Below are 56,590 nucleotides of genomic sequence, written 5' to 3'. Positions count from 1 at the left end.
GGGTGAATGAGATGCGGCGCGCTAAGCGCCGCCGGCAGGTGGATTGCAAGTTCGCGGCCAGCCCGCTGCAGTGCAGCATATTGGCATGGCGATTGCATTGAGGGAGGCAGGTGCGACGCTGCACCCTGACTGCCACGCACGCACTGCGGGTCACGCTCACACCGATGTGGGTCTGATGTGCCTCCTCCCCGCCGGCTCCGCCGGTGGCCACCACCTGGAGCCCGCCGTGTCGTCGTCCCTGTCCAACCTCAAGACCTTCGCGAACTCCGGCCACTGGCCGACGCTGTTCGCGTCCTTCCTCTACTTCGATTTCACGTTCGCGATCTGGGTCCTGAACGGGGCGATGGCGCCGTTCATCAGCGAGACCTTCGCGCTCGACGCGGCCCAGAAGGGCTTCATGGTCTCGGTGCCGATCATCGCCGGCGCGCTGATGCGCTTTCCGCTCGGCGTGCTGTCGCAGTACATCGGGCGCAAGAACGCGGCGATGGTCGAGATGGGGCTGATCATCGTCGCGCTGCTGTACGGCTGGAAGTTCGTCGACTCGCACAACTCGGTGCTCGCGATGGGCGTGCTGCTGGGCATCGCCGGCGGCAGCTTCGGCGTCGCGCTGTCGCTCGGCTCGGGCTGGTACCCGCCGAAGTACAAGGGCCTGGCGATGGGCATCGCCGGCGCCGGCAACTCGGGCACGGTGCTGGCCGTGCTGTTCGCGCCGCCGCTGGCGATGAAATACGGCTGGACCGCGGTCTACGGCCTGGCCGCCGCGACCATGGTGCTGCCGATGATCGTGATGTGGTTCGCCGCCAAGGAACCGCCGGACCGCGAGCACCAGACGCTGCGCGAGCACGTCGCCTGCCTGTTCGAGAAGGACGGCTGGGCCTTCAGCCTGATCTACATCATCACCTTCGGCGGCTTCATCGGCCTGGCGAGCTTCCTGCCGAGCTACTTCTACGACCAGTTCAAGGTCACCAAGGTCGAGGCCGGCCAGCTCACGATGCTGGCCACGCTGATGGGCTCGGCGGTGCGGGTGGTCGGCGGCTACGTGTCGGACCGCATCGGCGGCATCGCCACGCTCAGCGGCGTGCTGATGCTCGTGATCGTGACGCTGGTGCTGTGCGGCATGGCGGGCCAGTCGGTCGCGATAACCACGCTGCTGTTCATGGTCTGCTTCGCCGCGCTCGGCGCCGGCAACGGCGCGCTGTTCCAGCTCGTGCCGCTGCGCTGGCCGCTGACGACCGCGGTGGCCGGCTCGATGATCGGCGAGATCGGCGCGCTGGGCGGCGGTTTCATCCCCAACGCGATGGGCCAGAGCAAGCAGCTCACCGGCAGCTACTTCTGGGGCTTCGTCGCGTTCGCGGTGCTCGCGGCGGGGATGCTGGTGATGCTGCGCGTCGTGCAGATCCGCTGGACCCGCACCTGGGCCGAGAAGGGCGGCCGGGCGCTTCCGCAGACGGCGCCCGCCGACACGCCCGACTACGGCGGCCTGCGGGCCGGCAAGGTGCTGCCGCGATGAACCGCACCCGGCCCGCGCCGTCAGCGCGGCAGAAACAGCAGCCAGTAGATCAGCAGCGCGTTGAACAGCAGCGACGCGCCGAGGGCAATCTGCCACAGCGCGGTCGGGTGACGCGCCAGCAGTGGCGTGCCGGCGAGCGCGGCGAGCGGGCGCGAGGCGCCGCGCTCCAGCGCCAGCACCAGTTCCTCGGCGGTCTCGAAGCGCTGGCGCGGGTCGAGCGCGACCGCCTTGAGAGCCACCTGGTCGAGCCAGATCGGCACGTCGGGCCGCAGCCGCGACGGCGGCTTCGGGTCGCGCCGGAAACGGCCGCCCTGGTAGGGCTCGATCTCGCCGTACGGCAGCTTGCCGGTCAGCCACTGGTACAGCGTGACGCCGAGTGCGTAGAGGTCGCCGGGCGCGTCAGCGGGTTGCGGCTCGGCGTCGCCCAGGCCCCACTGCTCGGGGTTCATGTAGCTCGGCGTACCGGCATGCAGCGCGCGCAGCGCGGCCGGGTCGCTGCCCGACAGCGCGGCGCCGAGGTCGAGCACGCGCCACTGGCCGTCGTCGCCGAGGTACAGGTTGCCGGGCTTGATGTCGCGGTGGATCACGCCGTGGCGGTGCAGCCGGGCCAGCGCGCGGGCGACCGCGATCGTGCCGTCGACGATGTCGGCCACCGCGAAGCGCCGGCCCTGGCCGAGCATCGCTTCGAGCGTGACGCCGGCGTGCCAGTCGAACACGGTGTAGAACGCGCTCGGCTGCGCGGGTTCATGGGTGCAGACGAAGCCGGCCTCGCCGCGCGGCGGGTGGCGCTCGGCGACGCGGCTCGCGAGCCAGGCCTCGTGCACCAGCATCGCGCGCTCCTGCGCGTCGTGGGCACGCGATTCGTGCAGCGTCTTCAGCACGACAAGCGCGCCGCCCGCGATCTCGCGCGCCTGGTAGAGCCGGTGCACGCCGGTGTCGGCGAGCGGCGCGGTGATGACGTAGCCGTCGACCGTGTCACCGACCTTGCGGCGCTGCAGTGCCGGCAGGCCGCGGCCCTGCAGCAGCGCGTCCTCGAAGCGGCTGGCGTCGAGGCCGTTGACGCGCAGCACCAGCGCGGTCGCGTTGTCGCGGGTGCCGGCTGCGATGGCCGCGTTGACGATCGCCTCGCTCGCCGCCTGCGCGCTCGCGTGGGCACCGGCCAGCGCCAGCAGGCGGGCGCGGTCGAGCACGCCGTGCACGCCGTCGGTCGTCAGCACGAAGGTGTCGCCGATGCGCAGCTCGCCCTGCTCGAAGTCGACGCGCACGCGGTCGTCCAGGCCCATCGCGCGGGTCAGGCGGCTGCGCTGGAAGGCCTCTTCGAACGCGTGGTCCTGGGTCAGCTGCACGCAGTCGGTGGTGCTGCCCGGCGCGTCGCGCAGCAGCCAGGCGCGCGTGTCGCCCACGTGCGCGAGCATCCAGGCCTGGCCGCGCAGCACCAGCACCGTCAGCGTGCTCATCGCGAGCGGGGCGTCGGCGCCGTCGCGCGCGCCCTGCCGGCGCCGGTTGTGGTCGGCCAGCCAGGCGTTCTGCGCACTGATCAGGCGATCGAGCACGACCGAGGTCTCCCAGGTGTCGGGCGCGCCGTGGTAGTCGGCGACGACGCTCATCACGCTGGTCTGCGCCGCCTCGCGGCCGGCCCCGCCGCCGCTGACGCCATCGGCGATCGCGGCGACCACGCCGCGCGTCGCATCGCCGGGCGCGGGGCGCGCGGCGGCGGCGAAGTCCTCGTTGCGTTCGCGCGGCCCTTGCAGGCTGAAGTGCCCGATGTCGACGTCGAAGCTCATGGGCGCGGAGTATCCGCGACGCGCCCGCACGTTCAATGAAATCCGGACCGGAGATGGCGATGAAGAAGATGAAACTGGTGATGGTGGGCAACGGCATGGCCGGTGTGCGCACGCTCGAGGAGCTGTTGAAGATCGCACCCGATCTGTACGACATCACCGTGTTCGGCGCCGAGCCACACCCGAACTACAACCGCATCCTGCTGAGCCCGGTGCTGGCCGGCGAGCAGACGCTCGACGAGATCGTGCTGAACCCGCTGAGCTGGTACGCCGACAACGGCATCACGCTGCACCTGGGCAAGAAGGTGGTCAGCGTGAACCGGCGCCAGCGCGTCGTGACGGCCGAGGACGGCACCACCGAGTCGTACGACCGGCTGCTGATCGCGACCGGCTCGAACCCGTTCATCCTGCCGGTGCCCGGCAAGGACCTGGAGGGCGTGATCGCGTACCGCGACATCGCCGACACCAACACGATGATCGAGACGGCGCGCACCCACCAGCACGCGGTCGTGATCGGCGGCGGCCTGCTCGGGCTGGAGGCCGCGAACGGGCTCATGCTGCGCGGCATGCAGGTGACCGTCGTCCACATCATGCCGTGGCTGATGGAGCGCCAGCTCGACGACGTGGCCGGCAAGATGCTGCAGAAGTCGCTGGAGGACCGCGGCCTGAAATTCATGATCGGCGCGCAGACCGATGCGCTGATCGGCGATGCCGACGACGGCCGTGGCGGCCGCGTGAAAGCGGTGCGCTTCAAGGACGGCACCGAGGTGCCCGCGGACCTGGTCGTGATGGCCGCCGGCATCCGGCCCAACGTGGAACTGGCCGAGAAGATCGGTCTCCATTGCAACCGCGGCATCGTCGTCACCGATACGATGCAGACGACCACCGACGCGCGCATCTATTCGGTCGGCGAATGCGCGGCGCACCGCGGCACCGCGTACGGCCTGGTCGCGCCGCTGTTCGAACAGGCCAAGGTCTGCGCGACGCACCTGGGCGAATTCGGCATCGGCCGCTACCTCGGCTCGCAGACCTCGACCAAGTTGAAGGTCACTGGCATCGACCTGTTCTCGGCCGGTGATTTCACCGGCGGCGAGGGCACCGAGGAGATCGTGCTGCGCGACCCGTACAGCAGCGTCTACAAGAAGCTGGTGGTGCGCGACGACATCCTGATCGGCGCCTGCCTGTACGGCGACACCGCCGACGGCTCGTGGTACTTCGACATGGTGCGCGAGAAGAAGAACGTCTCGGCGATCCGCGAGAGCCTGATGTTCGGCGAGGCCCACCTCGGCGACACCGGCCACGCCGGCAACAGCAAGGCCAGCTCGATGCCCGACAGCGCCGAGGTCTGCGGCTGCAACGGCGTGAAGAAGGGCACCATCATCAAGGCGATCCGCGAGCAGGGCCTGTTCACGCTCGACGAGGTCAAGAAGTGCACCAAGGCGAGCGCGTCGTGCGGTTCGTGCACGGGCCTCGTCGAGCAGATCCTGATGGCCACCGCCGGTGCCGGCTACTCGGCCGCGCCCAAGCTGAAGGCGGTGTGCGGCTGCACCGACGCCAACCACCAGCAGGTGCGCGACGCGATCCGCGACAACCACCTGCTGACCATTCCCGCGGTCTACGAGCAGCTCGGCTGGCGCACGCCGAACGGCTGCGCGAGCTGCCGCCCGGCGATCAACTACTACCTGATCAGCACCTGGCCGCACGAAGCGCTGGACGACCCGCAGTCGCGCTTCATCAACGAGCGCTCGCACGCCAACATCCAGAAGAACGGCACCTATTCGGTGGTGCCGCGGATGTGGGCCGGCGAGACCAATGCGTCCGAGCTGCGGCGCATCGCCGACGTGGTCGACAAGTACCAGATCCCGACCGTCAAGGTCACCGGCGGCCAGCGCATCGACCTGCTCGGCGTGAGGAAGGAAGACCTGCCCGCGGTCTGGAAGGACCTGGGCATGCCCTCGGGCCACGCCTACGGGAAGACGCTGCGCACCGTGAAGACCTGCGTCGGCAGCGAATGGTGCCGCTTCGGCACGCAGGACAGCACCCGGATGGGCAAGGAACTGGAGCGCGACCTGTGGCGCATGTATGCGCCGCACAAGGTCAAGCTCGCAGTCAGCGGCTGCCCGCGCAACTGCGCCGAATCGGGCATCAAGGACGTCGGCATCATCGGCGTCGACTCGGGTTGGGAGATGTACATCGCCGGCAACGGCGGCATCAAGACCGACGTGGCGCAGTTCTTCTGCAAGGTGCAGACGCATCAGCAGGTGCTCGATGTGTCGGCTGCCTTCTTGCAGCTGTATCGCGAGGAAGGGTGGTACTTGGAGCGGACCGTTCACTACGTCGCCCGGGTCGGGATCGATCATGTGAAGGCGAAGGTTCTGGACGATGCTGCCAATCAGGCGGCGTTGGCTGCTCGACTGCGTTTTTCGCTCGATGGGTTGCCGGATCCCTGGTTCGAGTTCGACAAGGCGTCTGTCGACGTGCGGCAGTTCGAGGCCTTGACGGTATGAGCGGCAAAGGCGCGCCCGGGTGGGCTGCGCAGCGCCGCGGAGGCGGTCGCCGCTGCGCGTCGACTGCTCTGCGCTGCCCCGAAGCGAGCACCGGAGCGGAGTCGCCACGCAGTGGCGACCGCCACCGAATGACCCCCTGCCGGGTGCCGCCTGCCGCGACGCGCGCACCGTCCGCACGATTGACCGAGGAGCACCAGCATGACCCAATGGAAGACGCTTTGCAAAGTTGAAGACATCCCCAAACTCGGCGCCCGTCGCGTCACGCGCAAGGAGGGCGGTGATGTCGCCGTCTTCCGCACCGCCGACGACAAGGTGTTCGCGCTGCTCGACAAGTGCCCGCACAAGGGCGGTCCGCTGTCGCAGGGCATCGTGTTCGGCGAGAGCGTCGCGTGCCCGCTGCACAACTGGACGATCGGGTTCCACGACGGGTGTGCCGCCGCGCCCGATGTGGGCTGCGTGCAGAAGTTCAGCGTCAAGGTCGAGGGCGGCACGGTGTCGCTCGACCTCGACGAATTGAACGCCGGCGCGGCCGCCAGTGCCACCGAACCCGTCAAGGCGCTGGCGTGAAGACCGAGACGCGCTCGACCTGCCCGTACTGCGGTGTGGGTTGTGGCGTGCTGATCGAGACCGAGGCCGGTGCGATCACCGGCGTGCGCGGCGATCCGGATCATCCCGCCAACTTCGGCCGGCTGTGCTCGAAGGGCAGCAACCTGCACCTGACCGCGACCGCCGCGGTGACGCTGCAGACGCGGCTGCTGCAACCGATGCAGCGCTTGCAGCGCCACGCGCCACCGCAGGCGATCGGCTGGGACGCGGCGCTCGATCTCGCCACCGAGCGCTTCGCGTCGGTGATCGAACAGCACGGCCCGGACGCGGTCGGCTTCTACATCTCGGGTCAGCTGCTGACCGAGGACTACTACGTCTTCAACAAGCTCGCGAAGGGCCTGATCGGCACCAACAACGTCGACACCAATTCGCGGCTGTGCATGAGCAGCGCGGTCGCCGGCTACAAGTTGACGCTCGGCGCCGACGCGCCGCCCGCCTGCTACGACGACCTGGCGCATGCCGCCACGCTGTTCATCGCCGGCTCGAACACCGCGTTCGCGCACCCGATCCTGTTCCGCCGCATCGAGGACGCGCGCGCCGCGAACCCGGCGCTGAAGATCGTCGTCGTCGACCCGCGCCGCACCGAGACCGCCGAGGCCGCCGACCTGCACCTGCAGATCCTGCCGGGCACCGATGTGGCGCTGTTCAACGGCATGCTGCACGTGATGCTGTGGGAGGGCTGGACCGATCAGGCCTACATCGCCGCGCACACCCAGGGCTTCGATGCGCTGAAGGCGCGCGTGCGCGACTTCGCGCCGAAGGACGTGGCCAAGCTCTGCGGCATCCGCGAGGCCGATCTGGTGCAGGCCGCGCGCTGGTTCGCGACGTCGACGCCGACCTTGTCGCTGTACTGCCAGGGGCTGAACCAGAGCCGCAGCGGCACGCTGAAGAATGCCGCGCTGATCAACCTGCACCTCGCGACCGGGCAGATCGGCAAGCCGGGTGCGGGGCCGTTCTCGCTGACCGGGCAGCCGAACGCGATGGGCGGGCGGGAGGTCGGCGGCCTGGCCAACCTGCTCAGCGCGCACCGCGACCTCGCGAACCCGGTACACCGCGCCGAGGTCGCGGCGCTGTGGGGCGTCGATGACGTGCCGGCCGCGCCGGGCAAGACGGCGGTCGAGATGTTCGAGGCGGTGGCCGACGGCCAGATCAAGGCGCTGTGGATCGCCTGCACCAACCCCGCGCAGTCGATGCCCGACCAGGCGATCGTGCGGCGCGCGCTGGAGCGCGCCGAGTTCGTCGTCGTGCAGGAGGCGTTCGCGACCACCGCGACCTGCGCGTTCGCCGACCTGCTGCTGCCCGCGACCACCTGGGGCGAGAAGGACGGGACCGTGACCAACAGCGAGCGCCGCATCAGCCGCGTGCGACCGGCCGTCGCGGCGCCGGGCGAGACGCGCGAGGACTGGGCGATCGCGACCGCATTCGCGCAGCGGCTCGAGGCGCGGCTGCGCCCCGGGCGCGCTGCGCTGTTCCCGTATGCCGACGCGCAATCGGTCTGGAACGAGCACCGCGAATCCACCCGCGGGCGCGACCTCGACATCACGGGCCTGAGCTACGCGCAGCTCGACGCCGCGCCGGCGCAGTGGCCGTGGCCGGAGGGCGCGAGCGCGGGTCGCGCGCGGCTGTACGAGGACGGCGTCTTCCCGACCGCCGACGGCCGCGCGGCTTTCGCCGACACGCCGTTCGAGCCGGTCGCCGAGCCGCGCGATGCGCGCTACCCGTTCGCGCTCAACACTGGCCGGCTGCGGGACCAGTGGCACGGCATGAGCCGCACCGGCACGCAGGGTCGGCTGTTCGGCCATGTGCCCGAGCCGGTCGTCGAGATGAACGCGCAGGACATGGCGCGGCTCTCGCTCGTGGACGGCGACCTGGTGCGCCTCACGTCGCGCCGCGGTGAACTGGTGATCCCCGCGCAGGCCAGTGCCCAGCAGGCCCCAGCGCAGGTCTTCGTCGCGATGCATTGGGGCGAGGAGTTCCTGTCGGGCGCGTCGGCGACCGGCGTCACGCTGGCCGGAGTGAACGGCTTGACCACGTCCGCGTTCTGCCCGAAATCGAAGCAACCGGAGTTGAAGAACGCCGCGGTCAAGGTCGCGAAGGCCGAGCTGCCGTGGCGGCTGCTCGCGCTGGCGTGGCTGCCGATCGACGCGGCGCTGGCCGCGCGCGAGGCGCTGCGTCCGCTGCTGGCCGCGTTCGGCTTCGCCGCGCTGGTGCCGTTCGGCCGAGAGCGCAGCGGCGTGCTGCTGCGGGCCGCCGCCGCCACCGCACCACCCCCCGACCTGCTGCTGAAGATCGAGGCCGACCTCGGCCTCGGCGCGGTGGGCGTGCTGCACTACGCCGACGTGCGCCGCGGCCAGCGCCGCACGATGCGGCTGCTCGGCGAGGGCGACGCAATGCGGCTCGACGGTTTCCTGCTCGCCGGCGACATCGCCGCCGAAGCCTGGGTCCGTCCCCTGTTGCAGGACGACCTGCCGGCGCAGGCTTACGGCCGTGCGCTGCTGATGCCGGGCGCCAAGGCGCCGGTCGCGCTCGCGCCGCGCGGGCGCCAGGTCTGCAGTTGCTTCGATGTGAGCGAGCCGCGGATCGTCGCGACCCTCGCCACGCTGGCCGGCCCGCCCGACGCGCAGCTCGACCAATTGCAGCGCAGGCTGAAGTGCGGCACCAACTGCGGCTCGTGCCTGCCCGAATTGCGCCGCCTCGTCCGCGCCCACGCGCCGATTCCCGTCCAGGAGACCCCATGACCCCTTCGCTGCCCACCGTCCACCTCGTCGGCGCCGGCCCCGGCGATCCCGAGCTGCTGACCGTCAAGGCGATCCGCGCGATCCGCCAGGCCACCGTGCTGCTGGTCGACGACCTGGTCGGCGACGGCGTGCTGCGCTATGCGCGGCGCGGCGCCCGCATCGTCCACGTCGGCAAGCGGGGCGGCTGCGCGAGCACGCCGCAGGCCTTCATCGAGCGGCTGATGGCGGCCGAGGCGCTGGCCGGCGAGCGGGTGGTGCGGCTGAAGGGCGGCGACCCGTTCGTGTTCGGCCGCGGCGGCGAGGAGGCGGCGCACCTGCGTGCGCTCGGGCTGCAGGTCGAGGTCGTCAACGGCATCACCGCGGGGCTGGCGGCGGCCACCTCGATCGGCGTGCCGTTGACCCACCGCGCGCACGCCCACGGCGTCATCTTCGTCACCGGCCACGCCCGCGGCGACGCCGACCAACTCGACTGGCCGACGCTGGCCCGCGCCGCCGCGCAGGGCCTGACCCTGGTGATCTACATGGGCATCTCGACGATCGAGTCGCTGCAGGCCGGCCTGCTGCAGGGCTTGTCCGACGCGACGCCGGTCGCGATCGTCCAGCACGCGAGCCTGCCGCAGCAGCGCGACGCGCGCTGCACGCTGGCGGACCTGGCGCGCACCGTGGCGCGCGAGCAGCTCGGCAGCCCGGCGATCGTGATCGTCGGCGACGTGGCGGCCGCGCTCGGCGCGATCGCCGCGCCGGCGCGGCGCGCCGCCTGAGCAGATCGCCTCGCGTCGACCGCGGGCGACGCCTGCGGCAAGATCCGATTGACCCGTGGCGGTGTCCCGGGCGAGACTGCGCGCCTTCTCGTTCCCTCGCGCGCGCCACCGGCCGCCCTGTCTCCGATGACCCTCCGCCCCCGCTTCGAGCGCCTGTTGTGCGCCACCGCCACCATGATCGCCGTCTCCAGCACCACCCCTTTGGCCAGCGCGGCCAGCGAGCGCCCCAGCACCCGCGTGCGTTCCGAAATCCCGGCCGAGTTCCGCTGGGACTTCAGCGCCATCTACCCCGACTGGGCCGCTTGGGAGGCCGACATGCTGCGCATCGACACGATGATGAGCGGCTTCGGGCAGCTGAAGGGGACGCTGAAGAACGGCGCCGATGCGCTGGTCAAGGCGCACCAGCAGTTCGACGAGATCGGCAAGCTGCAGTACCGCCTGTACCGCTACCCGCAGCTGCAGCGTGATGTCGACGGCACCGACCAGGCGATCGCCGGGCGCTTCCAGCGCGTGATGGCGCTGTTCGCGAAGTTCGAGGCTGCCACCGCCTGGTTCCAGCCCGAGCTGCTGGCGCTGCCCGAGGCGGACGTGAAGGCGTGGATCGCCCGCACGCCGGCGCTCGCGCCGTACGCGTTCGGCATCACCGACAGTTTCCGCAAGCAGCGCCACGTGCTCGACGCCGCGGGCGAACGCCTGCTCGCGCTGGCCCGGCCTGCGGGCCGCGCCAGCGTCAGCACCTACGAGGAGCTGAGCACCACCGACATCAAGTTCCCGACGATCACGACCAGCGATGGCCGCAGCGTCACGCTGAGCCCGGGCAACTACAGCGCGCTGCTCGAGGGCAACCCGAACCAGGCCGACCGCGCCAAGGCGGCCGCCGCGCACCTCGCCACCTACGGCGCGCAGGCCAACACCTACGGCGCGATCTACGCCGGCATCCTGCAGCGCGACTGGTTCAACGCGCAGGCGCGCCAGTTCCCGACCACGCTCGACGCCGCGCTGAACGACAACAACGTGCCCCGCAGCGTCGTCGAGACGCTGATCGAGGCGACCCGCGCCGGCACCGCGCCGCTGCGGCGCTACGTCAAGCTGCGCCAGAAGCTGCTGGGTCTCGCCGACTACCACCTCTACGACGGCTCCAGGCCCTTGTTCGCCAGTACGCAGACCTACCCGTATGCACGCGCGAGCGCGCTCGCGCTGGAGGCGGTCGCGCCGCTCGGCGACGACTACGTGCAGCGCTACCGGAAATTCGTCGGCGGCGGCCGCATCGACGTCTACGAGAACGACGGCAAGCGCAGCGGCGCGTACAGCGCCGGCGTCTACGGCGTCGGCCCGTACCAGCTGCTCAACCACAACGACACGCTGTCCTCCGCGTTCACGCTCGCGCACGAGGGCGGCCATGCGATGCACACGGTGCTGTCGTACGAGAACCAGCCGTTCAGCACCGCGAGCTACACGATCTTCGTCGCCGAGGTGGCTTCGACCACCAACGAGCGCTTCCTGCTCGAGACGCTGCTGAAGAAGACCGACGACCCGAAGGAGCGCTTCCTGCTGCTGCAGCACGCGGTCGACAGCATCGTCGGCACCTTCTACACGCAGGTGCTGTTCGCCGACTTCGAGCTGCAGGCGCACCAACTGGTCGAGAAAGGCCAGCCGGTCACGACCGAGGTGCTGAACCAGCTCTACGCCGGGCTGCTGAAGACCTACTACGGCGATTCGCTGACGGTCGACGACTTCTACAAATGGACCTGGGCGCGCATCCCGCACTTCTACCGCTCGCCGTACTACGTCTACCAGTACGCGACCTGCTTCGCCTCGTCGGCGCAGCTGTTCAGGCAGATGACGACCGGCAGCGACGCCTCGAAGAAGGCCGCGACCGAGCGCTACCTGACGCTGCTCAAGAGCGGCGGCAACGACCACCCGATGGCGCAGCTCCAGAAGGCCGGCGTCGACCTGACCCAGCGCGCCACCGTGCAGGCGGTGGTGGATCAGCTCGACGCACTGGTGTCGCAGATGGAGATCGAGGCGGCGAAGATCGCGCGCTGATCAGGCCAGCTTCAGCAGCCGCTTCGCGTTCTCCTTCAGGATCAGCGGGCGCACCTCGTCCTTGAAGCCGACCTCGGCGAAGTCCTTCATCCAGCGGTCGGGGGTGATCAGCGGGAAGTCGCTGCCGAACAGGATGCGGTCCTTCAGTTGCGTGTTGGCGTACTGGATCAGCTGCGGGGGAAAGTACTTCGGGCTCCAGCCCGAGAGGTCGATCCAGATGTTCGGCTTGTGCACCGCGAGCGACAGCGCCTCGTCCTGCCACGGCCAGCTCGGGTGGGCGACGACGATCTCCATGTCGGGGAAGTCGATCGCCACGTCCTCGAGCAGCATCGGGTTGCTGTTCTGCAGCCGCAGCCCGCCGCCGCAGCGCATGCCCGAGCCGATGCCCGAGTGGCCGCTGTGGAAGATCGCCGGCAGCTTGTATTCGGCAATCACCTCGTACAGCGGCCAGGCCATCTTGTCGTAGGGCAGGAAGCCCTGCACGGTCGGGTGGAACTTGAAGCCCTTGACGCCGTGCTCCTCGATCAGCTTGCGGGCCTCGCGCGCGCCCATCTTGCCCTTGTGCGGGTCGATGCTGCCGAACGCGATCATGATGTCGCTGTTGGCCATCGCGGCCTCGGCGATCTCTTCGTTCGGGATGCGTCGGCGGCCCATCTGGGTCTCGGCGTCGACCGTGAACATCACGAAGCCGATCTTCTTCTCGCGGTAGAACGCGAGCGATTCGGCCATCGTCGGCCGCTTGCTGGAGCGGAAGTACTTGTCCGCGGCGCGGTCGTACTCCTCGCCGTAGTTGTCGAACGGGTTCCAGCAGCTCACCTCGAGGTGGGTGTGGGTGTCGATCGCGATCAGGTTGGCGTGGTCCATCGGCGCGCTCCTCGCAGCAAGGTCAAGGGGTCCAGGGTGTCACTGGCAGCTGAAGCTGTCGGCGAGCTCGATGCTACCCGTGCCCTTGTAGCGCGCCACCTTGGGGTAGGGGCATAGCGGGCGGGTGCGGTTGGCCGCCCAGGTCGACGGGACGTCCGGGTTCACGCCGGCGGCATTGCCGGCTCCGCGCGCTTGCGCGACGACGCTCTCCGGCGCGACGCCGTTCTCGACCCACGCCACCAGCGGCGTCAGCATGTCGAACTGGTCGGTGGCCGGGCCGGCCGAGCAGTGCGTCATGCCGGGCACGCGGTAGAAGCGCGCGAAGTCGCTGGCGTCGCCGCCGTTCTCGGTGCGCAGCGCCTCGTACCAGGCGGTGGTGTCGTCGCTCGAGAAGATCGGGTCGCTGGTGCCGTGGTAGACCATCATCTTGGCGCCGCGGTTCTTCAGCGTGCCGAGCTGGGTCGGGTTCGGCGCGGTCATGAACGACAGCGCGTTCTCGGGGTACGTGGCGCTGGTGGCCTGGATCTTGGCGAGCAGCGTGTCAATGTTCGACGTCGCCGCGAAGGTCGTGCCGCTGAAGCCGGTCGGGCTCTCGGGCGGCACCTGCCAGATGTAGGCGATCGCGCTCGCGTCACGCTGCCATGGCGCGGTCCAGTACCAGGTCGTGGTGTTGCCGCCGGCCACGCCGGTGTCGTACGGCCAGCTCGCGTAGAACTTGGTGCCGGCGCCGTTGGTGACGCCGGAGAAGCGCTTGGCGATGACCGTCTTCTGCGCGGCCGAGAGGCAGGTGCCGTCGCGGGCGCCGGTGCAGGTCGGCACATCGCGTTCGAGGTTGAAGGCGGCCTGGCAGGCGGTGGTGTCCTGCACCAGGCCGTCGGCGCTGCCGTCGAGCGCGTCGCACTTGGCGAGCACGGCGTTCGCGACCAGCGTGCGCTCGGCGGGCGTGTACGCGGTCGAGACATCGGCCGGGTTGCTGGCGACGGTCAGGTATGACTGGTAGGCGGCGACGTTCGCGACCGCGGCCAGCGGCAGCCGCGCGCCCGGGTCGCCGACCAGGTAGCCGTCGTATTCCTCCGGCTGGCGCGAGGCCGCGACCAGCGTGTGGCGCCCGCCGTTCGAGCAGCCGCCGAAGTAGGAGCGGTCCGGGCCCTTGCCGTAGGCGGTCTTGATCGCGGCCTTGGCCATCGGCGTCAGCGTGGCGGCCGCCGTGTAGCCGTAGTCGAGCCGGGCCTGCGGGTCGATGCCGAAGGTCGGGTTCTGCGCGCTCGAGTGGCCGGCGTCGGAACTGATCACCGCGAAGCCCTGGTTCAGTGCGTGGGTCAGCGCGAAGCCGCCGTTGACGCCGCCGGTCGCAGTCGCGACGCTGCCGTCGGTGCCGCCGTTGGCCTGGTAGAAGAAGCGCCCGTTCCAGGCGTTCGGCAGGCGCATCTCGAAGCCGATCGCATAGGCCTGGCCGTCGACCGCGCTGGTGCGCTGGTTCATCTTGCCAACGACCTGGCAGTGCGCCGGCACCGGTGTGCCGGCGACTGTCAGCGTGCCGGCGGCGATCGCGTTCGCGGCGGTGATGGTGGTGTTCGTGAACGACAGGCGCGTCATCAGGGTCGTGCAGGTTCCGAGGGTGGCCCCGGTGGCGGCGCTCAGTTGAGGCAGCGCATCATCGGCGCGACCGCCGCATGCGGTCAGCGTGACCAGCAGGCCGGCCACGCCGGCCGAGAGAACGAGGGAAGGACGGGTCATCGGAGTCTCCGGGTGAGGTGGGGCATCGACTCGCTCTTCGGCGATTAGTTAAATTTAATAACTAAAAGCGCCCGCGGCAAATCCGGGTAAATCCTCATCATGCGCGGGCTGAAGTGATTAATACTTTTAATCATTCTGAAAGGATGAGGGATGACTGCCACGTTCTCCGCCGCGACCGGCCTGCTGGCCGGGCTCGACCTGTTGCGCATCGAGCAGCGCGACGCCACGCTGCACATCCGCCTGAACCGCCCGGCCAAGCGCAACGCGATCAACGACGCGCTCGTCGCGCAGCTGCACACCGCCTTCGTCAACCTGCCGGAGAGCGCGCGCGTGGTCGTGCTCAGCGGCGAGGGCGATCACTTCTGCGCCGGGCTCGACCTGTCGGAGCTGGGTGAACGCAGCGTCGCCGAGGGCATCGTGCATTCGCGCTCGTGGCATGCGGCGTTCGAGCAGATCCAGTTCGCGCGGGTGCCGGTGATCGCGGTGCTGCACGGCGCGGTGGTCGGCGGCGGGCTGGAGCTGGCGAGTGCCGCGCACATCCGCGTCGCCGAGGCGAGCACGTTCTACGGGCTGCCCGAGGGCCAGCGCGGCCTGTTCGTCGGCGGCGGCGGTTCGGCCCGGGTGCCGCGCCTGGTCGGCGCCGCGCGCATGGCCGACATGATGCTGACCGGTCGCGTCTACGACGCCGACGAGGGCCTGCGCATCGGCTTCTCGCAGTACGTGGTCGAGGCCGGCCAGGGCTTGGAGAAGGCGCTGGCGCTGGCCGACAAGGTCGCGGCGAATGCGCCGCTGTCCAACTTCGCGGTCGTGCAGGCGCTGCCGCGCATCGCCGACATGAGCCGCGAGGACGGCCTGTTCACCGAGTCGCTGATGGCCGCGATCGCGCAGGGCGACGACGCCGCGAAGGGGCGGATGCGCGCGTTCCTCGACGGCAAGGCCGGCAAGGTCGCCAAGAGCTGAGCGTCGCGATGAATACCGCCATGCCCCGCTACCGCGCCGTGCCGATGGGCGGCTCGCTGGCCGCGCGCTTCGAGGCGCGCGCCGACGGCAGCCAGATCGTCACCTCGACCGAACCGCTGCAGCCCTACGCGGCGCGCCTGACCGACCGCTTCCTGCACTGGGCGCAGACGACACCCGAGCGCACCCTGGTCGCCAAGCGCGTCCTCAACGAGGACGGCACGCGCGGCGACTGGCGCCGCGTCAGCTACGCCGAGGCGCTGACCGGTGCGCGCTCGATCGCGCAGGTGCTGCTCGACCACGGGCTGAGCGCCGAGCGGCCGCTGGCGATCCTGTCGGACAACGACATCGAGCAGCTGCTGCTCGGCCTGGGCGCCATGCTGGCCGGCGTGCCGTTCGCGCCGATCTCGGCCGCGTACTCGCTGCTGTCGCAGGACCACTCGAAACTGCGCCACATCGTCGGCACGCTGACGCCGGGCATGGTGTTCGCGGCCGATGGCGGCGCGTTCGCGAAGGCGATCGCCGCGGTCGTGCCGGCCGAGGTGCCGGTGGTGCTGACGCGCGGCGCGATCGACGGGCGCCGCACGCTCGCGTTCGCCGACCTGCTCGCGACCCGCGCCACGCCGCAGGTCGACGCGGCGCACGCGCAGGTCGGCCCCGACACGATCGCGAAGTTCCTGTTCACCTCGGGCTCGACCAAGCTGCCCAAGGGCGTGATCAACACCCAGCGCATGCTGTGCAGCAACCAGCAGATGATCCGCCAGTGCTTCACGCAGCTGCAGGACGAACCGCCGGTGCTGGTCGACTGGCTGCCCTGGAACCACACCTTCGGCGGCAACCACAACGTCGGCATCACGGTCTACAACGGCGGCACGCTGTACATCGACGACGGCAAGCCGACCCCGGCGCTGATCGGCGAGACGCTGCGCAACCTGCGCGAGATCGCGCCGACGATGTACTTCAACGTGCCCAAGGGTTTCGAGGAGATCGCCAACGCGCTCGACGACGATGCGCAGTTGCGTCAAACGCTGTTCAGCCGCGTGAAGATGTTCTTCTTCGCCGGCGCCGGCCTCGCGCAGCCGGTCTGGGACAAGCTCGACCGCATCGCCGAGCAGCATGCCGGCGAGCGCATCCGCATGCTCACCGGCCTGGGCATGACCGAGACCGCGCCGTTCGCGGTGTGTGCCAACGCGCACGAGGTCAAGTCAGCCCACATCGGGCTGCCGGCGCCGGGAGTCGAGCTCAAGCTCGTGCCGAGCGGCGACAAGGTCGAACTGCGCTACCGCGGACCGAACGTCACGCCGGGCTACTGGCGCGCGCCCGAGCAGACGGCGGAGTCGTTCGACGACGAGGGCTTCTACTGCAGCGGCGATGCCGTCAAGCCGATGGACGCGGCGCTGCCCGAGAAAGGCTTCATGTTCGACGGCCGCATCGCCGAGGACTTCAAGCTCGCGACCGGCACCTTCGTCTCGGTCGGCCCGCTGCGCGCGAAGATCATCGCCGCCGGCGACCCGTGCGTGCAGGACGTGGTGGTCGCGGGCATCAACCGCAACGAGCTCGGCATCCTGATCTTCCCGCGCCTCGACGCCTGCCGCGCGCTGGCCGGCGCCGCGCCGTCGCTGCCGGCCGTGCAACTGCTTGCCGAGCCGCCGCTGCGCGAGTTCTTCCAGCAACTGGTCGACAACCTGTGGGCCAGCGGCACCGGCAGCGCGACCCGCGTCGCACGCGCGCTGGTGCTGGCCGAGCCGCCGAGCATCGACCGTGGCGAGGTCACCGACAAGGGCTCGATCAACCAGCGCGCGGTGCTGGCGCACCGGGCCGACCTGGTCGAGCAGCTCTATGCCGACGATGGCGCCGGCGTGATCCTGCCGCGCCGCTGACTTTCAGGGAACACGACATGAACATCCACGGACTAGCCGCGCTCGTCACCGGCGGCGCCTCGGGCCTGGGCGCGCAGACTGCGCGCGAACTCGCGAAGCGCGGCGCCAAAGTGGCGGTGCTCGACCGCAACGGCGCCGGCGCGCAGGCGCTGGCCGCCGAGATCGGCGCGAATGGGCAAGCGATAGGCATCGAGTGCGACATCACCTCGACCGTCAGCGTGCTGGCCGCGCTCGCCGCGGCGCGCGCCGCACACGGCCCGGCGCGGCTGCTGATGAACGTCGCCGGCATCGGCACCGCGAAGCGCCTGATCGGCAAGGACGGCACGCCGATGCCGCTCGAGGACTTCGAGCGCGTCGTCAGGATCAACCTGGTCGGCACGTTCAACATGACGCGCCTGGCCGTCGCCGAGATGGTCAAGCTCGAGCCGCTGGAAGACGGCGAGCGCGGCGTGGTCGTCAACACCGCGTCGGTCGCCGCGTTCGACGGCCAGGTGGGGCAGGAGGCGTATGCCGCGTCGAAGGGCGGCGTCGTCGCGCTGACGCTGCCGCTGGCGCGCGACCTGGCGCAGTTCGGCGTGCGCGTCTGCACGATCGCGCCGGGGCTGTTCCTGACGCCGCTGATGGCCGAGCTGCCGCTGCCGGTGCAGGAGTCGCTCGCCGCGAGCATCCCGTTCCCGAAGCGGCTGGGCAAACCCGAAGAGTTCGCGCACCTGTGCGCCGCTATCGTCGAGAACATGTCGCTGAACGGCGAGGTGATCCGCCTCGATGGCGCGCTGCGCATGGCGCCGCGCTAGAAATGTCGGCCCCCACGTCGCTTCGCTCCTGCCCCCCGAGGGGGCGCTCGGCCGCCTTGGGGCGGCCCGGCGCCGGCCGAGGACCTCATTAGATGACGCGCACCACCACCTACTCCGTCGACGTGACCTTCGGCGATTGCGATCCCGCGGGGATCGTGTTCTTCCCGAACTTCTCGCGCTGGATGGACACCGCTTCGCTGTCGTTCTTCATGCAGTGCGGCGTGCCGCCGTGGCGCGAGCTCGAGAAGACGCGCGGCATCGTCGGCACGCCGCTGCTCGAGATCAACACCAAGTTCGTCAAGTCCGCGACCTACGGCGAACGCCTGATCGTCGCGACCCACGTCGAGGAGTGGCGCGCCAAGGTCGTCGTGCAGATGCACCGCATCACGCGCGCCCGGCCTGATGGCGGCGTCGACCTGATCTGCGAGGGCCGCGAGGTGCGCGCCTTCGTCAAGCGCGACGAGCACGACCGCGACCGGCTGCGCGCGATCCCCGTGCCCGAAGACATCCGCCTGCTTTGTTCCTAGCGCTGTTCTGACAACGACCCCACCGGAGACCCGCATGAAGAAGATCCACCTGCTCGCCGCCTCGATCGCCGTCGCCTTCGCCGGCGCGGCCCATGCCGACATCACGATCGGCGTCAGCATCTCGCTGACCGGCCCGACCTCGGCGCTCGGCATCCCGACCAAGAACGGCATCGAGCTGTGGCCGAAGTCGATCGCCGGCGAGAAGCTCAACGTGATCGTGCTCGACGACGCGACCGACCCGACGCTGGCCGTCAAGAACACCCGCCGCTTCATCACCGAGGACCATGTCGACGTCATCGTCGGCTCGGTCGCCACGCCGGTGGCCGCGGCGATGGCCGATGTCGCCGCCGAAGGCCAGACGGTGCAGCTGATGCTGTCGCCGGTGAACCTGCCGGAAGGCAAGGGCGGCTGGTCGTTCCGCATGCCGCAGTCGACCGCGGTGATGGCGATCCCGATCGTCGACTACTGGAAGCGCACCGGCGTCAAGACCTACGGCTTCCTCGGTTATGCCGACGCCTACGGCGAAGCCTGGCTGAAGGACATCCAGGCCGCCGCCGACAAGGCCGGCATCAAGCTGATCGCGACCGAGCGCTTCGCGCGCTCGGACACCAGCGTGACCGGGCAGGCGCTGAAACTGGTCACGGCGAACCCGGACGCGATCCTGGTCGCGGCCTCGGGCAGCGGCGCGGCAATGCCGCACAAGGGCTTGGTCGAGCGCGGCTACGCGAAGACCAAGATCTTCCAGACCCACGGCGCTGCATCGCGCGACCTGATCCGCATCGGCGGCGCCGATGTCGAAGGCTCGTTCGTCTCGTCCGGCCCGGCCGTGGTGCCCTACCTGCTGCCGGACAGCAATGCCAGCAAGGCGATCGCGACCAAGTACGTCGCCGACTACGAGAAGGCGTTCGGCAAGGGCAACGCCAACCAGTTCGCGGCGCATGCGTACGACGTCGTCGTCGTGCTCGAGAAAGCGGTGCCGCTGGCGCTGAAGAAGGCCAAGCCGGGCACCAAGGAGTTCCGCGCGGCGTTGAAGGATGCGCTCGAGACGATGGGCCGCACACCGGTGTCCCAGGGCGTCCTGAACTACACCGCGGCCGACCATTTCGGCTACACGCCCGAGACCGGCGTGCTGCTGACGATCGGCGGCGGCGAGTGGAAGCTGGCGCCGACCAAGTGATCGTCTAGGGTTTCTCCGGAGAGTCCGGCGCGTCGCCGGCTCTCGGTCCGCTTGTATGATCCCCGGCTGTCTCGACCGACCGGTCGGTCGAACAAACCCGCTTCGTCATTCCAGCCTGCGCCGCTCATGGACTTCTCGATTGCCAGCATCCTGATGCTCGACGGCGCGACGAACGGCGCGATCTACGCGCTGCTCGGGCTGGCGACCGTCCTGGTGTTCGCGATCACGCGGGTGATCTTCATCCCGCAGGGCGAATTCGTGGCCTATGGGGCGCTGACGCTGGCGCTGCTGCAGATGGGCAAGGTGCCCGGCACGGTCTGGCTGCTGGTGGTGATGGCGGCGATCGCGACCGCGCTCGACCTGGTGGCTGCGCTGAAGCGCGGCGTACCGTTCGGGGCGGCACTGATGAAAGCGGGTCGCTGGCTGATCGCGCCGGTGATCGTCGCGGCAGTCACCTGGTGGGCCGCCCCGCTGAAGCTGCCGCTGCTGTTCCAGAGCTTGCTGACGCTGGCGATCGTCACGCCGCTCGGCCCGCTGGTCTACCGCCTCGCCTACGAGAAGCTCGCCGACGCGACCGTGCTGGTGCTGCTGATCGTCTCGGTCGGCACCCACTTCGCGCTGACCGGCCTGGGCCTGGTGTTCTTCGGCGCCGAGGGCTTCCGCAACCCGAGCTTCTGGGACGCGCGCTTCTCGGCCGGCGCGCTCGCGCTGTCGGGCCAGGCGGTGATCATCTTCATGGTCTCGATCGCGCTGATCCTGATGCTGTACCTGTTCTTCGAGCGCACGCTGCGCGGCAAGGCGCTGCGCGCCACGGCGGTCAACCGGCTCGGCGCGCGCCTGATGGGCATCTCCACCACCGGCGCCGGGCGCCTGAGCTTCGGCCTGGCTGCATTCATGGGCGCGCTGTCGGGCCTGCTGATCGGGCCGACGACGACGCTGTTCTACGACTCGGGCTTCCTGATCGGCCTGAAGGGCTTCGTCGCCGCGATCTTTGGCGGCCTGGCGAGTTACCCGGCCGCGGCGGTCGGCGCACTGTTCGTCGGCCTGCTCGAGAGTTTCGGCTCGTTCTACGCGAGTGCGTTCAAGGAGGTGATCGTGTTCACCGTGATCATCCCCGTGCTGCTGTGGCGCTCGTTCCAGCACGGCCATGACGACGAAGAGGAATGACGCCATGACCATGCGCCGTTCCTTTCTGATCGCCTTCATCGTGCTGCTGGCGCTGCTGCCGCAGCTGCCGGTGCCCGAGTTCTGGATCACGCAGGCCAACTACATCGGCCTGTACACGCTGGTCGTGATCGGCCTGGTGCTGCTGACCGGCGTGGCCGGGCTGACCTCGTTCGGGCAGGCCGCGTTCGTCGGTCTCGGGGCGTACACCGCCGCGTACCTGACGCTGACGCAGGGCGTGTCGCCGTGGCTCACGGTCTGGATCGGGCTGGTCATCACCGCGATCGCGGCCTTGATCCTCGGCTGGATCACGCTGCGCATGTCCGGCCACTACCTGCCGCTCGCGACGATCGCGTGGGGCCTGAGCCTGTACTACCTGCTCGGCAACATCGACGCGCTCGGCAAGTACGACGGCCTGCTCGGCGTGCCGGCGCTGAAGTTCTTCGGCATCGAGCTCAACACCGGCCGCAGCTTCTTCTACCTGCTGTGGGTGATCGTCGTGCTGGCCGCGCTGGCCGCGACCAACCTGCTCGACTCGCGCGCCGGCCGCGCGCTGCGCGCCGTCAAGGGCGGCTCGACGATGGCCGAGGCGATGGGCGTCAACACCTTCCAGACCAAGGTTACCGCGTTCGTGCTCGCGGCGATGCTCGCGAGCATCTCCGGCTGGCTGTTCGCGCACTTCCAGCGCACCGTCAACCCGTCGCCGTTCGGCCTGAAGATGGGCATCGAGTACCTGTTCATGGCGGTGATCGGCGGGGTCGGCCACGTCTGGGGCGCGCTGGTCGGCGCCGGCGTCGTCAAGATCCTCGAGGACCAGCTGCAGGTCTGGCTGCCCAAGCTGCTGGGCGGCAGCGGCAACTACGAGATCATCGTGTTCGGCATCCTGCTGGTGCTGGTGCTGCAGTACGCGCGCGACGGCATCTGGGCGTTCATCGAGGCGCGCCTGCCGCGCGTCCAGCGCAAGGTCGACTGGGCCGATGCGCCGGCGCTGGCCGAGCGCTCGCGCCCGCCGCACGGCGAGGTGGTGCTCGACGTGAACGCGGCGCGCAAGGAATTCGGCGGGCTGGTCGCCGTCAACGACGTGAGCTTCCAGGTCCGCGCCGGCGAGATCCTCGGCCTGATCGGGCCGAACGGTGCGGGCAAGTCGACCACCTTCAACCTCGTCACCGGCGTGCTCCCGGTCACGCGCGGCAGCGTCACGCTGCGCGGCGAGCGCATCGACTCGCTGCCGTCGCGGCAGATCGCGAAGCGCGGCGTCTCGCGCACCTTCCAGCACGTCAAGATGATCGCCGGCATGACGGTGCTAGAGAACGTCGCGCTCGGCGCGCACTTGCGCGGCTCGCGCGGCGTGGGCTCGGCGATGCTGCGGATCGACCGCGCCGAGGAGCGCCAGCTGCTGAAGGAAGCCGAGAAGCAGCTGCGCCGCATCGGCATGGCCGAGCACATGCACGAGCTCGCCGGCAACCTGGCGCTCGGCCCGCAGCGGCTGATGGAGATCGCCCGCGCGCTGTGTGCCGACCCGACGCTGCTGCTGCTCGACGAGCCCGCCGCCGGCCTGCGCCTGAAGGAGAAGCAGGGCCTGGCCGACGTGCTGCGCCAGCTGCGCGACGAGGGCCTGAGCATCCTGCTGGTCGAGCACGACATGGACCTGGTGATGGGCCTGGTCGACCGCATCGTCGTGATGGAGTTCGGCACCAAGCTGATCGAAGGCACGCCGGAAGAAGTGCAGGCCAGCCCGGCGGTGCGCGCCGCCTACCTCGGCACGGAGCACTGAGCATGACGACCGACCTGATCCTCGACGTTCGCGATCTGCACGCCGGCTACGGCCGCGCCGAGGTGCTGCACGGCCTCAACCTGAAAGCGGCGAAGGGCAGCGTCGTCACCGTGATCGGCCCGAACGGCGCCGGCAAGTCGACGCTGCTGAACGCGCTGATGGGCTGCCTGCCGTCGCGCGGCGCGATCGACTACCAGGGCCGATCGATGGTCCTCGACACGCTCGAAGAACGCGTGATGCAGGGCATGGCGCTGGTGCCCGAGACGCGCGCGCTGTTCGGCACGATGCCGGTCGAGGACAACCTGCTGCTCGGCGCCTACCGCCAGGTGCGCCTGGGCAAGAAGGACAGCGCCGCGGCGATCGAGGAGGTGTTCGCGCTGTTCCCGCGCCTGAAGGAACGCCGCACGCAGCTGGCCGGCACGCTGTCGGGCGGCGAGCGCCAGATGCTCGCGATCGGCCGCGCGCTGATGAGCAAGCCGCAATTGCTGATGCTCGACGAGCCCAGCCTGGGCCTCGCACCGCTGGTCGTGAAGGAGATCTTCCGCATCATCGACGGGCTGCGCGCGACCGGCGTGACGATCCTGCTGGTCGAGCAGAACGCACGCGCCGCGCTCGAGGTGGCCGACCACGGTTACGTGCTGGAGATGGGCGAGATCGCACTCGAGGGCCCGGCCGCCGACCTGGCGAAGGACTCGCGCGTGATCGACACCTACCTCGGCGCGGCGCGCAAGAACGCGGCCTAGACTCCACGATGCCTGGAACCGTCGCTCCCCCTCCCGCGAGCGCCGACACGCTCGACCAGTCCCGCCTGACCCACCTCGTCGGCTACGCCGCGAGCCGCGCCGCGATCACGATGAAGCGCGTGTTCGCGCGCAACTTCGAGCCGCTCGACCTCAAAGTCGTCGAGTTCTCGATCCTGATGCTCGTGGCCGCGAACCCGCAGGTCAATCAGAAGCAGCTCGGCGAGGCGCTCGACATCTCGGCGCCCAACATGGCCGTCACGCTCGACCGGTTGGTCGAGCGCGGCTGGGTCGAACGGGTGCGCAGCACCAAGGACCGGCGCGCGATGCACATCCACCTGACCGCCAGCGGCCAGGACCTCGTCGAGCGCGCCGAGGCCATCGCCGCGACGATGGAGGCGCCCGCGCTGCGCGCGCTCTCGGCCGCGGAGCGCGCGCTGCTGATCGAACTGCTGATGAAGGTCGCGACCGGCAGGCCGGTCAAACGCTGACGCCGGACTCGGCCGCTAGCCCGCCACCGTCGCCAGCAATCCCACCACGCCCAGCCCCAGCGCCGCGAGCGCATCGCCGGCGATCAGGCCACCGCCGATCAGCGAGGTGGTGCTCATGTCGTCGGCCAGCGTGTCGTCGCTGCGGCGGTCGGTGGCGCCGCGACCCCCGAGCCAGTTCGCGACGCTGCTGATCACGCCGCCGGCCGCGAACCAGGCTGACGTCGCCAGGCTCAGGAAGGTGCCGAACGAATACGCGTAGGGCGACGGGATCAGCGCCGCGTCGATCACGAAGTCGGCCGCGCCGCCGAGCCGTCCGCTCTGCCTGAAGCGCTGGTAGGCGGCGCGCGAGAACAGCCACTGGCGCAGCAACTGGACCGACAGCCCGATCGCGATGCCGATCACGATCGCGGTGCGCTGGTACGGCTTGTCGTCCGTCAGGCTGCGCAGCACGCCGACGAACTTGTAGGTCATCGTCGACTGCCACTGGGTGGATTGCGCGGCGGCCGACTGCACGGTCTGGTCCAGACCCAGCACCGGGTAGGCGCTCATGAACAGCTTGGCGAAGCCGACGGTCAGGATCGCGCCGACCACCAGCCCCATCACCTGGAAGCGGAACTGGATCGTCCGCGGCGTGCCCAGGCGCCAGCCGGTCGAGCGGTCCTGCTGCATGTCGCCGGCGACGCTGCAGGCCACCAGCAGGATGCTGCCCGCCATCAGCCCGACGATCGGGTCCTTCAGCCCGAGCGCGGCCATCAGCACCACCGCGGTGACGAAGGCCGACGAGATCGGATTGCTGTCGCTGATGCCGAGCGAGATGCCGTTGACCATCGCGAACACGAACACCAGCACGATGGCCACCGCCATGAAGAACACCGGCTGGTGCAGCACGCCGGCGCCGACCCACACCACCGCCGCGCCCGAGAACGCGACCCATGCAAGCAGCCGGCCGGTGCTGGTGCGCTTCCACTCCTCGCCCGCCACCGGCGCCTTGGCGACCGGCGGCGCGCGCCAGCGGCGCCAGGCCTCGGCCAGGATCTGCCCGATGTCGAGGATGGCGGCGCCCATGATCAGCCCCAGGCCGATCAGGAACGTGATCTTGCGGAACGGCTCGCCGGCATGCAGCCAGCCGATCGAGACGAAGAACGGAATCAGCAAGGTGCCGGTCGTGCCGGCCACCAGCGCGGCGATGCCGATGCGTGCGCCGACCAGCATGCCGGCACCGAGCGTCGAGGTCGAGATCTCGATCGCGGCCAGCCAGCCGAGCTTGGCGGCGCCGATGCCGCCGGCCAGGCCCAGGCCCATGCCGGTGCCGAGCCGCGCGATCGACTGGCGCAGCAGCACCGGGTCGGTCAGCGCACGCAGGATGTTCGCGACCGCCAGGCCCGACGGGAAAGTTAGTTGCAGCCGATCGACCAGCACCGGCGTGTACAGCATGCCGACCCCGGCGCCGAACATGCCGATCGCGCCCATGAACAGCATCAGCTGCCACAGCGGCGGCTGCGGCAGCCCCATCCAGACCATCGCCTGGATCAGCACGCCCATGCCGGCCATGCCGGCGACCGACGCCGCGGCCGTCTGCATGTAGTTGGCGCCGTGCTTGCCTTCGGGGCCGTAGCCCAGCGTCACCGTCGAGCCGAGGATGCCGGCCAGCACCTGCCCACCGACGAAGAAGCCGATCGAGAAGTTCATGTACGACGCGGTCACGCCGCCGAGCGGCCCCAGCACCAGCGCACCGAGCAGTCCCAGCATCAGGTAGTAGCGGCGGCTGCCGATCGGCGGCAGCCAGGCCCAGCGTGGGGCGGTGAGGGCGGTGGGCGGGTTGGTCGTCATCGCGGTGTTCGGCAATCGGGGCGGGCGGATTGTCCGACAGAACCGCGCCGGCCAGCGGGCCGCTACAGTGCGCCATGCATGTTCGAACCCATCCGCTCGCCGGCGCGCCGCTCGGCACGCGCCGCGAAATCGTCAGCTTTCACTACGGCCCGGTCGATGCCGGTCGCAAGGTGTATGTGCAGGCCTCGCTGCATGCCGACGAGCTGCCCGGCATGCTGGTCGCGCACCACCTGCGGCAACGGCTCGACTCGCTGGAGCGCGACGGGCGACTGCGTGGCGAAATCGTCGTCGTGCCGGTCGCGAACCCGATCGGCGTCGCGCAGACCGTGCTGTTGAAGAACGAGGGCCGCTTCGAACTCGGCAGCGGCGAGAACTTCAACCGCCACTACCCGGCCTTGTTCGACGCGGTCGTCCCGCTGCTCGAAGGCCGGCTCGGCGCCGATGCGAATGCCAACGCACAGACGGTGCGCGCCGCGCTGCGCTCGCTGATCGCGGCGCTGCCCGAGGACACCGAGCTGATGAGCCAGCGCAAGGCGTTGCTCGGCCTGGCCTGCGACGCCGAGGTCGTGCTCGACCTGCATTGCGACGCCGAATCGCTGGTGCACCTGTACACCGGCACCGCGCTGTGGCCGCAGTGCGAGCCGCTCGCGCGGCTCACCGGCGCGCGCGCGTCGCTGCTCGCGAGCGAATCCGGCGACAACCCGTTCGACGAGGCCTGCTCGCAGACCTGGTGGCAGCTCGAAGCGCACTTCCGAGGCCGGCACCCGATCCCGATGGGCTGCCTGAGCGTGACGCTGGAGCTGCGCGGCGAAGCCGACGTGGCGCACCCGATGGCCGCGGCGGATGCCGACGCGCTGGTCGCGTTCCTGACCCACCGCGGCCTCGTCGACGGCCCGGCGCCGGCGCTGCCGCCGCTGCGCGAGCCGGCCACGCCGCTCGACGGGACCGATGTGCTGAAGGCGCCGGTCAGCGGCGTCGTCGTCTACCTGCGCGAGCTCGGCGAGCGGGTGTACGCCGGTGACGTGGTGTTCGACGTGGTCGATCCGATCAGCGGCGCCGCGCACCCGGTGGCGACCCGCACCGACGGCCTGTTCTTCGCGCGCGAGTCGCAGCGCTATGCCCGGGCCGGACGCGCGCTGGCCAAGGTGGCGGGGGCGGTCGCGGTGCGCTCGGGCAAGTTGTCGAGCGACTGAGCGCGCTGGCGGTGCCCGAACGGCCGGCGTCAGCCGGCCAGGGATTGCACGGCGCGGGCGATCGACATCCAGGTGGGCGTGGCGCTCAGCGGCACGGCCAGCAGCTGATTGGCGAGCAGCAGCGCGCCACCGATGAGGTAGGCCGGATGCGGCCGGCCGCGCGTGCGCCAGTCGTACACGATGCCCGCGACGATCAGCAGGTCGACCAGCAGGCCGGGGGGGACCGACACGAAGACCGGTGGAGGCCCCTTCGCATCGGGCGGCGCGAACAGCGTCATGAAGACGCGGGCCGTCGCGGCGTGCATGAGCGGGATCATCGCCAGCAGTATCAGCCGCTTGTGGATCTCACTGCGCCGCACCTGGACGATCGCCACGGTCAGCAGCCCCGCGAACAGCACCGCCCCGCTGAGCGAGACATACGAGAAGCGCCGCGCCTGCTCGACCATGCCGATCGTTTCCGCCACGCGCATCGAGTTGATCGCGGCGAGCACCACCGAGCACGCCATCGCAGTGGCCAGCGAGATGCCGGCCAGCCCCCACGCGCGGTGATCCGCGGTGCGCCCGAGCGCGACGAGGGTCGTCTGCGCCAGGAAGAACAGCGTCCACGTGAAGAACAGGGCGCCGTGGATGTGCAGGATCGGCGCGCCGCCGAAGCTGCCTGTCGCCAGGCGCGACCAGTAGGTTGGAACGAAGCCGCCGAACGCGATCAGCACGCACGCGCTGGCCATCCAGACGTAGAACCAGCGCGTGTCGGACCGGGCCGCAACCGTCCCGCCCACCCCGAGAGTCGTCGTCGTCATCGTCGTCTCCACCAGGCGCCACCGAAGAGGGGCGGCCGGAAGACTAACGCAATCCGGAGCGCGGCGGGGCGAAATGTCAGCCCCACACCTCCTGCGCCACCTCGACGACCAGGCGCAGCTTGTCCCGCTGTGCCTGCACCGCGATGTTGTTGCCGTGCACCGTGCTGCTGAAGCCGCACTGCGGTGACAGGCAGAGCTGGTCGAGCGGGGCGAACTTCGCGGCCTCGTCGATGCGGCGCTTGAGTTCGTCCTTCGATTCCATCGCACCGAACTTGGTCGTCACCAGGCCGAGCACGACGATCTTGTTCTTCGGCAGGAAGCGCAGCGGGCGGAAGTCGCCGGAGCGCGCGTCGTCGTACTCCATGAAGTAGGCGTCGAGGTTCATCTCGGCCAGCAGCGCCTCCGCCACCGGCTCGTAGTTGCCGGCCGCCGCGTGCGTGCTCTTGAAGTTGCCGCGGCACAGGTGCATCGCCAGCGTCATGCCGGCCGGCTTCTGCGCGACCACCTTGTTGATGAAGGTCGCGTAGCGGTGCGGCAGCTCGTTCGGGTCGTCGCCACGCTGGCGGGCCGCCTCGCGCATCTTGTCGTCGCACAGATAGGCGAGGTTGGTGTCGTCCATCTGCACGTAGGTGCAGCCCGCCGCGGCGAGCGCGCGCAGCTCGTCGCCGTAGGCGGTTGCCACGTCGTCGTAGAACGCCGGGTCGAGCTCGGGGTACGCCTCGCGGCTGATACCGGCGCGGCCGCCACGGAAGTGCAGCATCGTCGGCGACGGGATCGTGACCTTCGGGGTGCGGCCCGCACTGACCTGCGACTTCAGGTACTCGAAGTCGGCGCGCTGGATGTCCTTCACGTGCCGGACCTTGCCGGTCACCTTCATCACCGGCGGCGCGAGTTCCTCGCTGCCGTCGGGGCGGATCACGGTGACCGGCGGCGCGCACTGCACGCCGCCCAGCTGCTCGAGGAAGTCGATGTGGAAGTAGGTGCGGCGGAACTCGCCGTCGGTGATCGACTGCAGGCCCACGTCCTCCTGGAATTTCACGATCTCGGTGATTGCCTTGTCTTCGACCGCCCGCAACTGCTCGGGGCCGATCTCGCCCTTGGCGCGCTGCTCGCGCGCGTCGAGCAGGAACTTGGGGCGCAGGAAGCTGCCGACGTGGTCGGCGCGGAAGGGCGGGGTGGTGCGCAGCGTCATCTGTGTCTCCATTCGAGGTCCGGCGGCCATTGTTGAATACAGCGAATGGGATTGAATGCGGGTTAACCCGCTAATCGGGCCGCCTTGCTGGGTTGGAAACTCTCGTCTCTGTATACAACGATCCGGCGTACGACGATGAGCTCGACCTTTCCGCTGAACGCCTGGTATGCCTGCGCCTACGACGTGGAGGTCGGGCGCGAACTGCTCGCGCGCACGGTCTGCCAGCGCAAGCTGGTGCTGTTCCGGCGCGTCGACGGCACGCCGGCGATTCTCGAGGACGCCTGCTGGCACCGCCTGCTGCCGCTGTCCAAGGGCCGGCTCGACGGCGACGAGGTGACCTGCGGCTACCACGGCCTGGTCTACAACGCCGACGGCCGCTGCACCCGCATGCCGTCGCAGGAGACGATCAACCCGTCGGCCTGCGTGCGCAGTTTCCCGGTGGTCGAGAAGCACCGCTTCATCTGGGTCTGGCCCGGCGAGGCCGCGCTGGCCGACCCCGCGCTGGTGCCCGACATGCACTGGAACGACGACCCGGCCTGGGCCGGCGACGGCAAGATGATCCGCGTCAAGTGCGACTACCGGCTCGTGCTCGACAACCTGATGGACCTGACCCACGAGACCTTCGTGCACGGCTCCAGCATCGGCCAGCAGGCGGTGGCCGAGGCGCCGTTCGTCGCGACCCATGGCGACCGCACCGCGACCGTGACGCGCTGGATGGAGAACATCGACCCGCCGCCGTTCTGGGCCAGCCAGCTGCGCCACGGCCTGGGCCGCGAGGGCCAGGTCGACCGCTGGCAGATCATCCGCTTCGAGGCGCCGGCGACGATCGCGATCGATGTCGGCGTCGCGCTGACCGGCACCGGGGCGATCCCGCGCGACGGCAAGGACAGCGACCGCAGCCAGGGCGTCAACGGCTACGTGCTCAACACCATCACGCCGGAGACCGAGACCACCTGCCTGTACTTCTGGGCGTTCGCGCGCAACTACGCGCTGGCCGACCAGCGCCTGACCCACGAACTGCGCGAAGGCGTCGCGCGAATCTTCCGCGAGGACGAACTGATCCTCGAAGCGCAGCAGCAGGCGATCCTCGACCACCCGGACCACCGCTTCTACAACCTCAACATCGACGCCGGCTCGATGTGGATGCGGCGGCTGATCGACCGGATGATCGAGCGTGAAACGGGCGGCACGACGCCGCCGCAGCGCGTGATCCCGCTGCGGCCGGCCGCATGAACAGCGTCGACGAGGTCGTGCCGGCCGCGACCTCGCAAACGGTCAAGGCGCAGCTGGCGCTGCGCGAGCTGATCCTGGCTGGCGAGCTGCCGCCCGGCGCGCGGATCGCCGAGCTGTGGCTGGTCGAGCGGCTCGGCGTCTCGCGCACGCCGGTGCGGCTGGCGCTGGTGCGGCTCGCCGAGGAGGGCCTGCTCGACACGCTGCCGGCCGGCGGCTACGCGGTGCGCGATTTCAGCGAGGCCGACATCGTCGACGCGATCGAGCTGCGCGGCACGATCGAGGGCCTGGCCGCGCGCTTCGCCGCCGAGCGCGGCGTGCGCCCGGCCCTGCTGAGCGAGGCGCGCGACTGCCTGCGCCGCATCGACGACGCGCTCGCCGCGCCGGCGCTGACCGACGAGACCTTCTCGGTCTACGTCGCGCAGAACGCGCGCTTCCACGCGCTGCTCGCCGAGATGGCCGGCAGCCCGCTGCTGGCGCGCCAGCTCGACAAGGCCAAGGCGCTGCCGTTCGCGTCGCCGAACGGCTTCGTGCTGGCCCACGCGGTCGGGCCGCGGGCGCGCGACGTGCTCGTCGTCGCGCAGGAGCAGCACCGCATGGTCATCGAGGCGATCGCGCAGCGCGAGGGCGCGCGGGCCGAGTCGCTGATGCGCGAGCACGCCCGCATCGCGCGGCGCAACCTGCAACAGGCGCTGCACGACCAGCAGGCGCTGCAGCATGTGCCGGGCGCGCGGTTGATCCGCCGCGCCGCGGCGCGCTGACCTCTCCGGAAAAGAGAAAGACGATGCGCAGCAGCGACCATTGGCACCCCGCCCACCTCCGCGCGCTGCGCGACCTGACGCCGACGGTGCGCGAATTCGAGATCCGCCCCGAGGGCGGCGTTCGGCCGTGGACGGTCGGCAGCCACCTGAACGTGCGGGTGACGATCGACGGCCGCGAGGACACGCGCTCGTACTCGCTGACCGGCCAGCCGCACGACCCGGTCGCGCGCGAGGTCTACCGCATCGCCGTCAAGCGCGTCGAGCCCGGGCGCGGCGGCTCACGCCACCTGTGGTCGCTCGAACGCGGCGCCGAGCTGATGGTCGGCGAGCCGGCCAACCACTTCGAGTTGCCGCTCGGCGCGCCGCAGTACCTGCTGATCGCCGGCGGCATCGGCATCACGCCGATCGTCGGCATGGCGCAGCAGCTCGCCGCGCAGGGCGCCGACCTGCGACTGCTCTATGCCGCGCGCAGCGCCGACGAACTGGCGTTTGCCGACGCGCTCGGCCCGGCGCTCGGCGCACGGCTGCGCACCTTCGTCAATGCGCAGGGCGAGCGCCTCGATCCGGCCGCGCACCTGGCCGCGCTGCACCCGCAGGCGCTGCTGCTGTGCTGCGGGCCGCTGCCCCTGCTCGACGCGGTGCGCGCGGCCTGGTCGGCAGCCGGACGGCCCGCGGCGAACCTGCGCTTCGAGACCTTCGGCAACACCGGCGCGCACGCGAGCGAGGCGTTCTGGGTCAGGCTGCCGCGCCACGGCCTCGAACTGACCGTGCCGGCCGACCGCACGCTGCTCGACGTGCTCGAGGCCGCCGGCGTCGAGACGCTGCACGACTGCAAGCGCGGCGAATGCGGGCTGTGCGCGGTCGACGTGCTCGCGGTCGACGGCCGCATCGACCATCGCGACGTGTTCTTCAGCGCCCACGAGAAGGCCGAAGGGCGGCGCCTGTGCGCGTGCGTCTCGCGCGTCACCGGGGGCGGGCTCGTGCTGGATTCCTCCTATCGGCCGGACTGACGCGCGCCGCTACAGTCGCACAGCATTTTTCGAAACACCAGCCCACTTCCGGAGACTCCCGATGAACAGCAAGCGCCTCGTCCTGAAAGCCACCCTCGGCCTGCTCGCCGCCGCCTGTGGCGCCACCGTGGGCGCGGCCGACACCGGCCCGATCAAGATCGGCCTGATCCTGCCGATGACCGGCCAGTCGGCGTCGACCGGCCGCCAGATCGACGCCGCCGTGAAGCTGTGGATGGCGCAGAACGGCAACAAGATCGCCGGCCGCACGGTCGAGGTGATCCTGAAGGACGACGGCGCGGTGCCCGACCAGACCAAGCGGATCGCGCAGGAAATGATCGTCACCGACAAGGTCGCGGTGATCGCCGGCTTCGGCATCACGCCGACCGCGCTCGCGACCGCGCCGCTGGCCACGCAGAGCAAGACCCCGCTGGTCGTGATGGCCGCGGCCACCAGCAGCATCACCGAGGCGTCGCCGTACATCGTGCGCACCAGCTTCACGCTGCCGCAGGTCACGATCTCGATCGCCGACTGGGCCGCGAAGAACAAGATCAAGAAGGTCATCACGCTGGTCGCCGACTACGGCCCCGGCTTCGACGCCGAGAAGTTCTTCGACAGCCAGTTCCGCCTGAACGGCGGCCAGATCCTCGACAAGCTGCGCACGCCGCTGCGCGCCCCCGACTTCGCGCCGGTGCTGCAGAAGGTCGCCGATGCGAAGCCGGACGCGCTGTTCGTGTTCCTGCCGTCGGGCCAGGGCGCGGCGTTCATGAAGCAGTTCGCCGAGCGCGGCCTGGACAAGAGCGGCATCCGCCTGATCGCGACCGGCGACGTGACCGACGACGACCAGTTGAACGACATGGGCGACGTGGCCCTCGGCGTCGTCAACTCGCACCACTATTCGGCGGCGCATCCGTCCGCCACCAACAAGAAGTTCGTCGAGGCCTTCCAGGCCGCGAACAAGGGCATGCGGCCGAACTTCATGGCGGTGGGCGGCTACGACGGCATGCGCGTGATCTACAAGGCGCTCGAGGCCAGCAAGGGGGCCGGTGGCGACGCGCTGCTCGCCGCGATGAAGGGCCAGATCTTCGAGAGCCCGCGTGGCCCGGTGCTGATCGACGGCCAGACCCGCGACATCGTGCAGGACGTCTACATCCGCAAGGTCGAGCGCGTGCCGGCGATGGGCAATGGCCTGTACAACGTCGAGTTCGACGTGATCAAGGCCGTCAAGGACCCCGGCAAAGCCAAGTAATCGGGTTCGACCCGATCCACGCGCGCCCCCCCATGCTGACCCTTCTGTTCGACGGCATCGCCTACGGCATGCTGCTGTTCGTGCTCGCGGTCGGCCTGGCCGTGACGCTGGGGTTGATGAACTTCATCAACCTCGCGCACGGCGCGTTCGCGATGGCGGGCGGCTACATCACCGTGCTGCTGATGAACCGGCTCGGCGTGCCGTTCCTGGTCTGCCTGCCGCTCGCGTTCCTCGGTGCGGCGGCACTGGGCGCGGTACTCGAGCCGCTGCTGTACCGCCGCATGTACGCCAAGCCGCACCTCGACCAGGTGCTGTTCTCGATCGGGCTGGTCTTCATCGCGGTGACCGCGGTGGACTACGTCGTCGGCGGCATGCAGCAGAACATCCAGGTGCCGGCCTGGCTGCAGGGCCGCTTCGACATCGAGTGGATCGGCATCGGCAAGTACCGGCTGTTCATCATCGTCGTCTGTGCCGCGCTGACGCTGGCGCTGCAGGCGGTGCTCACCCGCACCCGTTTCGGCGCGCAACTGCGCGCGGCGGTCGACGACCCGCGCGTCGCCGGCGGCCTCGGCCTGAACGTGAACCGCATCTTCCTGCTGACCTTCGCGGTCGGCTCGGGCCTGGCCGGCCTGGGCGGCGCGCTCGGCGCGGAAGTGCTGGGCCTGGACCCGACCTTCCCGCTCAAGTTCATGGTCTATTTCCTGATCGTCTGCGCAGTCGGCGGCACGACCACGATCACCGGCCCGCTGCTCGCCGCGCTGCTGCTCGGCATCGCCGACGTGGCGGGCAAGTACTACGTGCCCAAGCTCGGCGCCTTCATCGTCTACAGCCTGATGATCGTGATCCTGATGATCCGCCCGCAGGGGCTGTTCGCGCGCGCCGGAGGCGGCCGGTGAGCGCCGCCGCGGCGGGTCTCGCGCGCGCCGCCCGCTGGCGCTGGTGGGAAGGCGCGCTGCTGCTCGCGCTGCTCGCCTCGTGGGCGCTGCTGCCGTCGCACGCACTGCTGCTGAACGAGATCGCGATCCTGGCGCTGTTCGCGGTCTCGCTCGACCTGATCCTCGGCTACGCCGGCATCGTCTCGCTCGGGCACGCGGCGTTCTTCGGCTTCGGCGCCTACGCCGCGGCGCTGTTCGCGAAACTGGTGATGCCGGACCCGTGGGTCGGCATGGCGGTGTCGATCGGCGCGACGGCGGCGCTCGGCGCGGTCTGCAGCCTGCTGATCCTGCGCGGCTCGGACCTGACGCGGCTGATGGTCACGCTCGGCGTCGCGGCGATCCTCTACGAACTCGCCAACAAGCTCGACTGGCTGACCGGCGGGGCCGACGGACTGCAGGGCGTCGTGATGGGCCCGCTGCTGACGCCGTTCGGCCGCTTCGAGTTCGACCTCTACGGCCGCACCGCGTATGGCTACACGCTGTTCGTGCTGATCGCATGCCTGTTCATCGGCCGCCGGCTGGTGCACTCGCCGTTCGGCTATTCGCTGCAGGCGTTGCGCGACAACCGGCTGCGCGCGGCGAGCATCGGGTTGTCGGTGAACGCGCGGCTGGTCGCGGTCTACACGATCGCTGCCGGCATGGCCGGCGCGGCCGGCGCGCTGCTGGCGCAGACCAGCGGCTTCGCGTCGCTCGACGTGTTCGACTTCCACCGCAGCGCCGAGGTGCTGCTGGTGCTGGTGATTGGCGGCACCGGCTATCTGTACGGCGGCATCTTCGGCGCGATCGTCTTCAAGCTGCTGCACGACCTGGTGGCGGCCTGGACGCCGCAGTACTGGAACTTCTGGCTCGGCGTGTTCCTGGTCGTGCTGGTGCTGGTCGGGCGCGAGAAGCTGACGCGGCCCCATCGATGGTTCAAGCGCTCATGAACGACATCGTCCTGGAAACCCGCGGCTTGCTGAAGCGCTTCGGCGGCATCACGCCGACCAACGAGGTCTCGATCCAGGTCGAGAAAGGCGCCCGACGCGCGCTGATCGGCCCGAACGGCGCCGGCAAGACCACGCTGATCAACCTGCTGACCGGCGTGCTCGAGCCGACCGCCGGTTCGATCTGGCTCGACGGCGTCGACATCACCCGCCTCGCGCCGCACCAGCGCGTGCGCCGCGGCATCGTGCGCACCTTCCAGATCAACCAGCTGTTCAATGCGTTGACGCCGCTGCAGTCGCTGGCGCTGAGTGTCTCGGCGCAGCTCGGCATCGGCGGGCGGTGGTGGCGCAGGCTGGGGGCCGACCCGCGGGTGGCGCCTGTGTGCGACACGCTGCTGCGCCAGTTCCACCTCGACGACGTCGCCGACCAACCCGTGCAGCACCTCGCCTACGGCAAGCGCCGGCTGCTCGAGATCGCGACCGCGCTGGCCTGCGCGCCGCGCGTGCTGTTGCTCGACGAGCCGGTCGCCGGCGTGCCCGAGGGCGAGCGGCAGGAGATCTTCGAGATCATCAACGCGCTGCCGGCCGAGGTCTCGGTGCTGCTGATCGAGCACGACATGGACCTGGTCTTCAACTTCGCGAAGAGCGTGACGGTGCTGGTCAACGGCGCAGTGTTCGCCGAGGGCGACGTGCAGTCGATCTCGAACGACCCGCGGGTCAAGGCCGTCTACCTCGGCGAGGCCGTCCATGGCTGAGCTGCTGAAGATCGAAGGGCTCCGATCCGGCTACGGCGAGGCGGTGGTCGTGCAGGGCATCGACCTCGTGCTGCCGCAGGGCGAATCGCTGGCGCTGCTGGGCCGCAACGGCACCGGCAAGACCACGCTGCTGAACACGCTGGTCGGCGTGACGCGCCGCCACGCCGGCCGCATCGTGCTGGCCGGCCAGGACCTGACCGCGCTCGCGCCGCACCAGCGCGCCGCGGCCGGCATCGGCTGGGTGCCGCAAGAGCGCAACATCTTCAAGTCGCTGACGGTCGACGAGAACCTCAGCGCCGTCGCGCGCCCCGGGCCGTGGACGGTGGCGCGCGCCTACGAGATGTTCCCGCGCCTGGCCGAGCGGAAGTCCAACATGGGCAACCAGCTCTCGGGCGGCGAGCAGCAGATGCTCGCGGTCGCGCGGGCGCTGGTGCTGAACCCGAAGCTGCTGCTGCTCGACGAGCCGCTGGAGGGCCTGGCGCCGATCATCGTCGAGGAGTTGCTGCGCTCGATCGCACGGGTGGTGCGCGACGAGGGCATGAGCGCGATCATCGTCGAGCAGAACCCGCGGATGATCCTGCCGATCACGCAACGCGCCGTGGTGCTGGACCGCGGCAGCGTGGTGCACGAAGGCGCCAGCGCCGCGCTGCTCGAAGACCGCGAGCAGCTCGACCGCTGGCTCGCGGTCGCGCGGCATTGAGCGGCCCGAGGCTCAGCGGAACACGCTGACCGCCTCGACCAGCCGCACCGCCTGCAGCCGCAGGCTTTCCGATGCGGCGGCGCTCTGCTCGACCAGCGCGGCGTTCTGCTGCGTGATCTCGTCCAGGTGCCCCATCGCCTGGCCGACCTGCGTGATGCCGGTGCTCTGCTCGATCGTCGCGGCGCTGATCTCGGCGATCATCTGCGAGACCCGCTTGACCTCATCGACGATGGTGCCCATCGTGCGGCCCGCGTGATCGACCATCGCGCTGCCGGACTCGACCTTCTGCACGCTGGTCGCGATCAGTTCCTTGATCTCGCGCGCCGCGGTCGCGCTGCGCTGCGCGAGCGCCCGGACCTCGGCGGCCACCACCGCGAAGCCGCGGCCCTGCTCGCCGGCGCGGGCCGCTTCCACGGCGGCATTGAGCGCCAGGATGTTGGTCTGGAACGCGATGCCGTCGATCACGCCGATGATGTCGCCGATCCGCTTCGAGCTCTGGGTGATGTCCTGCATCGTCTGCACGACCTCGGCCACCGCCTGGCCGCCCTTCGCGGCGGCGCCGCTGGCCGAGGCCGACAGTTCGTTGGCCTTGGAGGCGGTGTCGGCGGTGCTCTGCACCGTGGCCGTCATCTGCGTCATCGCCGAGGCCGACTCCTGCACGCTCGATGCCGCCTGCTCGGTGCGCGACGCCAGGTCGTTGTTGCCTTGCGCGATCTCGCTGCTGGCCGATTGCACGGTGATGACCTGTTCGCTCACGTCGTCGATCAGCCAGCGGAACATCAGCCCCAGCTGCCCGATCGAGCGCATCGTCATGCCGATCTCGTCGACCCGGTTCAGCGCGGTGACTCTCTGGGTCGCGCCCGACGCCACGCTGAGCGCTTCCCGGCACATGGATTCGAGCGGGCGCGCGATCTGGGCCTCGAACCACCAGCCCGCGGCCAGCGTCAGCGCGGCCGTCGCGCCGGCGAACATCGCGAGCGACGAGCCGCCCAGGCCGAGCCCCCAACCCAGTCCGATGAGGGACGGCGCAAGGACCAGCAAGCCGCTGCGCAGCCGCCAGCGCACCGGCATCGTCTGCAGCGCCGAGGTCCAGCCCAGCAGTCCGGTGCGCACGATCAGGCCCTTGTGGAAGCGGCGGCTGCCCGCCGCGCCGGTGCGGAAGTCGCGGTACAGCGCCTCGGCCCCGGCCACCTCGGCGGCCGTGGGCTTGGTGCGCACCGACAAGTAGCCGGCCTGGCGCCCGCCGCGCACGACCGGTGTCGCATTCGCCTGCACCCAATAGTGGTCGCCGTTGGCGCGCCGGTTCTTGACCAGCGCGACCCACGGCTCGCCGCTCTTCAGCGATGCCCACATGTCGGCGAACGCCTCCGGCGGCATGTCCGGGTGCCGGACCATGTTGTGCGGCTGCCCCTGCAGCTGCTCACGGGTGAAGCCACTGGTGGTGCAGAACGCGGCATTGGCGTAGGTGATCCGGCCGCGGGTGTCGGTGCTCGACATCAGGGTCGCGTCGTCGGGGAAGACGTATTCGCGCTGGGTGACGGGTTCGTTGAGGCGCATCGGGTGTCCTTGTCGTTGTGCGTCGCTGGAGATGGACAGACGGCATATCGGCCATCCGGGCGCACCACTTCGCGCTGAATGCATCCGGTTTGATCTAGATCAATGTGTGAGGCGGGCCGGCATTGCGTCACGGATCGCCGCAGGATGTGGGCTTCAGCCGTCCTGCCGACCTTTCGTGAATGTCAAGAGTTTGTTAACTCAGTCGATATGACGGGCATGAAACAGAATGAAGTGCCGTTCACACCGCTCGAGTGGCCGCGCCGTCTGCTGGTGCTTGCGTTCGTGGTCGCGAGCGTCTGGTACCTGCATTGGCGCTATGGCACGCTCAACCCCGAGGCCCCGGTCTTTTCCGGGCTGATCTACGGTGCCGAGGTGTTCGGCTTCGCCACCGCGCTGCTGCACGTGTTCATGTGCTGGCGGCTGACCGACCGCAAGGCGCCGCCGGCGCGGCTGGACGTGACGGTGGACGTGTTCGTTCCCACCTACAACGAATCGGTCGACCTGGTGCGCAAGACGCTGCTGGCGGCGCGCGGCATGGACCACCCGCACACCACCTGGCTGCTCGACGACGGCCGGCGCCCCGAGATGAAGGCGCTGGCCGCGCAGCTCGGCTGCGAATACCTGGCCCGTGACGACAACCAGCATGCCAAGGCCGGCAACCTGAACCACGCGCTGAAGCACAGCCGCGGCGAGCTGATCGCGATCTTCGACGCCGACCACGCCCCGCGGCAGGACTTCCTGGCCAAGACGCTCGGCTACTTCGAGAACCGCAAGGTCGCGTTCGTGCAGACCCCGCAGGACTTCTACAACCTCGACTCGTACCAGCACCGCCCCGGCGGCGCCGGGCGCACGGTCTGGACCGAGCAGTCGCTGTTCTTCCGCGTGATCCAGCGCGGCAAGGATTACTGGAACTCGGCCTTCTTCTGCGGCAGCTGCGCGGTGATCCGCCGCAGCGCGCTGGAGGACATCGGCGGCTTCGCGACCGGCACCGTCACCGAGGACCTGCACACCTCGATGCGCATCCACGCCAAGGGCCACCAGTCGGTCTACCACGCCGAGCCGCTGGCGTTCGGCCTCGCGCCGGAGTCGATCCAGCCGTTCCTCGCGCAGCGCGTGCGCTGGGGGCAGGGCGCGATGCACGTCTGGCGCAAGGAAGGCATCCTGACGCACCGTGGCCTGAGCCTGGCGCAGCGCCTGAACTACTTCGCGTCGGTGCTGACCTATTTCGACGGCTGGCAGAAGGCGATCTTCTACTTCGCGCCGGTGCTGGTGCTGCTCTCGGGCGTGCTGCCGATGCGCGCCAGCATGACCGACTTCCTGATCCACTTCGCGCCGTTCTGCCTGCTGACGTTCTGGGTCTTCGAGGAAGTGGCGCGCGGCTACGGGCGCAGCCTGTTCATCGAGCAATACAACATGGCGCGCTTCGCGGCGTTCGCCTGGGCCACGCTGGCCTGGATCGTGCCGCCGATGAAGTTCCGCGTCACCGCCAAGGGCATGCCGGCGGCGCGCGCCGCGATGCGGCTGACCTTCCCGCAGTGGTCGGTGCTGGCACTGAACGCGCTGGCGATCGCCGTCGGCGGCATCGTCTGGCTCGTCGCGCCGAACCTGCCGGTCGGCGCGGTCGTCGCGAGCATGTTCTGGGCGATCGTCAACAGCGCACTGGCGATCGGCGTGATCGCGTTCACCACGATCACGCAACGCAACCGCCGCACGCAGTACCGGTTCCCAGTCGCCGTGCCGGCCGAGCTCGTGATGGCGGACGGCACGCGCGTGCGCGGCACCGTCGACGACGTGTCGGAAAACGGCCTGCGCTTTTACGGCCGCCTGCCGGTCACGCTCGCGGTCGGCGATGCGCTGACCGGCCACCTCACGGTGCCGGAGGGCCCGGTCGCGTTCTGGGGCGAGGTGCGCGGCGCCGTGCCGATGGCGGGCGGCGAGCCGGGCCTGAAGGCGCTCGGCCTGCACTTCTCGACCAGCGCCGAGGGCCGCGACCGGCTCGAAGGCTTCCTGTTCGGCTCCGACCTGCAATGGGTGCTGAACGGCTACACCGACCAGGTCCACACGCCGATGAGCCGGATGCTGCCGGGCCGGGTGCCCGGCCCGGGGCCGAACCCGCTGGTCCAGGTGCGCTGGAACGCCGGCCTGGTGCGGGTCGAACGCGACGGCCCGGCCGAGCCGGTGCTTCTGTCCGCCGAAGGCAGCACCGGCGGCGAGGCCTACATCGTCAGCCACCACGCGTTGCCCGAGCAACGCGACCTGATCCTCGACGTGAGCCGCCGCATCGACGCACCGGCCCGCGCGGTCCGCCTCGCGCCGCTGGCGCTGACCGGGCCGGGCGGCAGCGACGTCGCGGTGTACGCCTATCGCATCGTCAGCAGCACCGAGCTGGCGCCGGCCGTGGCCTCTTCGCTGTCCGAGTCGCTCGAACGCGGCGACCTCGTGCGCCGCCGCGATGCACAGCCTTCCACCTACTAGCACGACCACCCGCGCGGCGCCTGCGGCGCCCGCCGTTTCCGGAGCACCGACCGTGTCGATTCCTTCAAGCCCCCGCGCCGCGCTCGTCGCGGCGAGCCTGCTGCTCGGCGCCGCGCACGCGCAGGCGATCGAGTACGCGCAACTCGACACCTCGTCCAGCGCCACCACCGCGGTGCTGGTCCACGCACTCGGCAGCAGCACGGCCGAGACGCCGGCGGCGCTGCTGTCCGCCACCTACGCGCGCTGGGACACCGGCCACGCCGCCGCGGTTGGCGCCACCTACCGCTGGCACGTCGCCGGCGAGGTGCACCACTGGATCGTCGGCCTGGGTGCCGGCGTCAACGAATTCCGCAGCCGCGACGTGGCCAACCCGGAGCACGCGACCCGCCTGTCGGCCCGAGCGCAATCCGAGTGGTACGGCCCGACGATCGGCGGCGACTACTACGTGCTGCTGCAGGGCTCGAGCTTCCGCGGCAGCTGGCTCGCGACCGCGCAGTACGCGCCGACCGGCTGGCCGGTGGCGTTCGAGCTGAGCCGCTACCACGAGCGCGGCTACCAGGCGACGAATGCCGGCGTGCGGATCGCGCTCGGCGCGTCGAAGTGGTTCCTGCGTGTCGGCAACAACCGCAGCGAGGGCGACTCGCAGCCGTACATCGGCATCGCCTACAACGGCTTCTGACCCCCGTTCGCCGCACGGCGCGGCTCAGCGCTTGCGCTGCTTCGCCCAGTAGCCGAACTCGTCCTCGTGGCACTCGATGTCGATCTCGGTGACGCGCGCGATCAGCCGCTCCTGCACCGCACCGACGGCCTGGTTGTAGACGCTGGGCGCGATCTCTTCGAGGAAGAAGTGCAGCAGCGCGGCGGCCTGGATGTTGCCGATCTTCTCGTCGAAGTTTTCCTTGTAGTAGCGCTCGATCGAGAGGATCGCGGTGGCGCGCGCGTCCTTGCTGAGTTCGATGGTCATGGGGCTGTTCCTCGGGTTCGTTCGGCCGCCCACGCGGCCAGCAGGTCGGCCTCGCGCTCGCGCGTGAGCTTGCCGGCGCGGCGCCGGTCGTCGGCCGGCGGCACGCCCTCGGCGAGCACGGCGGCGACGGTCTCGCGCAACGGGCGCGTGCGCAGTCCGGTGCCCGCCGCGCGGGTCAGCGTGCGGTTGAAGCCCGCGTAGGCCGGGTCGATCGACGGCAGCCACAGCGGCAGTTCGCTCCACGGCTGCACGCCGTGCTGCATCAGGAAGGCCTCGTCGACCGGCACCGCGTCGGCCGGCGCGTGGCCGTGCGCGGCGGCTTCAGCGCGGCAGGCCTCGATCAGGTCGCGCCAATCGATCGGCGCGGCGCCGACCGGTCCGCTGCCGTCCACCGCGCCGCGCACACCGGTCTCGAGCAGATGCACCATCCAGGCGCCGAGATCGCGCACGTCGATGAACTGCAGTGCCTGCGTCGGCGGCACGTCGGGCACCAGCATCGCGCCGCCCTCGGCGCTGCGCCAGACCCAGTGCGAGAAGCGCCCGCTGCGATCGCCGGGGCCGACGATCAGCCCCGGCCGCACGATCAGCGCGCGCGGGCCGAACGCCTGCAGCACCTGTGCCTCGCAGGCGGCCTTCTGCGGGCCATAGTGGCGCAGGTCGCAGTCGTCGGGCGCGATGGCGTCGAACGCGGCGACCGGCTGCGTCTCGTCGCTCATCGGCTCGGTCGTGTCGGCGTAGGCCGAGATGCTGGAGACGAACAGGTAGGCATCGCACGCGTTCCTCAGTGCCGCGGCGCTCGCCTGCACGTCGGCCGGCACGTAGCCGCAGGTGTCGATGACGGCGTCCCAGCGTCGGCCCGCGAGCCGGCCCAGGTCGGCGACGCGGTCGCCGGTGATGACCTCGACGCCCTCCGGCCATGCGCTGCGCGCGCGGCCTCGGTTGAACACGGTGACGCGGTGGCCCCGCGGCAGCGCGGCGTCGAGCACCGCGCTGCCGAGGAACACGCCGCCGCCGATCAGGAGCAGGTCCATCGCGTCAACCCAAGGTGGCGGGGTCGACGTTGGCGCCGCAGACGATCAGCGCGATGCGCTCGCCGGCGGCCGGCCGGACCCGCCCGCTGCGCAGCGCCGCCAGCGGCAGCGCGGCGGCGGGCTCGACCGCGAGCTTGAGCTCGGTCCACAGGAAGCGCTGCGCGTCGCGGATCGCCGCGTCGGTGAGCAGTTCGGCGTGCGCGACATGCTGTTGCGTGATCGCCCAGGCGATGTTGCCGATGCGACGCGCACCGAGCGAATCGGCTGCGATGCCACCGACCTCCACGTCGACCGGCCTGCCGGCGGCGCGAGCGCGGAACAGCGTCGGCGCGAGTTCGGGCTCGAGCGCGATGACGCGGCTGCGGCCCGCGCACCACGCCGCGATCCCCGCGACCAGCCCGCCGCCGCCGACGCTGACCAGCACCGCGTCGGGCGCGCCGCCGGCCTGCGTCTCGAGCTCGCGCGCCAGCGTGCCGGCGCCGGCCACGACCTCGGGCTGGTCGTAGGCGTGGGTCATCAGCGCGCCGGTCTCGCGCTGCCGCGCGACGCAGGCCTCGGCCGCCTCGGCGTAGACATCGCCGGCGATCACGACCGTGGCCCCGAGCGCCTCGAGCCGCGCCCGCTTGGCGGCCGAGATCACGCTCGGCACGAACACTTCGGCGCGCACGCCTAGCGCCTGCGCCGCCACCGCGGTCGCGATGCCGGCGTTGCCGCCCGACGCCGCGATCACGCCGGCCGCGGGGATCGGGTTCGACAGCAGGCGGTTGAACATGCCGCGCGCCTTGAAGCTGCCCGAGCGCTGCAGGTGCTCCAGCTTGAGCAGCACCTCGAAGGGTGGCGCGTCCGCCGGCAGGCCGAAGGCGCTGCTGGGCAGGCGCCACAGGGGCGTCTCGCGCACGTGCGGCGCGATGCGGGCGGCGGCGGCGGTGATGTCGTCGGCGGTGATCGTCATGGGCAGCGGGGTCGGTGAATGCGGCGGCCAGTATCGCTCGGCTGTTCCCACTACGATGCGCGCTTGCGCGCCGTCGGCGCGACCAGGAGCGATGAGCGATGCAACTCGGAATGATCGGCCTCGGCCGCATGGGCGCGAACATGGTGCGCCGACTGACCCGCGGCGGCCACGCGTGCGTGGTGTTCGATCGCGCGCCCGCCGCCGTCGAGGCGCTCGCGAACGAGGGCGTCGGCATCACTGGCGCCGCCTCGTTCGCCGACCAGATCGCGAAGCTCGCGGCGCCGCGCACACTGTGGCTGATGGTGCCGGCCGGCGTCGTCGACGCGACGATCGCCGAGATCCTGCCGCTGCTCGCGCCCGGCGACACGCTGATCGACGGCGGCAATTCCTACTACGTCGACGACATCCGCCGCGCCAAGGAACTCGCGGCGAAGCAGCTGCATTACGTGGACGTCGGCACCAGCGGCGGCGTGTGGGGGCTGGAGCGCGGCTACTGCATGATGATCGGCGGCGAGGCCGAGATCGTGAAGCGGCTCGATCCGATCTTCGAGACGCTGGCGCCGGGCATCGGCACGATCCCGCGCACGCCGGGGCGCGATGGTGCCGGCACCGCCGAGCGCGGCTACCTGCACTGCGGGCCGAACGGCGCCGGGCACTTCGTCAAGATGGTCCACAACGGCATCGAGTACGGGATGATGGCCGCGTACGCCGAGGGCCTGGCGATCCTGAAAGGCGCCAACGTCGGCCGTGCCGACCATGCGCACGACGCCGAGACCACGCCGATGCGCGACCCCGCGCATTACCAGTACGAGATGCCGCTGCACGACATCGCCGAGGTCTGGCGTCGCGGCAGCGTCGTCAGCTCGTGGCTGCTCGACCTGACGGCCAGCGCGCTGCACGAGGACCCGGAGCTCGCGAAGTTCGGCGGCCATGTGTCCGACTCCGGCGAAGGCCGCTGGACGATCCAGGCCGCGATCGACGAGGCCGTGCCGGCACCGGTGCTGACGGCCGCGCTCTACGCGCGCTTCAGTTCGCGGGGGGAGGCGGAGTTCCAGAACCGCATCCTGAGCGCGATGCGGTTTCAGTTCGGCGGGCATGTGGAAAAGAAGTAGCGGCGATGGCGCCTAGGCGGGTCCGTCCCCTCGATTGATGACGGGCGATGGTCCTTGGGGGTCGACAGGCCACCGGTGAGTCCGACATGATCGCTCGCCGAGGAGGACGAACCGATGAACAAGTTCCAGATGCTGTGGGCGCCGGGGTTGGCCAGTGCGTTGCTCGTGCTTGGCTGCGCCAACGAAGGTCACATTGCACGCGCGGGCGCGTCGTCTGCCGCACTCCTGCCCGCGTCACCGTGTCCGGGGTCCGACGACCAGGTCGAGCTGAATCAGATCATGGTCCCGGCCCCGCCGGCGTCCGCCTCGGTTCGAGTCGCCCCTGGCAAGGCGCGTGTCGATTGGCAGAAGGGTGGCGTGCGCTGGAAGATCGCCGGCAACCAATATCTGTTCACTGACGACGGCATCACGTTCAAGTCCGCCGTTCCCTATCCGCCCGGTCCGGCAAGCAGCGGCGTGAGCGCCGATCGTTCCAACTACTGGTGGTGCTTCAACCAGTCGACGCAGGGTTCGACCTGGTCGTACACGATCAGGTTCTACGACAAGAACGTGACGCCCCGGAAGGTGTGGTCGTGCGACCCGATCATCGTCAACTTCGATTCGTTGGTGGCCACGCCCAGAGTGCCGGAGACAGTCGAGTGCCGCTAGGGGCGGTCGGCAAGCGCACCGAGCAGTGATCGCGTGCGCGCGAGCGCCTTCCCGAACTCCGATTCGTCCCGCAGATCGTCGAGCTCCCCGGCGATCCGTGACGCCTGCGCCAGCACCTGTTCGGCCCGCTCGGGCCGGCCCCGCAGCGACTCGGCTTCGGCTGTCCCGCACAACAGGATCCCCAGGCTGATTCGATCCGAGACCGCGCGCAGCAGCGCCTCGCCGGTCTCGAGGCAGCTGTCGGCGGCGTCGAACCGCCGCTGGCGCGCGTGCAGACGGCCCAGGTAGCCGAGGAACTGGCCCTCCGAGCGCCGGTCGTGCAGGTCGCGCGCGAGATCGATCGCTTCTTCGTAGTACGTCAATGCCTGCTGCGGTTCGCCGAGCGACTCGGCCACCAGCGCCAGGTTGCATTGGACGATGCAGAGCAGGCGCGCGTGGCCCATCTCCCGCGCCGCCGTCAGCGCGGTTTCCAGTTCGCCGCGCGCCGCACCGGGCGCGCCCTCGGCATAGTGGAGCAGCCCGAGATTGCAGTGCGCGTTGGCTTCCCATTGCCGGTCGCCGAGTTCCCTGGCGATCGCGATGGATTCGAGATAGAGCGGCAGCGCGTCGGCCGGGTCGCCGTGCGTCGCATGCCAACCGGCGAGATTGCCGGCGCTGCCGCCTTCCCAACGTCGGTCGCCGGTTTCACGCGCGATGCGCAGCGCCAGCGCGTAGTGCTCGCGCGCCTCGCGGATGTCGCCGAGCGATTCGCTGAACGAGGCGATCCCGTTCAGCACCGCGCATTCCTGCGAGCGGTCGCCGGTGCGCCGCACCGCTTCGAGCGCGCGGCGGTAGGACCCGCCCGCGTCATCGAGTTGGCCCGCACCGGCCTGCAGCATCGCCAGCGCCTGCAGCGCCCGCGCCTGCAAATCGGGCCGCCCGACGGCCTGTGCGGAATCGATGGCGATCTCGAGCCGTTGCTGCGCCTCGACGGCCGAGCCGCACAGGTGCAGGGCGAGTCCTTCGACCAGATCGACCTGCGCTCGATCGGCGCCTTGCAGCCCCGACATGGTGCGCACGGTGGCGGCGAGCGTCACACCGAGCCGGAACGGCCCCCGCATGCGCAGCGGGCCCCAGGCGCCGTACAGGCATGGCGCAGCGACACCCGGATCGCCGCGTTGCACGGCGCGGCGGCAGGCCGCGACCAGGTTGTCGAGCTCGATGCCACCGGCTTGCGCCGCACGCAGCGGCCCCAGCGCCGCAAAGAATCGACCGTGTCGCTGCAGCGCCGCGCGCTGCGCGTCCGGCCCGCTCCCGGCGAACCGGCCTGCGGTCTGCAAGTGCTCCATCGCGTACTCGCGGACGCTTTCCAGCAGATCGAAGCGATCGTCGCCCAGCGGTCGAACGAAGCTCTTGTCGATCAGCCAGTTCAGCGCATCGATCACGTCGGGCGCGTGTTCGTGGGCGGACAGGTCGAGTACGGCTTCGGCGGATTCGAGCGTGAACCCGCCCTGGAACACCGCCAACTGCGCGAGCGCCGACTTCTCGGGGTCGCTCAGCAACTCCCACGACCAGTCGAACGCGGCTCGCAGGGTGGCCTGGCGGTCCTGCCGCCCGGCGCGCGACCACAGCACGCTGAAGCGCTCGTGCATGCGTTCGAGCAGCGCGCGCGGCGACAGCACCCGCACTCGCGCGGCCGCGAGTTCGATCGCCAGCGGCAAGCCGTCCAGGACCTTGACCAGCTGATGGATCGCGGCCAGATCGTCCGGGCCGGGCGCATAGCCCTGCCGCGCCGACTCGGCGCGCCGCAAGAAGAGCGCCGCGGCATCCGCGCCCGGCAGGGGCACGAGCGCGAGCGTCTCCTCGCCGACGATGCCGAGCACCTCCCGCGTCGTGACGATGAACTGTGCCAGCGGCGCGCGGTCGAGCCAGTGCCCGAGCGTCTCCTCGGCGTGGCGGGCCACCTGCTCGAAGTTGTCGAGCACGACAAGACAACGCCCGCGCCCGGCGATCGCACGACCGAGCTGCACGACCGGATCGGTCTTGCCGAGCGGCACGACCAGCCCCTGCGACACCGCAACGTGGATGCCGTCGACGGTGCGTGCCTGGGACAGGTCGCAGAACCACACGCCGCCCGGGTACTCGCCGAGCCAGCTCCAGGCGAAGCGCGCGACGAACCGCGTCTTGCCGGTCCCGCCCATGCCCAGCACCGACACCAGCCGCGCCCCCTCCTCGAGCTTGCGCGCCAGGACTTGCAGCGGCTCGCTGCGCCCGACGAAGCTGTCGCGTTCGGCGGGCAAACTGTGGCGCACCTCGCGCACCGGCAGCCAGAGGTCGCGCTGGCGCACGACGCGCCAGGATTTCTCCGCATCGGGCGGCGGCGTGAACGGGGCACCGGGCTCGCCGATCTCGAACAGCTCGATCGGCTCGGGCACGCCCTTCAGGCGCCAGTGTCCGTGCGACGACACGCGCAGCGCGGTCGCGCCGAGGGCCGCGCGCGCGTCGCCGGTCAGCAGCGTCTGGCCGCCGAGCGCCGTGGCCATCACGCGGGCGGTGATCGGCTTGACGAGGCCGTCGACCTCGACGCGCTTGGCCCCCAGCGCGGCGTCGTCGGCGCTGGTCTCGCGCAAGGTCATCGCACCGGCGTGAATGCCGACGCGCGCGTTCAGCGGCACACCGAGGGCCGACAGCGCGCGGTGGTAGCCGGCCGCGAAACCGACCGCATCGGCGACCGTCTCGAACAGCGCGAGCAGGCCGTCGGTCTTCTCGATCTCGTGCCCGTGCCAATCCCGCAGCAGGTCGCGGGCGGCGCGGTCGTGTTCGGTCCACAAGCGTGCCATCGCCTCGTCGCCGAGCGCATGCGACAGGCGCGTGCTGTCGACGACATCGGTCAGGAGCAGGGCGCGCAGCGGCACATTCATCGGAGCGGTCGGGGTGGCGCCTGATCTTGGTGGCGCACCGGCCGCGTGTCAACGCGGCGGTTGCCCGGCCAGCGCGAGCGCGTACAGCTCGTTCCGATGGTGGATGCCCAGCCGCTCGAAGGCGCGGTTGCGATAGGTCTTCACCGTCGTCACCGACAGGCCGAGCTCGGCTGCGACGCCGTCGAAGCTCAGGCCGCGCAGCAGCCGCTCGCAGACCGCGCGCTCGCGCGCCGTCAGCGCCGGGCAGAGTTGCTGCAGCCGCTGCGCCGGCGTCAGGTGCGCGCTGCCGAGCTCGATGTGGCGCTGCACGACCGCCATCAGCGTGCCCGCGACATCGAGCACCGTGTCGAGCTCCGCGGGCGCGAAGCGCGGCTGTGCGCGGTGCCGGTACAGGTTGACCGCGAGCAGCGCGCCGTGCGCGTCGCCGCCGCGCTCGGCGGCGACGATCGACAGCCGCTCGCTCAGCGAGTGTGCCGCGTAGATCTGCTCGCGGTGCGCGCGGCCGAAGTCGTCGGCCAGGCAGTGGGTCATCACGGTGCGCGTGTCGCCGCGGCCGGCCTGCGCGCACGCATCGGCGAAATGGGTGTCGTCGCGGTAGACGCCGCTGCGGTAGATGCGCCAGCAGTCGAGCGCGATGTCCGGCACGGCGTGGCTGGCCTGTGCGCAGAGCTGCGGCGGCTGGTCGTCGAAGACGCGGTAGACCGTCCACCACGCGACCGGCAACGCGCGGTTCACCTGGGCCAGCGCGCGGTGGGCGAAGTCCTCGCGCGCGATGCAGCCCACCAGCGCGGGGCCGACATCCCGCTGCACCGCGGGCGCGGCGCGCGTGGGGACGGCAGGGACGGACCAGACTTGCATGGCGCGCACTGTCGCCCGTCGGCCGCCCCGCGACAAGCCCGGGGGAACGCGCAGACGGCGGCGGCCTTGTCCTCTTCGCGGAGGACAGACGGCGCGCCATTCGCACCCTACGCTGCGGCCCAACCCCTGACTTCGGAGACCGCCCGATGAACGCCCACCCGCTCGCCCCCATTCCCGATGCCGATGTCGACGCGTTCTGGCGCGACGGCGTGATCTGCCTGCGCGGCCTGTTCGATGCCGACTGGATCGAGCACATGCGCGCCGCCGTCGAGGACGACCTCGCCCACCCCGGCCCGTTGGCACGCGAGTACGCCACCCAGGCCGGCCAGCGCTTCCTCGGCGACATCGGCGCCTGGGCGGTCAAGCCCGGGCTGCGCAAGTACGTGGAGGAATCGCCCGCTGCCGAGATCGCCGCGCGGATGCTGCGGTCGCGCAAGGTCAACTTCCTGTACGACCAGCTGTTCGTCAAGGAGCCGGGCACCGCGGCGGTCACGCCGTGGCATCAGGACGGGCCGTACTGGCCGGTGCAGGGCGACCAGATCCTGTCGATCTGGCTGGCGCTCGACGACGTCACCGTCCAGTCCAGCGGCGTCGAGTACATCAAGGGCTCGCACCGCTGGGGCCGCGAGTTCCGGCCGATCCACTTCGGCGGCGACACCGAGGCCTACAAGATGCTGCCCGGCGAGACGCTGCCCGACATCGACGCGATCCGCCGCGAGCCCGGCAGCGGCGGTCTGGAGATCGTCAACTGGGACATGAAGGCCGGCGACTGCCTGCTGCACCACAGCATGACGGTGCACGGCGCGCCCGGCAACGCCAGTTCGACGCAGCGTCGCCGCGCGTATGCGACCCGCTGGACCGGCGACGACGTGGTCTACGCGCCGCGCAACGGCCAGGCCAGCATCACGATCGACAAGCCGACGATCCAGCCCGGCGAGCCGATCGACTGTGCAGTGTTTCCCCGCTTGTGGCCGCGCCCGCAAGATAGTTCACTGGCATAACTAAATCACGTCCGGAGACCCTCCAATGACCCGACTCGCTTCCCTGGTCCGCGGCCTGTTCGCCGCCGCCGCGCTAGGCGCCACCGCACTGGCCCAGGCCGACGTCAACGTCGGCGTGATCGTCTCGCTGACCGGCCCGGGCGCGTCGCTGGGCATCCCGGCCGACAACACGTTCAAGCTCTGGCCCACCGAACTCGGCGGGCAGAAGATCAACCTGTTCGTCCTCAACGATGGCACCGATTCGACGACGGCCGCGAAGAACGCGACCAAGCTGATCACCGAGGACAAGGTCGACATCATCGTCGGCCCGTCGCTGACGCCGACCTCGCTCGCGGTGATCGAGGTCGCGGCGCGCTCCGGCGTGCCGGTGATCTCGCTGGCGGGCGGCGGCGCGATCGTCGAGCCGCAGGACGGGCCGCGCCGCTGGGCGTTCAAGATGGCGCCGACCGAGACGATCTCGATCAACGCGGTGCTCGATCACATGCTCAAGAACAACGCGAAGACGGTCGCGACGATCGGCATCGCGACGGCCTACGGCGATGGCTTCTCGAAGGCGATCGAGCGGCTCGCGCCGGCCAAGGGCATCAAAGTCGTCGCGGTCGAGAAGTACGCGCAGGTCGACACCAGCACGACCCCGCAGGTGCTCAAGCTGATGGCCGCGAACCCCGATGCCGTCTACATCTTCAGCGCCGGCACGCCGGGCGCGCTGCCGCACGTCGAGCTGGTCAAGCGCGGCTACAAGGGGCTGATCTACCAGACCCAGGGGGTGGCGAACGCCGACTTCCTGCGGGTCGGCGGCAAGGACCTGGACGGCAGCTTCATGACGGTCGCGCCGGTGCTGGTCGCCGACCAGCTGCCGGACAACAACCCGGTCAAGGCGCCCGGCGTCGATTACGTGAAGCGCTACGAGGCCAAGCACGGCGCCGGTTCGCGCTCGCTGTTCGGCGCGACCGCGTGGGACGCGCAACTGTGGCTCAACGCCGCGATCCCGGTCGCGCTGAAGAAGGGTCAGCCGGGCACCGAGGCGTTCCGCCTCGGGCTGCGCGACGCGATCGAGGGCTTGAAGGAGTTCGTCGGCTCGCAGGGCGTGTTCAACCTGAGCGCCACCGATCACAACGGCGTCGATGCCCGCAGCCAGGTGATGGTCAAGGTCGAAGGCGGGGCGTGGAAGCTGGTGAAGTGAACGCCGCGGTCGATCCGCTCGCCGCGCCGGCACTCGCGCGCTTCGCCGATCTGAGCGTGCAGGTCGCGGCGCCGGTCGAGGTCGGCGCGGTCGGGCATGGCACGCGTCGCGTGATCACGATCCTCGGGGGCACCTGCATCGCGCGCGACTGGACGGCGCGGGTGCTGCCCGGCGGCGCCGACTTCCAGCTGATCGTCAACGAGCGCATGGCGCGGCTCGAAGCGCGCTACGTGCTCGAGACCGATGCCGGCGACCGCATCTACGTGCAGAACGACGCGGTGCGCACCGCTGCGCCGGAGGTGATGGCGCGGCTGGTGCGCGGCGAGCCGGTCGACCCGGCGGACGTGTATTTCCGCTGCGTGCCGCGCTTCGAGGCCAGCGCGCCGGCGCTGCGCTGGCTGATGGAGCGCGTGTTCCTCGGCACCGGGCTGCGCCGGCCGGACGAGGTGGTGATGCGCTTCTTCGAGGTGCTGTAGCCGCGTTACTTGCCGCCCGATTGAGGTACGCGCTGGATCTTCGCCGTGTCGTAGCCCTGCGATCCGACGAACGCGATCAGGCGCTGCAGGTCGGCCTCGGGGATCGTCGGCGTGCGCGCCATGATCCAGACGTAGTCGCGCTTCTCGCGCGCGATCACGGTCTGGGTGTAGTCGGGCGAGAGGTATGCGATCCGGTAGTCGGCCTTGATCGGCCAGATGTACTGCTGGCCCCAGACCGCGCCGCTCGCGTCGAGCACGAAGCCCTTCGAGCCGTAGCTCTTGCGCGGGCCGTCGAAGCCGTCGGCGTTGAAGCTGAAGGTGGTCGGGATCGTGCCGTCCGGCGCGAGCGTGTAGCTGTCCTTCGCGTTGTGCGCACCCTTCTCGAGGAAGGTCGGGATGTTGGCGATCACATACCAGTCGCCCATGAAACGCGGGATGTCGACCTTGGCGACGAGGGCGACGGGCTTCATCGCGGTCTCCGGGCCGCTGGCGCAGCCGGCGAGTGCACCGACGCAGGCCAGGCCGATGAGATGCAGGCGCATGGTGGGGTTCCTTTCAAGTGAGTGTTCATGGCAGCCGATAGCTCAGCTTGCGGCCGCCGGCGACGATCGAGTCGAGCCCGACCCACTCGCCGCGCGGCGTGTACCAGACGACGATCGGCTGCGCCGGGCCGCTGATGCGGAACTCGTTTGCCTCGACCGGCTTGCCGCGCACCTCGACCGAGCCGCTGCCGATGCGCCGCACCTGCACCGACTCGAGCCGGCCGGTCTGCGCGTTGAGCAGGCGGGTCTGGGTCTGGATGGCCGGGTTCCAGTACGCGAAGCTCATCACGCAGCCCTTCAGCGCGTCGGTCTGGTCGACGCGCACGGACTCGGGCTTGCCGTCGTCGTCGGTGGTCGAGTCGAGCGCGGTCAGGCAGTTGCCGCGCCAGTGTTCGATGGCCTGATGGCGGTAGCGGTAGGCGGTGATGCCGAGGAACTTGACCGCGAAGTCGGCGCGGCTGAGCACGCGGCGCTCATCGCCTTCGCCGCTGACGCTGAAGCGGTGCTCGCCGATCGGCTCSCCGTCGAGCAGCGCGCGAAACGTCCACTCGCCGGTCGGGCCCGAGGCCACGGCGGCCGGCAGCGCCACGGCGCCGAGCATAAGCGCCAGCGCGACGCGTTTCATGACGCGTTGCCGCGCTTCGGCGGACCGGGAAAGAACGCGTTGGTGCGGGCGATGTAGTCGCGGTAGGCCGGGCGGCGCTCGGCCATGTCCTTCTCGAGCAGGCTCACGCCCGAGACCTTCAGCAGCAGCACCGTCATCAGGATCGGCGAGACGACCGACCACGCACCGCCCCAGCCCGCGCCGCCCAGCGCCACGAGCCAGAAGCCCCACCAGATGCAGGTCTCGCCGAAGTAGTTCGGATGTCGCGTGTAGCGCCACACGCCGCGGTCCATCACCTGGCCCTTGTTCGCCGGGTCGGCCTTGAAGCGCGACATCTGCGCGTCGCCGATCGCCTCGAACACGATGCCGAACGCGGCCAGCGCCAGGCCGGTGATGTCGAGCGCGCCGAGCGGGCGCGAGCCGGCCATCGCGGCGAAGAACGGCGCCGAGACCGTCCACGCCAGCAACGCCTGCAACGCGAAGACGAGGTACAGGCTTTTGAACGCGAAGTTCGGCTGGTTGCGCGCGCGGATCTCCTGGTAGCGCCGGTCTTCGCCGTGGCCCCAGTTGCGGGCGGTGATGTAGATGCTCAGCCGCAGCGCCCAGGCGACCGCGAGGGTCAGCATCCACCCGCCCCGTGCGCCCGAGGGCGGCAGCAGCGCGAAGTAGACCGCGGCCGCGCCGGTGATGAAGATCGACCAGGTTCGGTCGACCAGGCTCACGTCGTGCTGCACGACGCTGGCGATCCAGGTCAGGAAGCCGAGCGCGGCGATCAGCGCCAGCCCGGCGAGAGCGATCTGCAGCTCAGTCACGCGCAGCCTCCGGCATGCCCACGCCGTCGAAGCGCGTGCCCAGCCACACCAGCGGCGGCAGCGCCACCGCATAGATGCAGGCGAGCGTGGCGAGCGCCGCCGTCTTGTCGATGAAGACGGCGCCGCCGAGCTCCACGCCGCCGGAGAACGCCGCCGGGCCACCGATCGCGCCGAGCAGCGCCGCGAGCCACCAGCGGCCCTTCAGCCAGCGCATCGTCACGTTCAACGCGATCGCGAGCTCGCCCCACAGCGCGACCATCCAGTAGGGCGCGAGCCCGGCGACCGGCTGACCCGACGGGTAGGCCACGTGGCCCTGCATCGCGACCGCGCTCTCGACGACGAGCCCGATCGCGCAGGCCAGCGCGACGAGCACGGCTTCCGGCCCGGGGCGCGCGGACACGCCGAGGTGCCACGCGATCGCGGCGATCACGCAGGTCGTGCCCCACAGCGGCAACTGGTGCGCCGCGCCGAGCACGGCGGCGAACCAGGCCGCCTGGAAGATGACGAAGTTCGCGAGCTGCACGCCCCGCGTCGGCGCGGTCGGTGCGCCGGTGAGGCGGGTCGTCATGGCCGCGGCGAGGTTCATCCGCGTCGGTCGAACAGGTAGTGGCTGACCCACCACTGTCGGCCTTCGTCGTAGCCGAACAGCTCGGCCACCGACATGAAGAACAGCCGCCAGCGCATCCACCAGACGCCCGCCTCCGCGCGGCCGTAGGTCTGCTCGAAGAGGGGCCACAGCGCGTCGCGCTGGTCGTCCATGCGGCGCAGCCAGGCTTCCGAAGTGCGCTGGTAGTGCGTGCCGTCCCAACGCCAGCGGCGTGCCAGACGCAGGTCGTCCTGGCAGTGCAGCGCGAGGTCATCGCTGGGCATCATGCCGCCGGAGAAGAAGTGGCGGCTCATCCAGTCGCTCGCGTCGCGCTCGACGAACGCGTAGGGCGCCTCGCGGTGCGCGAACACGTGCATGAAGAAGCGTCCGCCCGGCCGCAGCCAGGACGCCACCTGCGCGAACGCGCGTGGCCAGTTGCGCAGGTGCTCGAACATCTCGACCGAGACGACGCGGTCGAAGCGCTGGTCGGTGTCGAACGCGTTGATGTCCTGCGTGAGCACGCGCAGGTTGGTCAGGCCGCGCTGAGCTGCCTGGGCCTCGATGTATTCGCGCTGCGAGTGCGAGTTCGACAGCGCGGTGATCCGGCTGGCCGGGTAGCGCTCGGCCATCCACAGGCTCAGCGAGCCCCAGCCGCAGCCGAGCTCGAGGATCTGCTGGCCGTCCTGCAGATCGGCGCGCTCGCAGGTGATCGCCAGCGCGGCCGCCTCGGCCTGCGCGAGCGTGTGCACCGGCTCGCCCGTGCCCGGCTCGCCCCAGTAGCAGCTGCTGTACTTGCGGTGCGTGCCGAGCACGGCGCCGAAGAACTCGGCCGGCACCTCGTAGTGCTGTTCGTTGGCCTTCTCGGGCAGCAGCGCGAGCGGGGCACCGCGCAGTTCGTCGACGAAGGATTGCGTCAGCGTGGCGACGGCGGCCGGATCCCCGCTGTGCAACTCGCTCAGCCTCGCCTTCAGCAGGCGGCGGATGCCGAGCCGCACGACCCGGTCGGGTACGAGCCCTTGTTCAACCCAGTTGACTGCGACGGCGGTGCTGTCGGCCATTCAGCGCTCCTGTTCCGGCCGGCCGAAGGGCCAGCTCGCGGATTCGATACGCCGACTCTAGCCGATCGGATGCATTTCTGCACCGATCGGTCACAAAATGACCTAAACAGTCTACGCGGCGTGCGCCAGCGCGTCGGCGGCGTAGACCTGGCCGAAGCGATTGCCCAGGAACGCGGCGAGCGGCACGTCCTCCTGGCGCACGAAGCCGGCGGTGGGCAAGGCCCCGGAGGCCAGCATGTCCAGCATCGCGCACAGGCTCGACGCCGTGGTGATCTGGATCGCGCTGCGCATCTTGCCGGCCAGCACGTGGCTGTAGACCTTGCGGGCGTAGGTCTCCTGTTGCAGCCGGCCGTCGCGCGGGCCGGAGACGGTGACGAACACGATCACGACGTCCTGCATCGTGGCCGGCAGGGCCTGCTCGAGGATGTCCTTGAGCACTCCGCGCCGGTCCTTCAGCCGCAGGTCGTGGAGCAGCGCCTTCATGATCGCGGCGTGGCCGGGGTAGCGGATCGTCCGGTAGTTCAGCGTGCGGACCTTGCCGGCCAGCGTCTCGCACAGCGTGCCGAGGCCGCCGCTGGTGTTGAAGGCTTCGTAGAGCACGCCGTCGAGCGAGAACTCCTCGCGTTCCTCGAGCGCCGGCACCTCGCGCACCGCGCCGTCGACGATCGCCTCGCACGGCTCGCAGTACTCGTTGATGACGCCCTCGGTGCTCCAGGTCAGGTTGTAGTTCAGCGCGTTGCTCGGGTAGGCGGGCAGCGCGCCGACGCGCATGCGCACCGAGTCGAGCGAATCGAACTGGCGCGCCAGGTCGGCCGCGACGATCGAGATGAAGCCCGGCGCCAGGCCGCATTGCGGGATGAACGCGGTGGGCGCGCCCTGCGACAGCCCTCGGATCGCGCGGGTGCTGGCCACGTCCTCGGTGAGGTCCAGGTAGTGGACGCCGGCGGCGCGCGCGGCCTGCGCGATCTGCAGCGTCAGGTGGAACGGCGCCGCGCTGAGCACCGCGAACCGGCCGGCAAGTGCCGCCTGCAGTTGCGCGGGGTCGTTGACATCGAGCACCAGCGTCGACAGGCGCGCGGATCGGCGCGGATCGGCGGCGATCCCGGCCAGCAGCGTGGCCGACCGATCGGCCACGGTGACCCGGTAGCCGCCGGCCTCCGGGGTGTCGACGAGCAGGTCGGCCACGACCGCGCCGATCTTGC

The 56,590-nt window shown here is 70.4% G+C and carries 49 protein-coding genes (1 of these 49 cut by a window edge); 31 read left to right on the top strand and 18 right to left on the bottom strand.

The features are described 5' to 3' along the window. The first annotated feature begins 238 nt into the window (after nt 1–238). On the top strand, nt 239–1,510 hold the full coding sequence (locus tag ASC76_RS12620) for a nitrate/nitrite transporter (RefSeq protein ID WP_056467391.1): 1,272 nt from the start codon (nt 239–241) through the stop codon (nt 1,508–1,510). A 20-nt stretch (nt 1,511–1,530) separates the two neighbouring features. On the opposite strand, the gene ASC76_RS12615 is transcribed toward ASC76_RS12620, so the two are convergent. Next, a complete protein-coding gene (locus ASC76_RS12615) occupies nt 1,531–3,294 on the bottom strand; it encodes a bifunctional protein-serine/threonine kinase/phosphatase (protein ID WP_056466058.1) in 1,764 nt (587 codons plus the stop codon). A gap of 59 nt (nt 3,295–3,353) precedes the next feature. Between ASC76_RS12615 and nirB the strand changes: the two genes are divergently transcribed. The 5 genes from nirB to pepF all read left to right on the top strand — a co-directional run bounded on the left by nirB (nt 3,354) and on the right by pepF (nt 11,949). Further along, nucleotides 3,354–5,798 carry a nitrite reductase large subunit NirB gene (gene nirB, locus ASC76_RS12610; RefSeq protein WP_056467389.1) on the top strand — a complete coding sequence of 815 codons (2,445 nt, stop codon included), beginning with the start codon at nt 3,354–3,356 and terminating at the stop codon, nt 5,796–5,798. A 198-nt stretch (nt 5,799–5,996) separates the two neighbouring features. Continuing rightward, nucleotides 5,997–6,365 carry a nitrite reductase small subunit NirD gene (nirD, locus tag ASC76_RS12605; RefSeq protein WP_056466055.1) on the top strand — a complete coding sequence of 123 codons (369 nt, stop codon included), beginning with the start codon at nt 5,997–5,999 and terminating at the stop codon, nt 6,363–6,365. Further along, complete coding sequence (locus ASC76_RS12600; protein ID WP_056466052.1) at nt 6,362–9,142, top strand: nitrate reductase; 2,781 nt, start codon at nt 6,362–6,364, stop codon at nt 9,140–9,142. Before nirD ends, ASC76_RS12600 begins: the two co-directional genes overlap by 4 nt. Then, the gene (cobA, locus tag ASC76_RS12595) at nt 9,139–9,903 is read left to right on the top strand and encodes a uroporphyrinogen-III C-methyltransferase (protein ID WP_056466049.1); all 765 of its coding nucleotides are present in this window, start codon (nt 9,139–9,141) and stop codon (nt 9,901–9,903) included. Before ASC76_RS12600 ends, cobA begins: the two co-directional genes overlap by 4 nt. A 126-nt stretch (nt 9,904–10,029) precedes the next feature. Beyond that, the gene (gene pepF / locus ASC76_RS12590) at nt 10,030–11,949 is read left to right on the top strand and encodes an oligoendopeptidase F (RefSeq protein WP_235580422.1); all 1,920 of its coding nucleotides are present in this window, start codon (nt 10,030–10,032) and stop codon (nt 11,947–11,949) included. On the opposite strand, the gene ASC76_RS12585 is transcribed toward pepF, so the two are convergent. Beyond that, nucleotides 11,950–12,813 carry an amidohydrolase family protein gene (locus ASC76_RS12585; RefSeq protein WP_056466045.1) on the bottom strand — a complete coding sequence of 288 codons (864 nt, stop codon included), beginning with the start codon at nt 12,811–12,813 and terminating at the stop codon, nt 11,950–11,952. 39 nt (nt 12,814–12,852) lie between these two features. Further along, nucleotides 12,853–14,550 carry a tannase/feruloyl esterase family alpha/beta hydrolase gene (locus ASC76_RS12580; RefSeq protein WP_056466043.1) on the bottom strand — a complete coding sequence of 566 codons (1,698 nt, stop codon included), beginning with the start codon at nt 14,548–14,550 and terminating at the stop codon, nt 12,853–12,855. Between the two features lie 150 nt (nt 14,551–14,700). On the opposite strand from ASC76_RS12580, the gene ASC76_RS12575 reads away from it, so the two are divergent. The 9 genes from ASC76_RS12575 (at nt 14,701) to ASC76_RS12535 (ending at nt 24,054) form a co-directional block, all read left to right on the top strand. Continuing rightward, a complete protein-coding gene (locus tag ASC76_RS12575; RefSeq protein ID WP_056466040.1) occupies nt 14,701–15,510 on the top strand; it encodes a crotonase/enoyl-CoA hydratase family protein in 810 nt (269 codons plus the stop codon). Nucleotides 15,511–15,518: 8 nt separating this feature from the next. Beyond that, nucleotides 15,519–17,387 (top strand): feruloyl-CoA synthase, encoded by a 1,869-nt coding sequence (locus ASC76_RS12570; RefSeq protein ID WP_056466036.1) that lies wholly within the window; start codon nt 15,519–15,521, stop codon nt 17,385–17,387. Between the two features lie 17 nt (nt 17,388–17,404). After that, a complete protein-coding gene (locus tag ASC76_RS12565; protein ID WP_056466033.1) occupies nt 17,405–18,181 on the top strand; it encodes an SDR family NAD(P)-dependent oxidoreductase in 777 nt (258 codons plus the stop codon). A gap of 92 nt (nt 18,182–18,273) precedes the next feature. Continuing rightward, nucleotides 18,274–18,708: a thioesterase family protein gene (locus ASC76_RS12560; RefSeq protein ID WP_056466031.1), complete on the top strand. Its 435-nt coding sequence runs from the start codon at nt 18,274–18,276 to the stop codon at nt 18,706–18,708. A 34-nt stretch (nt 18,709–18,742) separates the two neighbouring features. Beyond that, nucleotides 18,743–19,885 (top strand): ABC transporter substrate-binding protein, encoded by a 1,143-nt coding sequence (locus ASC76_RS12555; protein WP_056466026.1) that lies wholly within the window; start codon nt 18,743–18,745, stop codon nt 19,883–19,885. 126 nt (nt 19,886–20,011) lie between these two features. Then, nucleotides 20,012–21,052 carry a branched-chain amino acid ABC transporter permease gene (locus tag ASC76_RS12550; protein ID WP_056466024.1) on the top strand — a complete coding sequence of 347 codons (1,041 nt, stop codon included), beginning with the start codon at nt 20,012–20,014 and terminating at the stop codon, nt 21,050–21,052. 4 nt (nt 21,053–21,056) lie between these two features. After that, the gene (locus ASC76_RS12545; RefSeq protein WP_056466022.1) at nt 21,057–22,823 is read left to right on the top strand and encodes an ATP-binding cassette domain-containing protein; all 1,767 of its coding nucleotides are present in this window, start codon (nt 21,057–21,059) and stop codon (nt 22,821–22,823) included. 2 nt (nt 22,824–22,825) lie between these two features. Next, nucleotides 22,826–23,566, top strand: coding sequence for an ABC transporter ATP-binding protein (locus tag ASC76_RS12540; RefSeq protein WP_056466020.1), 741 nt, complete (start codon nt 22,826–22,828; stop codon nt 23,564–23,566). 8 nt (nt 23,567–23,574) lie between these two features. After that, the gene (locus tag ASC76_RS12535; RefSeq protein WP_056466013.1) at nt 23,575–24,054 is read left to right on the top strand and encodes a MarR family winged helix-turn-helix transcriptional regulator; all 480 of its coding nucleotides are present in this window, start codon (nt 23,575–23,577) and stop codon (nt 24,052–24,054) included. A gap of 15 nt (nt 24,055–24,069) precedes the next feature. Here the strand turns inward: ASC76_RS12535 and ASC76_RS12530 are convergent, their stop codons facing one another. Further along, on the bottom strand, nt 24,070–25,884 hold the full coding sequence (locus ASC76_RS12530) for an OPT/YSL family transporter (RefSeq protein ID WP_056467384.1): 1,815 nt from the start codon (nt 25,882–25,884) through the stop codon (nt 24,070–24,072). Between the two features lie 74 nt (nt 25,885–25,958). Here ASC76_RS12530 and ASC76_RS12525 point away from each other — a divergent pair, with 74 nt between their 5' ends. After that, on the top strand, nt 25,959–27,077 hold the full coding sequence (locus ASC76_RS12525; RefSeq protein ID WP_056466010.1) for a succinylglutamate desuccinylase/aspartoacylase family protein: 1,119 nt from the start codon (nt 25,959–25,961) through the stop codon (nt 27,075–27,077). 29 nt (nt 27,078–27,106) lie between these two features. Here ASC76_RS12525 and ASC76_RS12520 read toward each other — a convergent pair whose 3' ends face one another. Both ASC76_RS12520 and ASC76_RS12515 read right to left on the bottom strand, forming a co-directional pair. Next, a complete protein-coding gene (locus tag ASC76_RS12520) occupies nt 27,107–27,877 on the bottom strand; it encodes a hypothetical protein (protein WP_056467378.1) in 771 nt (256 codons plus the stop codon). A gap of 76 nt (nt 27,878–27,953) precedes the next feature. Further along, nucleotides 27,954–29,069, bottom strand: coding sequence for a 5-methyltetrahydropteroyltriglutamate--homocysteine S-methyltransferase (locus ASC76_RS12515; protein ID WP_056467375.1), 1,116 nt, complete (start codon nt 29,067–29,069; stop codon nt 27,954–27,956). Between the two features lie 135 nt (nt 29,070–29,204). On the opposite strand from ASC76_RS12515, the gene ASC76_RS12510 reads away from it, so the two are divergent. From ASC76_RS12510 to ASC76_RS12475, 8 genes are all read left to right on the top strand, one after another. Further along, nucleotides 29,205–30,302: an aromatic ring-hydroxylating dioxygenase subunit alpha gene (locus ASC76_RS12510; protein WP_056466007.1), complete on the top strand. Its 1,098-nt coding sequence runs from the start codon at nt 29,205–29,207 to the stop codon at nt 30,300–30,302. Further along, complete coding sequence (locus ASC76_RS12505) at nt 30,299–31,060, top strand: GntR family transcriptional regulator (RefSeq protein ID WP_056466004.1); 762 nt, start codon at nt 30,299–30,301, stop codon at nt 31,058–31,060. Before ASC76_RS12510 ends, ASC76_RS12505 begins: the two co-directional genes overlap by 4 nt. Before the next feature lie 23 nt (nt 31,061–31,083). Next, the gene (locus ASC76_RS12500) at nt 31,084–32,070 is read left to right on the top strand and encodes a PDR/VanB family oxidoreductase (protein WP_056466001.1); all 987 of its coding nucleotides are present in this window, start codon (nt 31,084–31,086) and stop codon (nt 32,068–32,070) included. A 61-nt stretch (nt 32,071–32,131) separates the two neighbouring features. After that, nucleotides 32,132–33,316 carry an ABC transporter substrate-binding protein gene (locus ASC76_RS12495; RefSeq protein WP_056465999.1) on the top strand — a complete coding sequence of 395 codons (1,185 nt, stop codon included), beginning with the start codon at nt 32,132–32,134 and terminating at the stop codon, nt 33,314–33,316. Nucleotides 33,317–33,348: 32 nt separating this feature from the next. Further along, on the top strand, nt 33,349–34,212 hold the full coding sequence (locus ASC76_RS12490) for a branched-chain amino acid ABC transporter permease (RefSeq protein ID WP_056465997.1): 864 nt from the start codon (nt 33,349–33,351) through the stop codon (nt 34,210–34,212). Then, nucleotides 34,209–35,177 carry a branched-chain amino acid ABC transporter permease gene (locus ASC76_RS12485; RefSeq protein WP_056465994.1) on the top strand — a complete coding sequence of 323 codons (969 nt, stop codon included), beginning with the start codon at nt 34,209–34,211 and terminating at the stop codon, nt 35,175–35,177. The genes ASC76_RS12490 and ASC76_RS12485 overlap by 4 nt, the downstream gene beginning before the upstream one ends. Then, nucleotides 35,174–35,929: an ABC transporter ATP-binding protein gene (locus tag ASC76_RS12480; RefSeq protein ID WP_056465991.1), complete on the top strand. Its 756-nt coding sequence runs from the start codon at nt 35,174–35,176 to the stop codon at nt 35,927–35,929. The genes ASC76_RS12485 and ASC76_RS12480 overlap by 4 nt, the downstream gene beginning before the upstream one ends. After that, a complete protein-coding gene (locus ASC76_RS12475) occupies nt 35,922–36,629 on the top strand; it encodes an ABC transporter ATP-binding protein (protein ID WP_056465988.1) in 708 nt (235 codons plus the stop codon). Before ASC76_RS12480 ends, ASC76_RS12475 begins: the two co-directional genes overlap by 8 nt. Nucleotides 36,630–36,641: 12 nt before the next feature. Here the strand turns inward: ASC76_RS12475 and ASC76_RS12470 are convergent, their stop codons facing one another. After that, entirely contained in the window at nt 36,642–38,186 is a 1,545-nt protein-coding gene (locus tag ASC76_RS12470; protein ID WP_056465985.1) for a PAS domain-containing methyl-accepting chemotaxis protein, read from the bottom strand. A gap of 216 nt (nt 38,187–38,402) precedes the next feature. On the opposite strand from ASC76_RS12470, the gene ASC76_RS12465 reads away from it, so the two are divergent. Together ASC76_RS12465 and ASC76_RS12460 are read left to right on the top strand one after the other, a co-directional pair. Further along, entirely contained in the window at nt 38,403–40,661 is a 2,259-nt protein-coding gene (locus ASC76_RS12465; protein ID WP_157615597.1) for a glycosyltransferase, read from the top strand. Between the two features lie 52 nt (nt 40,662–40,713). After that, nucleotides 40,714–41,340 (top strand): hypothetical protein, encoded by a 627-nt coding sequence (locus ASC76_RS12460; RefSeq protein WP_056465979.1) that lies wholly within the window; start codon nt 40,714–40,716, stop codon nt 41,338–41,340. A gap of 24 nt (nt 41,341–41,364) precedes the next feature. Here the strand turns inward: ASC76_RS12460 and ASC76_RS12455 are convergent, their stop codons facing one another. The 3 genes from ASC76_RS12455 to ASC76_RS12445 are packed head-to-tail and all read right to left on the bottom strand — an operon-like array spanning nt 41,365 to nt 43,608. After that, nucleotides 41,365–41,625 carry a DUF2164 domain-containing protein gene (locus tag ASC76_RS12455; protein WP_056465976.1) on the bottom strand — a complete coding sequence of 87 codons (261 nt, stop codon included), beginning with the start codon at nt 41,623–41,625 and terminating at the stop codon, nt 41,365–41,367. Then, nucleotides 41,622–42,656 (bottom strand): NAD-dependent epimerase/dehydratase family protein, encoded by a 1,035-nt coding sequence (locus ASC76_RS12450; RefSeq protein ID WP_056465973.1) that lies wholly within the window; start codon nt 42,654–42,656, stop codon nt 41,622–41,624. The genes ASC76_RS12455 and ASC76_RS12450 overlap by 4 nt, the downstream gene beginning before the upstream one ends. Nucleotides 42,657–42,660: 4 nt before the next feature. After that, the gene (locus tag ASC76_RS12445) at nt 42,661–43,608 is read right to left on the bottom strand and encodes a threonine/serine dehydratase (protein WP_056465969.1); all 948 of its coding nucleotides are present in this window, start codon (nt 43,606–43,608) and stop codon (nt 42,661–42,663) included. Between the two features lie 98 nt (nt 43,609–43,706). On the opposite strand from ASC76_RS12445, the gene gnd reads away from it, so the two are divergent. Next, entirely contained in the window at nt 43,707–44,720 is a 1,014-nt protein-coding gene (gnd, locus tag ASC76_RS12440) for a phosphogluconate dehydrogenase (NAD(+)-dependent, decarboxylating) (protein ID WP_056465966.1), read from the top strand. Between the two features lie 114 nt (nt 44,721–44,834). Beyond that, nucleotides 44,835–45,368: a hypothetical protein gene (locus tag ASC76_RS12435; protein WP_056465963.1), complete on the top strand. Its 534-nt coding sequence runs from the start codon at nt 44,835–44,837 to the stop codon at nt 45,366–45,368. Here the strand turns inward: ASC76_RS12435 and ASC76_RS12430 are convergent. Continuing rightward, complete coding sequence (locus ASC76_RS12430; protein WP_056465960.1) at nt 45,365–48,268, bottom strand: tetratricopeptide repeat protein; 2,904 nt, start codon at nt 48,266–48,268, stop codon at nt 45,365–45,367. The two genes, ASC76_RS12435 and ASC76_RS12430, sit on opposite strands and share 4 nt — an antisense overlap. A 48-nt stretch (nt 48,269–48,316) precedes the next feature. Next, on the bottom strand, nt 48,317–49,126 hold the full coding sequence (locus ASC76_RS12425) for a LuxR C-terminal-related transcriptional regulator (RefSeq protein ID WP_056465957.1): 810 nt from the start codon (nt 49,124–49,126) through the stop codon (nt 48,317–48,319). Nucleotides 49,127–49,272: 146 nt separating this feature from the next. Between ASC76_RS12425 and ASC76_RS12420 the strand changes: the two genes are divergently transcribed. From ASC76_RS12420 to ASC76_RS12410, 3 genes are read left to right on the top strand one after another with little or no spacing between them, the layout of a single operon-like run. Beyond that, nucleotides 49,273–50,127 (top strand): phytanoyl-CoA dioxygenase family protein, encoded by an 855-nt coding sequence (locus ASC76_RS12420; protein ID WP_056465954.1) that lies wholly within the window; start codon nt 49,273–49,275, stop codon nt 50,125–50,127. Between the two features lie 25 nt (nt 50,128–50,152). Further along, nucleotides 50,153–51,310 (top strand): ABC transporter substrate-binding protein, encoded by a 1,158-nt coding sequence (locus ASC76_RS12415; RefSeq protein ID WP_056465951.1) that lies wholly within the window; start codon nt 50,153–50,155, stop codon nt 51,308–51,310. Continuing rightward, nucleotides 51,292–51,786, top strand: coding sequence for a DUF3237 domain-containing protein (locus tag ASC76_RS12410; RefSeq protein WP_235580421.1), 495 nt, complete (start codon nt 51,292–51,294; stop codon nt 51,784–51,786). The genes ASC76_RS12415 and ASC76_RS12410 overlap by 19 nt, the downstream gene beginning before the upstream one ends. 5 nt (nt 51,787–51,791) lie before the next feature. Here ASC76_RS12410 and ASC76_RS12405 read toward each other — a convergent pair whose 3' ends face one another. From ASC76_RS12405 to ASC76_RS12380, 6 genes are all read right to left on the bottom strand, one after another. Continuing rightward, entirely contained in the window at nt 51,792–52,328 is a 537-nt protein-coding gene (locus ASC76_RS12405; protein ID WP_056465945.1) for a lipocalin family protein, read from the bottom strand. Nucleotides 52,329–52,353: 25 nt separating this feature from the next. Further along, nucleotides 52,354–52,953 (bottom strand): DUF6134 family protein, encoded by a 600-nt coding sequence (locus ASC76_RS12400; RefSeq protein WP_056465942.1) that lies wholly within the window; start codon nt 52,951–52,953, stop codon nt 52,354–52,356. After that, nucleotides 52,950–53,744, bottom strand: coding sequence for a DUF1295 domain-containing protein (locus tag ASC76_RS12395; RefSeq protein ID WP_056465937.1), 795 nt, complete (start codon nt 53,742–53,744; stop codon nt 52,950–52,952). The genes ASC76_RS12400 and ASC76_RS12395 overlap by 4 nt, the downstream gene beginning before the upstream one ends. Then, nucleotides 53,737–54,312 (bottom strand): DUF2878 domain-containing protein, encoded by a 576-nt coding sequence (locus tag ASC76_RS12390; protein WP_162247117.1) that lies wholly within the window; start codon nt 54,310–54,312, stop codon nt 53,737–53,739. The genes ASC76_RS12395 and ASC76_RS12390 overlap by 8 nt, the downstream gene beginning before the upstream one ends. Nucleotides 54,313–54,326: 14 nt before the next feature. Continuing rightward, nucleotides 54,327–55,388, bottom strand: coding sequence for a cyclopropane-fatty-acyl-phospholipid synthase family protein (locus ASC76_RS12385; protein WP_056465935.1), 1,062 nt, complete (start codon nt 55,386–55,388; stop codon nt 54,327–54,329). 111 nt (nt 55,389–55,499) lie between these two features. Beyond that, nucleotides 55,500–56,590, bottom strand: the 3' portion of a protein-coding gene (locus tag ASC76_RS12380) for a saccharopine dehydrogenase family protein (protein WP_056465932.1). Its footprint extends 28 nt past the window's final position; the window shows 1,091 of its 1,119 coding nt (coding positions 29–1,119); its start codon lies off the right edge, out of view — the gene reads right to left on this strand; the stop codon is at nt 55,500–55,502.

Source organism: Rhizobacter sp. Root404 (assembly GCF_001425865.1).
Lineage (GTDB): Bacteria > Pseudomonadota > Gammaproteobacteria > Burkholderiales > Burkholderiaceae_C > LMDS01.
The sequence above is the reverse complement of the archived record's forward strand: the minus strand, read 5'-3'. Positions and strand labels throughout refer to the sequence as shown.

What these genes read in the sequence shown, in the direction of transcription:
- ASC76_RS12615 (WP_056466058.1), bottom strand. Translation starts at nt 3,294, where the DNA reads ATGAGCTTCGACGTCGACATCGGGCACTTCAGCCTGCAAGGGCCGCGC.
- nirB (WP_056467389.1), top strand. Translation starts at nt 3,354, where the DNA reads ATGAAGAAGATGAAACTGGTGATGGTGGGCAACGGCATGGCCGGTGTG.
- nirD (WP_056466055.1), top strand. Translation starts at nt 5,997, where the DNA reads ATGACCCAATGGAAGACGCTTTGCAAAGTTGAAGACATCCCCAAACTC.
- cobA (WP_056466049.1), top strand. Translation starts at nt 9,139, where the DNA reads ATGACCCCTTCGCTGCCCACCGTCCACCTCGTCGGCGCCGGCCCCGGC.
- pepF (WP_235580422.1), top strand. Translation starts at nt 10,030, where the DNA reads ATGACCCTCCGCCCCCGCTTCGAGCGCCTGTTGTGCGCCACCGCCACC.
- ASC76_RS12585 (WP_056466045.1), bottom strand. Translation starts at nt 12,813, where the DNA reads ATGGACCACGCCAACCTGATCGCGATCGACACCCACACCCACCTCGAG.
- ASC76_RS12580 (WP_056466043.1), bottom strand. Translation starts at nt 14,550, where the DNA reads ATGACCCGTCCTTCCCTCGTTCTCTCGGCCGGCGTGGCCGGCCTGCTG.
- ASC76_RS12575 (WP_056466040.1), top strand. Translation starts at nt 14,701, where the DNA reads ATGACTGCCACGTTCTCCGCCGCGACCGGCCTGCTGGCCGGGCTCGAC.
- ASC76_RS12570 (WP_056466036.1), top strand. Translation starts at nt 15,519, where the DNA reads ATGAATACCGCCATGCCCCGCTACCGCGCCGTGCCGATGGGCGGCTCG.
- ASC76_RS12565 (WP_056466033.1), top strand. Translation starts at nt 17,405, where the DNA reads ATGAACATCCACGGACTAGCCGCGCTCGTCACCGGCGGCGCCTCGGGC.
- ASC76_RS12560 (WP_056466031.1), top strand. Translation starts at nt 18,274, where the DNA reads ATGACGCGCACCACCACCTACTCCGTCGACGTGACCTTCGGCGATTGC.
- ASC76_RS12555 (WP_056466026.1), top strand. Translation starts at nt 18,743, where the DNA reads ATGAAGAAGATCCACCTGCTCGCCGCCTCGATCGCCGTCGCCTTCGCC.
- ASC76_RS12550 (WP_056466024.1), top strand. Translation starts at nt 20,012, where the DNA reads ATGGACTTCTCGATTGCCAGCATCCTGATGCTCGACGGCGCGACGAAC.
- ASC76_RS12545 (WP_056466022.1), top strand. Translation starts at nt 21,057, where the DNA reads ATGACCATGCGCCGTTCCTTTCTGATCGCCTTCATCGTGCTGCTGGCG.
- ASC76_RS12540 (WP_056466020.1), top strand. Translation starts at nt 22,826, where the DNA reads ATGACGACCGACCTGATCCTCGACGTTCGCGATCTGCACGCCGGCTAC.
- ASC76_RS12535 (WP_056466013.1), top strand. Translation starts at nt 23,575, where the DNA reads ATGCCTGGAACCGTCGCTCCCCCTCCCGCGAGCGCCGACACGCTCGAC.
- ASC76_RS12530 (WP_056467384.1), bottom strand. Translation starts at nt 25,884, where the DNA reads ATGACGACCAACCCGCCCACCGCCCTCACCGCCCCACGCTGGGCCTGG.
- ASC76_RS12525 (WP_056466010.1), top strand. Translation starts at nt 25,959, where the DNA reads ATGCATGTTCGAACCCATCCGCTCGCCGGCGCGCCGCTCGGCACGCGC.
- ASC76_RS12520 (WP_056467378.1), bottom strand. Translation starts at nt 27,877, where the DNA reads ATGACGACGACGACTCTCGGGGTGGGCGGGACGGTTGCGGCCCGGTCC.
- ASC76_RS12515 (WP_056467375.1), bottom strand. Translation starts at nt 29,069, where the DNA reads ATGACGCTGCGCACCACCCCGCCCTTCCGCGCCGACCACGTCGGCAGC.
- ASC76_RS12510 (WP_056466007.1), top strand. Translation starts at nt 29,205, where the DNA reads ATGAGCTCGACCTTTCCGCTGAACGCCTGGTATGCCTGCGCCTACGAC.
- ASC76_RS12505 (WP_056466004.1), top strand. Translation starts at nt 30,299, where the DNA reads ATGAACAGCGTCGACGAGGTCGTGCCGGCCGCGACCTCGCAAACGGTC.
- ASC76_RS12500 (WP_056466001.1), top strand. Translation starts at nt 31,084, where the DNA reads ATGCGCAGCAGCGACCATTGGCACCCCGCCCACCTCCGCGCGCTGCGC.
- ASC76_RS12495 (WP_056465999.1), top strand. Translation starts at nt 32,132, where the DNA reads ATGAACAGCAAGCGCCTCGTCCTGAAAGCCACCCTCGGCCTGCTCGCC.
- ASC76_RS12490 (WP_056465997.1), top strand. Translation starts at nt 33,349, where the DNA reads ATGCTGACCCTTCTGTTCGACGGCATCGCCTACGGCATGCTGCTGTTC.
- ASC76_RS12480 (WP_056465991.1), top strand. Translation starts at nt 35,174, where the DNA reads ATGAACGACATCGTCCTGGAAACCCGCGGCTTGCTGAAGCGCTTCGGC.
- ASC76_RS12475 (WP_056465988.1), top strand. Translation starts at nt 35,922, where the DNA reads ATGGCTGAGCTGCTGAAGATCGAAGGGCTCCGATCCGGCTACGGCGAG.
- ASC76_RS12470 (WP_056465985.1), bottom strand. Translation starts at nt 38,186, where the DNA reads ATGCGCCTCAACGAACCCGTCACCCAGCGCGAATACGTCTTCCCCGAC.
- ASC76_RS12465 (WP_157615597.1), top strand. Translation starts at nt 38,403, where the DNA reads ATGAAACAGAATGAAGTGCCGTTCACACCGCTCGAGTGGCCGCGCCGT.
- ASC76_RS12455 (WP_056465976.1), bottom strand. Translation starts at nt 41,625, where the DNA reads ATGACCATCGAACTCAGCAAGGACGCGCGCGCCACCGCGATCCTCTCG.
- ASC76_RS12450 (WP_056465973.1), bottom strand. Translation starts at nt 42,656, where the DNA reads ATGGACCTGCTCCTGATCGGCGGCGGCGTGTTCCTCGGCAGCGCGGTG.
- ASC76_RS12445 (WP_056465969.1), bottom strand. Translation starts at nt 43,608, where the DNA reads ATGACGATCACCGCCGACGACATCACCGCCGCCGCCGCCCGCATCGCG.
- gnd (WP_056465966.1), top strand. Translation starts at nt 43,707, where the DNA reads ATGCAACTCGGAATGATCGGCCTCGGCCGCATGGGCGCGAACATGGTG.
- ASC76_RS12435 (WP_056465963.1), top strand. Translation starts at nt 44,835, where the DNA reads ATGAACAAGTTCCAGATGCTGTGGGCGCCGGGGTTGGCCAGTGCGTTG.
- ASC76_RS12430 (WP_056465960.1), bottom strand. Translation starts at nt 48,268, where the DNA reads ATGAATGTGCCGCTGCGCGCCCTGCTCCTGACCGATGTCGTCGACAGC.
- ASC76_RS12425 (WP_056465957.1), bottom strand. Translation starts at nt 49,126, where the DNA reads ATGCAAGTCTGGTCCGTCCCTGCCGTCCCCACGCGCGCCGCGCCCGCG.
- ASC76_RS12420 (WP_056465954.1), top strand. Translation starts at nt 49,273, where the DNA reads ATGAACGCCCACCCGCTCGCCCCCATTCCCGATGCCGATGTCGACGCG.
- ASC76_RS12415 (WP_056465951.1), top strand. Translation starts at nt 50,153, where the DNA reads ATGACCCGACTCGCTTCCCTGGTCCGCGGCCTGTTCGCCGCCGCCGCG.
- ASC76_RS12405 (WP_056465945.1), bottom strand. Translation starts at nt 52,328, where the DNA reads ATGCGCCTGCATCTCATCGGCCTGGCCTGCGTCGGTGCACTCGCCGGC.
- ASC76_RS12390 (WP_162247117.1), bottom strand. Translation starts at nt 54,312, where the DNA reads ATGACGACCCGCCTCACCGGCGCACCGACCGCGCCGACGCGGGGCGTG.
- ASC76_RS12385 (WP_056465935.1), bottom strand. Translation starts at nt 55,388, where the DNA reads ATGGCCGACAGCACCGCCGTCGCAGTCAACTGGGTTGAACAAGGGCTC.